Annotated in this window: 54 protein-coding genes and 1 tRNA gene (2 of these 55 running past the window's edge); 24 read left to right on the top strand and 31 right to left on the bottom strand. The window is 59.3% G+C overall.

The genetic code is table 11. The annotated features are described in order from the left end of the window. The 4 genes from ACR0NA_RS19785 to ACR0NA_RS19770 all read right to left on the bottom strand — a co-directional run. A protein-coding gene (locus ACR0NA_RS19785; protein ID WP_480731967.1) for a xanthine dehydrogenase family protein molybdopterin-binding subunit crosses the window boundary here: on the bottom strand, window positions 1-722 show its 5' end (the start). It extends 1537 nt beyond the left edge of the window; the window shows 722 of its 2259 coding nt (coding positions 1-722); its start codon is at window positions 720-722; its stop codon lies off the left edge, out of view. Beyond that, window positions 722-1201, bottom strand: coding sequence for a (2Fe-2S)-binding protein (locus ACR0NA_RS19780; protein WP_480731965.1), 480 nt, complete (start codon window positions 1199-1201; stop codon window positions 722-724). The genes ACR0NA_RS19785 and ACR0NA_RS19780 overlap by 1 nt, the downstream gene beginning before the upstream one ends. A gap of 3 nt (window positions 1202-1204) precedes the next feature. Further along, window positions 1205-2065, bottom strand: coding sequence for an FAD binding domain-containing protein (locus tag ACR0NA_RS19775; protein ID WP_480731963.1), 861 nt, complete (start codon window positions 2063-2065; stop codon window positions 1205-1207). 127 nt (window positions 2066-2192) lie between these two features. Continuing rightward, window positions 2193-5405: a reductive dehalogenase gene (locus ACR0NA_RS19770; protein ID WP_480731961.1), complete on the bottom strand. Its 3213-nt coding sequence runs from the start codon at window positions 5403-5405 to the stop codon at window positions 2193-2195. A gap of 74 nt (window positions 5406-5479) precedes the next feature. On the opposite strand from ACR0NA_RS19770, the gene ACR0NA_RS19765 reads away from it, so the two are divergent. Beyond that, window positions 5480-6382 (top strand): LysR family transcriptional regulator, encoded by a 903-nt coding sequence (locus ACR0NA_RS19765; protein ID WP_480731959.1) that lies wholly within the window; start codon window positions 5480-5482, stop codon window positions 6380-6382. Here ACR0NA_RS19765 and ACR0NA_RS19760 read toward each other — a convergent pair. Then, a complete protein-coding gene (locus tag ACR0NA_RS19760) occupies window positions 6373-7224 on the bottom strand; it encodes a LysR substrate-binding domain-containing protein (protein WP_480731957.1) in 852 nt (283 codons plus the stop codon). The genes ACR0NA_RS19765 and ACR0NA_RS19760 overlap by 10 nt on opposite strands. Before the next feature lie 104 nt (window positions 7225-7328). Here ACR0NA_RS19760 and ACR0NA_RS19755 point away from each other — a divergent pair, with 104 nt between their 5' ends. After that, window positions 7329-8033: an SDR family oxidoreductase gene (locus ACR0NA_RS19755; RefSeq protein ID WP_480731955.1), complete on the top strand. Its 705-nt coding sequence runs from the start codon at window positions 7329-7331 to the stop codon at window positions 8031-8033. A gap of 4 nt (window positions 8034-8037) precedes the next feature. Here the strand turns inward: ACR0NA_RS19755 and ACR0NA_RS19750 are convergent, their stop codons facing one another. The 4 genes from ACR0NA_RS19750 to ACR0NA_RS19735 are packed head-to-tail and all read right to left on the bottom strand — an operon-like array spanning window position 8038 to window position 13771. Next, window positions 8038-9309 carry an NAD(P)/FAD-dependent oxidoreductase gene (locus tag ACR0NA_RS19750; protein ID WP_480731952.1) on the bottom strand — a complete coding sequence of 424 codons (1272 nt, stop codon included), beginning with the start codon at window positions 9307-9309 and terminating at the stop codon, window positions 8038-8040. A 41-nt stretch (window positions 9310-9350) separates the two neighbouring features. Beyond that, window positions 9351-10385 carry an ACP S-malonyltransferase gene (locus ACR0NA_RS19745; RefSeq protein WP_480731950.1) on the bottom strand — a complete coding sequence of 345 codons (1035 nt, stop codon included), beginning with the start codon at window positions 10383-10385 and terminating at the stop codon, window positions 9351-9353. Next, window positions 10382-12574: a dehydrogenase E1 component subunit alpha/beta gene (locus ACR0NA_RS19740; protein WP_480731948.1), complete on the bottom strand. Its 2193-nt coding sequence runs from the start codon at window positions 12572-12574 to the stop codon at window positions 10382-10384. Before ACR0NA_RS19740 ends, ACR0NA_RS19745 begins: the two co-directional genes overlap by 4 nt. 30 nt (window positions 12575-12604) lie before the next feature. Beyond that, window positions 12605-13771, bottom strand: a complete 1167-nt coding sequence (locus ACR0NA_RS19735; protein WP_480731946.1) for a pyridoxal phosphate-dependent aminotransferase — start codon at window positions 13769-13771, stop codon at window positions 12605-12607. Window positions 13772-13869: 98 nt separating this feature from the next. Between ACR0NA_RS19735 and ACR0NA_RS19730 the strand changes: the two genes are divergently transcribed. Continuing rightward, complete coding sequence (locus ACR0NA_RS19730; protein ID WP_480731944.1) at window positions 13870-14760, top strand: LysR substrate-binding domain-containing protein; 891 nt, start codon at window positions 13870-13872, stop codon at window positions 14758-14760. A gap of 27 nt (window positions 14761-14787) precedes the next feature. On the opposite strand, the gene ACR0NA_RS19725 is transcribed toward ACR0NA_RS19730, so the two are convergent. From ACR0NA_RS19725 to ACR0NA_RS19710, 4 genes are all read right to left on the bottom strand, one after another. After that, window positions 14788-15564: a nuclear transport factor 2 family protein gene (locus tag ACR0NA_RS19725; RefSeq protein ID WP_480731942.1), complete on the bottom strand. Its 777-nt coding sequence runs from the start codon at window positions 15562-15564 to the stop codon at window positions 14788-14790. A 234-nt stretch (window positions 15565-15798) separates the two neighbouring features. After that, complete coding sequence (locus ACR0NA_RS19720; RefSeq protein ID WP_480731940.1) at window positions 15799-16956, bottom strand: acyl-CoA dehydrogenase family protein; 1158 nt, start codon at window positions 16954-16956, stop codon at window positions 15799-15801. A 107-nt stretch (window positions 16957-17063) separates the two neighbouring features. Next, on the bottom strand, window positions 17064-17855 hold the full coding sequence (locus tag ACR0NA_RS19715; RefSeq protein ID WP_480731937.1) for a TIGR03084 family metal-binding protein: 792 nt from the start codon (window positions 17853-17855) through the stop codon (window positions 17064-17066). A 2-nt stretch (window positions 17856-17857) separates the two neighbouring features. Next, window positions 17858-18985: an NAD(P)H-dependent flavin oxidoreductase gene (locus tag ACR0NA_RS19710; protein WP_480731935.1), complete on the bottom strand. Its 1128-nt coding sequence runs from the start codon at window positions 18983-18985 to the stop codon at window positions 17858-17860. Window positions 18986-19182: 197 nt separating this feature from the next. Between ACR0NA_RS19710 and ACR0NA_RS19705 the strand changes: the two genes are divergently transcribed. The 4 genes from ACR0NA_RS19705 (at window position 19183) to ACR0NA_RS19690 (ending at window position 25000) form a co-directional block, all read left to right on the top strand. Beyond that, on the top strand, window positions 19183-20340 hold the full coding sequence (locus ACR0NA_RS19705) for an acyl-CoA dehydrogenase family protein (RefSeq protein WP_480731933.1): 1158 nt from the start codon (window positions 19183-19185) through the stop codon (window positions 20338-20340). 132 nt (window positions 20341-20472) lie between these two features. Continuing rightward, on the top strand, window positions 20473-21528 hold the full coding sequence (locus tag ACR0NA_RS19700) for a Hint domain-containing protein (protein ID WP_480731931.1): 1056 nt from the start codon (window positions 20473-20475) through the stop codon (window positions 21526-21528). A gap of 106 nt (window positions 21529-21634) precedes the next feature. After that, window positions 21635-22843: an acetyl-CoA C-acetyltransferase gene (locus ACR0NA_RS19695; protein WP_480448439.1), complete on the top strand. Its 1209-nt coding sequence runs from the start codon at window positions 21635-21637 to the stop codon at window positions 22841-22843. A 12-nt stretch (window positions 22844-22855) separates the two neighbouring features. Beyond that, window positions 22856-25000: a 3-hydroxyacyl-CoA dehydrogenase NAD-binding domain-containing protein gene (locus ACR0NA_RS19690; RefSeq protein WP_480731928.1), complete on the top strand. Its 2145-nt coding sequence runs from the start codon at window positions 22856-22858 to the stop codon at window positions 24998-25000. A gap of 29 nt (window positions 25001-25029) precedes the next feature. Here the strand turns inward: ACR0NA_RS19690 and ACR0NA_RS19685 are convergent, their stop codons facing one another. Continuing rightward, entirely contained in the window at window positions 25030-25596 is a 567-nt protein-coding gene (locus ACR0NA_RS19685; RefSeq protein ID WP_480731925.1) for a TetR/AcrR family transcriptional regulator, read from the bottom strand. Between the two features lie 303 nt (window positions 25597-25899). On the opposite strand from ACR0NA_RS19685, the gene ACR0NA_RS19680 reads away from it, so the two are divergent. Next, window positions 25900-26364 carry a nuclear transport factor 2 family protein gene (locus tag ACR0NA_RS19680; RefSeq protein WP_480731924.1) on the top strand — a complete coding sequence of 155 codons (465 nt, stop codon included), beginning with the start codon at window positions 25900-25902 and terminating at the stop codon, window positions 26362-26364. Window positions 26365-26375: 11 nt separating this feature from the next. Continuing rightward, complete coding sequence (locus ACR0NA_RS19675; RefSeq protein ID WP_480731922.1) at window positions 26376-26996, top strand: pyridoxamine 5'-phosphate oxidase family protein; 621 nt, start codon at window positions 26376-26378, stop codon at window positions 26994-26996. 30 nt (window positions 26997-27026) lie between these two features. On the opposite strand, the gene ACR0NA_RS19670 is transcribed toward ACR0NA_RS19675, so the two are convergent. After that, window positions 27027-27689, bottom strand: a complete 663-nt coding sequence (locus ACR0NA_RS19670) for a TetR/AcrR family transcriptional regulator (RefSeq protein ID WP_480731920.1) — start codon at window positions 27687-27689, stop codon at window positions 27027-27029. Window positions 27690-27753: 64 nt separating this feature from the next. On the opposite strand from ACR0NA_RS19670, the gene ACR0NA_RS19665 reads away from it, so the two are divergent. The 8 genes from ACR0NA_RS19665 to ACR0NA_RS19630 all read left to right on the top strand — a co-directional run bounded on the left by ACR0NA_RS19665 (window position 27754) and on the right by ACR0NA_RS19630 (window position 38658). Next, window positions 27754-29070, top strand: a complete 1317-nt coding sequence (locus ACR0NA_RS19665) for a flavin-containing monooxygenase (protein WP_480731917.1) — start codon at window positions 27754-27756, stop codon at window positions 29068-29070. Continuing rightward, window positions 29067-29969 carry a bile acid:sodium symporter family protein gene (locus ACR0NA_RS19660; protein WP_480731915.1) on the top strand — a complete coding sequence of 301 codons (903 nt, stop codon included), beginning with the start codon at window positions 29067-29069 and terminating at the stop codon, window positions 29967-29969. Before ACR0NA_RS19665 ends, ACR0NA_RS19660 begins: the two co-directional genes overlap by 4 nt. Next, window positions 29966-30898 carry an SDR family oxidoreductase gene (locus ACR0NA_RS19655; protein ID WP_480731912.1) on the top strand — a complete coding sequence of 311 codons (933 nt, stop codon included), beginning with the start codon at window positions 29966-29968 and terminating at the stop codon, window positions 30896-30898. The genes ACR0NA_RS19660 and ACR0NA_RS19655 overlap by 4 nt, the downstream gene beginning before the upstream one ends. Then, window positions 30895-31668: an SDR family NAD(P)-dependent oxidoreductase gene (locus ACR0NA_RS19650; RefSeq protein ID WP_480731910.1), complete on the top strand. Its 774-nt coding sequence runs from the start codon at window positions 30895-30897 to the stop codon at window positions 31666-31668. The genes ACR0NA_RS19655 and ACR0NA_RS19650 overlap by 4 nt, the downstream gene beginning before the upstream one ends. Window positions 31669-31736: 68 nt before the next feature. Beyond that, window positions 31737-34217 (top strand): heavy metal translocating P-type ATPase, encoded by a 2481-nt coding sequence (locus ACR0NA_RS19645; protein ID WP_480731908.1) that lies wholly within the window; start codon window positions 31737-31739, stop codon window positions 34215-34217. Beyond that, complete coding sequence (gene cueR / locus ACR0NA_RS19640) at window positions 34214-34603, top strand: Cu(I)-responsive transcriptional regulator (RefSeq protein WP_480448426.1); 390 nt, start codon at window positions 34214-34216, stop codon at window positions 34601-34603. The genes ACR0NA_RS19645 and cueR overlap by 4 nt, the downstream gene beginning before the upstream one ends. Window positions 34604-34704: 101 nt before the next feature. Then, entirely contained in the window at window positions 34705-35577 is an 873-nt protein-coding gene (locus ACR0NA_RS19635; RefSeq protein WP_480731905.1) for an NAD(P)-dependent oxidoreductase, read from the top strand. Between the two features lie 15 nt (window positions 35578-35592). Next, the gene (locus ACR0NA_RS19630) at window positions 35593-38658 is read left to right on the top strand and encodes an aminotransferase class III-fold pyridoxal phosphate-dependent enzyme (RefSeq protein ID WP_480731903.1); all 3066 of its coding nucleotides are present in this window, start codon (window positions 35593-35595) and stop codon (window positions 38656-38658) included. Window positions 38659-38721: 63 nt separating this feature from the next. Here ACR0NA_RS19630 and ACR0NA_RS19625 read toward each other — a convergent pair whose 3' ends face one another. Together ACR0NA_RS19625 and hemP are read right to left on the bottom strand one after the other, a co-directional pair. After that, window positions 38722-39198 carry a hypothetical protein gene (locus ACR0NA_RS19625; RefSeq protein ID WP_480731901.1) on the bottom strand — a complete coding sequence of 159 codons (477 nt, stop codon included), beginning with the start codon at window positions 39196-39198 and terminating at the stop codon, window positions 38722-38724. Beyond that, window positions 39195-39362, bottom strand: a complete 168-nt coding sequence (gene hemP / locus ACR0NA_RS19620) for a hemin uptake protein HemP (RefSeq protein WP_170651215.1) — start codon at window positions 39360-39362, stop codon at window positions 39195-39197. The genes ACR0NA_RS19625 and hemP overlap by 4 nt, the downstream gene beginning before the upstream one ends. 287 nt (window positions 39363-39649) lie before the next feature. Between hemP and gph the strand changes: the two genes are divergently transcribed. Continuing rightward, on the top strand, window positions 39650-40333 hold the full coding sequence (gene gph / locus ACR0NA_RS19615) for a phosphoglycolate phosphatase (RefSeq protein ID WP_480731899.1): 684 nt from the start codon (window positions 39650-39652) through the stop codon (window positions 40331-40333). A 32-nt stretch (window positions 40334-40365) separates the two neighbouring features. Here the strand turns inward: gph and ACR0NA_RS19610 are convergent, their stop codons facing one another. Both ACR0NA_RS19610 and ACR0NA_RS19605 read right to left on the bottom strand, forming a co-directional pair. Next, complete coding sequence (locus ACR0NA_RS19610) at window positions 40366-40692, bottom strand: excalibur calcium-binding domain-containing protein (RefSeq protein WP_480731897.1); 327 nt, start codon at window positions 40690-40692, stop codon at window positions 40366-40368. A 181-nt stretch (window positions 40693-40873) separates the two neighbouring features. Then, window positions 40874-41509, bottom strand: coding sequence for an NADPH-dependent FMN reductase (locus ACR0NA_RS19605; RefSeq protein WP_480731895.1), 636 nt, complete (start codon window positions 41507-41509; stop codon window positions 40874-40876). A gap of 117 nt (window positions 41510-41626) precedes the next feature. Here ACR0NA_RS19605 and ACR0NA_RS19600 point away from each other — a divergent pair, with 117 nt between their 5' ends. Together ACR0NA_RS19600 and ACR0NA_RS19595 are read left to right on the top strand one after the other, a co-directional pair. Continuing rightward, window positions 41627-42109, top strand: coding sequence for a HugZ family pyridoxamine 5'-phosphate oxidase (locus ACR0NA_RS19600; RefSeq protein WP_480731893.1), 483 nt, complete (start codon window positions 41627-41629; stop codon window positions 42107-42109). Between the two features lie 113 nt (window positions 42110-42222). Then, window positions 42223-42693, top strand: coding sequence for a YbaK/EbsC family protein (locus ACR0NA_RS19595; RefSeq protein ID WP_170651219.1), 471 nt, complete (start codon window positions 42223-42225; stop codon window positions 42691-42693). A gap of 45 nt (window positions 42694-42738) precedes the next feature. On the opposite strand, the gene ACR0NA_RS19590 is transcribed toward ACR0NA_RS19595, so the two are convergent. Both ACR0NA_RS19590 and ACR0NA_RS19585 read right to left on the bottom strand, forming a co-directional pair. Further along, the gene (locus ACR0NA_RS19590; RefSeq protein WP_170651220.1) at window positions 42739-43146 is read right to left on the bottom strand and encodes a universal stress protein; all 408 of its coding nucleotides are present in this window, start codon (window positions 43144-43146) and stop codon (window positions 42739-42741) included. A 72-nt stretch (window positions 43147-43218) separates the two neighbouring features. Continuing rightward, entirely contained in the window at window positions 43219-43539 is a 321-nt protein-coding gene (locus ACR0NA_RS19585; protein WP_170651221.1) for an antibiotic biosynthesis monooxygenase family protein, read from the bottom strand. Window positions 43540-43703: 164 nt separating this feature from the next. On the opposite strand from ACR0NA_RS19585, the gene ACR0NA_RS19580 reads away from it, so the two are divergent. Then, window positions 43704-44363: a hypothetical protein gene (locus ACR0NA_RS19580; protein WP_480731890.1), complete on the top strand. Its 660-nt coding sequence runs from the start codon at window positions 43704-43706 to the stop codon at window positions 44361-44363. A gap of 51 nt (window positions 44364-44414) precedes the next feature. Here ACR0NA_RS19580 and ACR0NA_RS19575 read toward each other — a convergent pair whose 3' ends face one another. The 3 genes from ACR0NA_RS19575 to ACR0NA_RS19565 form a co-directional block, all read right to left on the bottom strand. Further along, window positions 44415-46700 (bottom strand): glycosyl hydrolase family 28-related protein, encoded by a 2286-nt coding sequence (locus tag ACR0NA_RS19575; protein WP_480731888.1) that lies wholly within the window; start codon window positions 46698-46700, stop codon window positions 44415-44417. A gap of 141 nt (window positions 46701-46841) precedes the next feature. Then, window positions 46842-47243 (bottom strand): DUF4864 domain-containing protein, encoded by a 402-nt coding sequence (locus tag ACR0NA_RS19570; RefSeq protein WP_480731886.1) that lies wholly within the window; start codon window positions 47241-47243, stop codon window positions 46842-46844. A 48-nt stretch (window positions 47244-47291) separates the two neighbouring features. Then, window positions 47292-48866: a lysine--tRNA ligase gene (locus ACR0NA_RS19565; protein WP_480731884.1), complete on the bottom strand. Its 1575-nt coding sequence runs from the start codon at window positions 48864-48866 to the stop codon at window positions 47292-47294. A 224-nt stretch (window positions 48867-49090) separates the two neighbouring features. Between ACR0NA_RS19565 and ACR0NA_RS19560 the strand changes: the two genes are divergently transcribed. Further along, window positions 49091-49513, top strand: a complete 423-nt coding sequence (locus ACR0NA_RS19560; protein ID WP_170651226.1) for a tellurite resistance TerB family protein — start codon at window positions 49091-49093, stop codon at window positions 49511-49513. A gap of 138 nt (window positions 49514-49651) precedes the next feature. On the opposite strand, the gene ACR0NA_RS19555 is transcribed toward ACR0NA_RS19560, so the two are convergent. The 3 genes from ACR0NA_RS19555 to ACR0NA_RS19545 all read right to left on the bottom strand — a co-directional run bounded on the left by ACR0NA_RS19555 (window position 49652) and on the right by ACR0NA_RS19545 (window position 50538). After that, window positions 49652-49728, bottom strand: a tRNA-Arg gene (locus ACR0NA_RS19555). Between the two features lie 21 nt (window positions 49729-49749). Continuing rightward, window positions 49750-50226, bottom strand: a complete 477-nt coding sequence (locus tag ACR0NA_RS19550) for a GNAT family N-acetyltransferase (protein ID WP_480731881.1) — start codon at window positions 50224-50226, stop codon at window positions 49750-49752. Further along, on the bottom strand, window positions 50227-50538 hold the full coding sequence (locus tag ACR0NA_RS19545) for an ETC complex I subunit (RefSeq protein ID WP_480731879.1): 312 nt from the start codon (window positions 50536-50538) through the stop codon (window positions 50227-50229). 331 nt (window positions 50539-50869) lie between these two features. Here ACR0NA_RS19545 and uvrB point away from each other — a divergent pair, with 331 nt between their 5' ends. Next, window positions 50870-53056, top strand: a complete 2187-nt coding sequence (uvrB, locus tag ACR0NA_RS19540) for an excinuclease ABC subunit UvrB (protein ID WP_480731877.1) — start codon at window positions 50870-50872, stop codon at window positions 53054-53056. A 3-nt stretch (window positions 53057-53059) separates the two neighbouring features. On the opposite strand, the gene ACR0NA_RS19535 is transcribed toward uvrB, so the two are convergent. Next, on the bottom strand, window positions 53060-53608 hold the full coding sequence (locus ACR0NA_RS19535; protein ID WP_480731875.1) for an NYN domain-containing protein: 549 nt from the start codon (window positions 53606-53608) through the stop codon (window positions 53060-53062). Window positions 53609-54122: 514 nt separating this feature from the next. Here ACR0NA_RS19535 and ACR0NA_RS19530 point away from each other — a divergent pair. Next, window positions 54123-54830 (top strand): ORF6N domain-containing protein, encoded by a 708-nt coding sequence (locus ACR0NA_RS19530; RefSeq protein WP_480731873.1) that lies wholly within the window; start codon window positions 54123-54125, stop codon window positions 54828-54830. Here ACR0NA_RS19530 and ACR0NA_RS19525 read toward each other — a convergent pair. The 3 genes from ACR0NA_RS19525 to ACR0NA_RS19515 form a co-directional block, all read right to left on the bottom strand. Continuing rightward, the gene (locus ACR0NA_RS19525) at window positions 54827-55180 is read right to left on the bottom strand and encodes an MmcQ/YjbR family DNA-binding protein (RefSeq protein WP_480448410.1); all 354 of its coding nucleotides are present in this window, start codon (window positions 55178-55180) and stop codon (window positions 54827-54829) included. The two genes, ACR0NA_RS19530 and ACR0NA_RS19525, sit on opposite strands and share 4 nt — an antisense overlap. Before the next feature lie 59 nt (window positions 55181-55239). Then, window positions 55240-55833, bottom strand: coding sequence for a hypothetical protein (locus tag ACR0NA_RS19520; RefSeq protein ID WP_480731871.1), 594 nt, complete (start codon window positions 55831-55833; stop codon window positions 55240-55242). 281 nt (window positions 55834-56114) lie between these two features. After that, on the bottom strand, window positions 56115-56132 hold the 3' portion of the coding sequence (locus ACR0NA_RS19515) for a hypothetical protein (RefSeq protein WP_480731869.1). The gene runs 201 nt beyond the window's last position; 18 of the gene's 219 nt are visible here — the last part of the coding sequence; its start codon lies beyond the right edge, outside the window — the gene reads right to left on this strand; its stop codon occupies window positions 56115-56117.

Below are 56132 nucleotides of genomic sequence, written 5' to 3'. Positions count from 1 at the left end.
GCGGCGCAGGTCTTTTGCGCGATCCAGTGTCCTTGTGTCGTACACCACAGCTCGCCCTTGCCGTCAGTGCCCAGCGTGGCAAGACAGGCATGGGGTTCGATATAGCCCTGATGGGTCGCCTCGGTGGTGAAACTGTCCTCAAGCACCAGGTCAGCCTCGGCAAAACCTGCTTCGACATCGCCGTGACCGCTTTCGTGATAGCGAACCACGTTCGGGTGCATGCCCTCAGGCACGGAATAATCCGCCGCCCCTTCGCGGATCACCGGCGCGTCAGACTGCATCGCCTTGTCCACATCCGTGACGTGCGGCAGAACCTCGTATTCCACCTCGATCAGTTTCAGCGCGTCCCGCGCAGCTAGCACCGAAGTCGCAGCTACAGCTGCCACCGCATGCCCGTCATACAGCGCCTTTTCACCGGCCATGACGTTTTCAAGAACGTTCCAGAATTCGCCTTCCATCCCGGGCAGGAACGGCACCTTGTCCGAGAAGTCGGCGCGCGTGACCACGGCCTTGACGTCCTTGTGTGTCTCGGCTTTGGACGTGTCGATCCTGACGATCCGTGCATGGGCATGGGGCGAGCGCAGGATGGCCCCGTGAAGCATACCGGGCGCATAGGCATCAGCCCCGAATTTGGCGCGGCCCGTCACCTTGTCCAACCCATCGGGGCGGTCGGGGCGCGTTCCTACGAATTTGAAGTCCGATTTGCGATCGTCGAGTGCCATTACGAAGCCTCCCGCAGTTCAGCAGCCGTATCCATCACGGCGCGAATGATCTTGTCATATCCGGTGCAGCGGCAAAGGTTGCCTGCCAGCCAGTACCGCGCCTCTTCCTCGGTCGGGTCGGGGTTCTTTTCCAAAAGCGATTTGGCGGCGACCAGAACACCGGGTGTGCAGATCCCACATTGCAGGGCCGCGTGTTCGATGAACTTCTGCTGTAGCGGGTGTAAAATGTCACCTTCGGCGATGCCTTCGACCGTTTCGATCTGTTTGCCTTCGGCCTCGACCCCCAACATCAGGCAGGAACAGACCAGACGGCCATCAACCGTGACCGAACATGCGCCGCAGTCGCCGGTGCCGCAGCCCTCTTTCGCGCCGGTCAGGTTCAGCTTGTCGCGCAGGCAATCCAGCAGGGTTTCGCGCGGATCGCAGAGATATTCGACCGTATCTCCGTTAACGGTCGTGGAAACGTGGAACTTGCTCATGGCTCATTCTCCCTTTGCGCGGGCATAGGCGATTTTTGCGGCGCGCTTGGCCAGAACACCAGCGACCTCAGTGCGGAATTCGATGGTGCCGCGTTTGTCGTCGATCGGGTTGCAGGCGGCAGAGGCCGCGGCGGCCAGCGCATCAAGCGCCGCATCGTCCAATGTGGTGCCGACAATGGCATTGGCGCACTCTTCCACCAGCAAGACAGTTGGTGCAACGGCGCCCAGTGACACGCGGGCTTCGGCGATCGTATCGCTGTCCAGTCGCAGGTTGACGCCAACGCCGACCACGGCAATGTCCATCTCGGTGCGCGGAATGAAACGCAGATAGGCATCACCGCCATTCTTGCCACGCGCAGGTATGTTGACCGCTGAAATCAGCTCGCCCTTGGCCAGTGAAGTGCGTCCCGGTGCGGTGGGGATATCCCCGACCGCGACTTCACGGGTTCCATCCGGGCCGGTCACTGTAACAGACACTCCGGCCGCCACCATGGCCGGAACGGAATCAGCCGCTGGCGAGGCGTTGCACAGATTTCCGGTCAGCGTGGCGCGCCCCTGCACCTGCGTCGACCCGATCAGATCCATGGCCTCGACCACGCCGGGCCAGTCGCGACCAAGTTCGGGATGCTCGCTCATCTCGGCGCCGGTGGCCGCGACGCCCAGCGTCCAGCTGCCGTCGGCATTGCGGGTGATGTCCGATACACCATTGATTTTCTTGATATCGATCAGTGTGTCGGGCGTCACAAGTTCCGAGCGCAGCTGCACCAGAACGTCTGTGCCCCCCGCCAGAAAGCGGGTGATGCCCGTTGCGTTCGCAGCCAGAGCCGATGCCTCGGCAAAGCTGGCTGGGCTATGATAGTCCATGATTTTACCTCGCGCCTGTTGGTCAGGGTTCACTGGGGTTTGGATGGACGTTAGTGCAGCAACCCCCGCGCGTCCATGGCAGGAGCGACCTATTTTTTTAATCCGGAATGTCGTTTCCGAACTATTGTCAGAGATCGATTTCGATTACCCCGTCCGGCTCTGCCGCGCGGCTCTGGCACAAGATGATCGCACCTTCGCGCTGTTTCTTCGACAGCACAAAGTCCCGGTGTTCGATTTCGCCGGAAACAACGCCGCATTTGCAGACGCCGCAAATCCCGTCGGCGCATTTGACATCCACGTGGATGCCGGCCTCATTCAACACCTGCGCGGCATCCTTGTCGGCCGGAACCTCCAGTTCACGCCCCGACTGGCCCAGTTTCAGCCGGAAGGGGTGGTTTTCGTATTCCGGCTGTTCCGGAACCGAGAAATATTCCAGATGCCGCGCCTCATCCGGAAAGCCCTGCCGTTCCGCCGCCAGAATTACGCCGTCCATGAACCGGTCCGGTCCACAAGTGTAGACGTGCCAGCCATCCTGATACCCTGACAGGATCGCATCCAGTTCGGCACGGGTACCTTCATCCGAAATATGGTAGTGGACCCGATCTGCCCATGGCATCGCCGCCAGATCATCCAGGTATCCTGCCGATTGGCGCGTGCTCGAGGAATAGTGCAGCTCAAACTCCCTACCCAGCGCGTGCAGGCGATGGGCGAAGGCAATCATCGGGGTGATACCGATGCCCCCACCCATCAGGAACGTCTTGGCTGCGCTTTCATCCAAATCGAAGTGGTTGATCGGTTTCGAGATGAAAACCCTGCGACCTTCGTCAAATATCCGATGCAGCAGAGCAGACCCGCCACGCCCGTCATCCTCACGCAGAACGCCGATCTGGTATTTGCTGCGATCCGACGGATCGCCGGACATCGAGTACTGACGCAGAAATTCCGGGGCCACCAACACGTCCAGGTGCGCCCCAGCAGTCCATTCCGGCAGCGATGCGCCGTTTATGGCCGAAAATTCGTACTTGCTGACATCCGCTGTCATTTTATCGACCTTGGTCAGTTCAACCCGCATCACAGGGGCATCACCTGCAATCTGATAGCGGTGCACCACGGACATGTCGCCCGCAGCCATGCGTGATTTGTACTCTTCCGCCGTCACCATCGCCTCATAAGCAGCGATCCCGGCCTCACGGTCCATCGCAAACGGATAGGGCCACGGGTGCGGCGCCAGATAGGCCGGGTAGACGGCAAGGGTCTGATCCTCGTATTTCAGGTCCAGATCCTTTTGCAGGTCGCGCCGATTGAGTGGATGCACCGATGGTCGATAGGCACCGTCTGCCTGCAATTCGATGTCCCACCACCATTTCTTGGTGTCGTTCAGTCCTCCATTGCCGACTGCATCGTCCAGTTTCGCAAGCACAGGCGCGGTCGAGGGGATATTCATCGCCGCCCAGCGGAAAGGACTTTCCTTGAAAATACCTTCGAGGTTCCAGGGACAGGTTTTCATGCATCGGCCGCACATTGCCCCACCCGGCGTCGTGATCCGGTAAGTGGCACATTTCTGACTGTCTGATTTCCAAATCTCGTAGCCGTTGAACATAAGCTTTGGCCCGGCGGTGATCGCGCCCGACGGGCATTCGCGCGCGCATTTATTGCAGGCTTCACAAAACTTCTGCAGGCCAAAGTCGATGGGCTTGTCATGGCTCATCGGCATGTCCGTTGTCACAACACCTGATTTGAGGCGCGGTCCCAGATAGGGGTTCAGGATAACCTCGCCAATGCGGCTGACCTCGCCCAATCCACTTAGCAGCAGAAGCGGCGGCTGCAGCACTTCGCCATCCATCACCGTATGCGCCTTGGCCTTGTAGCCGAGATTGCGGATCTGCTGCGCAATCACTCCGCCAAGCAGGGAGAACCGCAAATAGGCCCGCATGGACTGGGCAACGCTGATCCAGTCGTCGCCAGACGCGCCTTCCATCGTCTCATAGCCCTGATCGATGATCATGCTGACGGCCTGATCATGAGGCGGCACAATCTCTTCTCCGGTGGCGTCGTGCGAATACCAAGCCCAGTCAGGACAGCGGCTGAGGCCGACTGCATCGACACCCAGAAAATAGGTTGCAGCCTTGATATTAGCCGCGTTGCGCATGGCATCAGTGGGCTCGGGGACCTCAGCGCTTTCGCCGTCCTGCAACAGGACAAACGCCCCCAGCGCCCTGCGTTGCGCAAAACTTGGCGCGGCCTTGCGTGCGTAATGCCCGCCCTTGGCCCCGTCCTGCAGCGCCTTACCCATGTCGCCAAACTGTGCCCGGGCAAACATGTCGGCGCGTTTGGGCACGCGCGCGACGTTGGCCTCGTCAATATAAGTGGTGGGGTCATCCACCCGTTTGAGCCTTTCGAACGGATGCGCGCCGTCCATGTATCGGCGTTTGGCGTAGGGATCGAGGTTCAGGGCGTTTTTGGCAAACCCCGTACCCAGCCACCAGGCCGGGCCTTGAGTACGGAACCATGGTTGATCGCCCATAGTCACCAGAGGGCTGTCATGGGCGATCTCCATTTCGGTGGTCACGGCCGCCAGCCCGAACCGTGTTCCCAGCCACGGCGCGACAAGGGCCCCGTCTTCGACCGATACCAATCCTGCCGCAACTGCTAGTTTGCCCAGATCGACATCCGAAGACGTCGCCGTGTGCGCCCGCGCGTCAAATCCCAGCAAACGGATGTAATTGGCGATGACAACGGCGTTTTCTGTCGCCAGCAAGCAGGCACGATGGGCTTGTGCATCCCCGATCCAATCCGACCCCGGTTCATTCGGTTCATGGTCTCGGTGATGTTCGTAAAGGAACACGATGGCATGGCGATGACCATCGATGGTGGTTGGTTCGGCCTCCATGCTTTCCTTGAGGTCCGCCATGATCACGTCAATACCCGAGGCCAGCGTTTTGGTCTGCCGGGTCTTCAGCGCGTGGGCCAACCGGTCGATATCCGGATTGCGTCGGGATTCGCCCAACATGGCCTCAGCAGGCAGCGGGCCGCATCCCATCATCGACGCATCGTTGAAATACCCGAACGCTTTCAGATGGTCGGCACGCTCCTGCGGGTCAACCGGAATTTCCGCCATCGCCGGGTTCACGAATCCGTCCCGGATCGCATCCATCATCGCCTGAAACTCACCCATGGCGTTGACGATGCTTTCGGGATTCTCAGGCCGGTGATAGCTCAGCGCGGCCATCGCGGGCACGGCGGACAGATCTGGCATCCCGGTGCGGCGTTCCAGACGCTCCAGCGGATAGCCCCCCATATGAACGGGCCTGTTTTTGTCTGAAAAAAAGCGGAGTCCCATCGCGCATCTCCTGTTTCCAGCCTCTGCTAGACCGGATTGGACAGCAAAACCATTCATGATTAATCATAGACTGCATGAACAAAATCGATTTCACAGATATCGACGGCAAGGTGCTGCGCGCCTTTCTGACCATCCTCGAAGAAAGCTCGGTCTCAAAAGCGGCTGACCGGCTGGGTGTCACGCAATCGGCGGTCAGTCACACGCTGGGTAAGTTGCGGGTGATGCTTGGTGATCCGCTTTTCGTCCGGTCAGGTCAGGGGCTGACGCCGACGGAACGGGCGCAGTCGTTAAAGGAGCCGGTGCAAAAGGTGCTCGACGGGATGCGGGCCCTGACCGAAGGCCGGCCTTTTGATCCATTGTCCGAAGAAATGCACTTTCAGATCGCGGCCAACGATCTGCAGCGCGAGTTGATCTTTCCTACCCTGCTGCGCGAAGCGCGGGCCGAGGGGATAAGGCTGCGGCTGGATCTGGAACTGTCAGGCGTTCCCGATCCCGCAATATTGCGCAGCGACCGCTGTCAGCTGGCACTGACCCCCCTGCCCCCGGACGGGCCCGACATTTTTCAGAAACGACTGCTAAGCAGCCCACTAATGATCTACTATGATGCTGAACGGCGCGACCCGCCCACAAGCTGGCAGGATTATTGCTCAACAGAACATGTCGAGGTGCGCTTTGCGGATGGCCGCAGCGCCAAATCGGTCATGCGCGGTGTGGACCAGAGCCAGATTCGACCGGCCACTGTCACGCTACCGCATTTCAACGCAATCCCCGCCTTTGTGAAGGGCAGCGACCTGATCTCGACCGACACGGCACTGATGGCGCGTGGACCACTGACCGGCCTGGACTGCGCGCCGCTGCCTTTCGACTGCGAACCTGTATCCATCTACATGGTCTGGCACGAACGCTCGACCGGCGATCCGGCCCATCGCTGGTTGCGTGAACGCATCGAGAGAATTGCGGCAAGCCTTCATATCTGAGATTTCAGCCACTCCCGCATCGCCGTGACAAGTTCGGGCTGTCGCGGCTGCCTTGGGGCTACGATGAAAAACCCCAGATCCTCGACAAGGCTTTCCGCCAGCGGTCGCACCAGTCGGCCCAAAGCCATTTCCGAAGACACCAGTGGCGCATTAGCAAGCGCGCAGCCCTGACCCGCAATTGCGGCGTCAATCGCAAGGCTGGTTTGGCTGAAACTCATCATGCGTGGTTTGCCAGAAACGCCCAACCGTTCCAGAAAAAGCGGCCAAAGGCCATGGGAATCGCTGAGCAATGTCTGACGCAACAGATCCGAAGGCTCGGTAATCTGTGCCGCTAGGTCGGGGGCACAGACGGCCACAAATTCCGTTGAAAACAGTGGCTCGGCCGTCAGTCCCGGCCCGAAGGGTGCCCGCCCCTGTCTGACTGCGATATCGATGCCATCTGTCTGAAAGTCAGCCAACCGCTCGCGCGCGTCCACCTGCACCGAAATGTCCGGGTGTTGCGCAGTAAAATCGCGCAATCGCGGGACAAGCCATTTGGAGGCAAAGCTGGGCGTGACCGAAATTGTCAGTTGCCGCACTTCCGATAAACCATCCACTGCTTCCCCAATCAATCGAAAGGCGCGGCGCAGGGGCGCGTGGAATCGGCGTCCGGGCTCGGTCAGTCGCAAACCGCGCGGCAGCCGGTCGAACAGCTGCACACCCAACCGTGCCTCCAGCCCCCGCACCTGTTGCGCCACGGCCCCCTGCGTCACGCCCAGTTCCTGGGCCGCAACGCGGAAATTGAGGTGACGCGCCGAAGCCTCGAAAGCGCGGAGCGCATTGAGCGGAGGGAGTGAAGTCATGAGGTCCAACTGTAGATTTTCTACAGGATAAAGACACGAGAACTGATTGGTCAAATCGCAATTCAAGCAACATTCTGGAACCCGGTTACATATGGAGAAATACAATGTCGGACAAAGTGGCCCTGATAACGGCGGGTGGCAGTGGAATGGGTGCGGATGCAGCGCGCAGGCTTGCCGCGGATGGCTTTCAGGTTGGTATCCTGTCCTCTTCCGGCAAAGGCGAGGCACTGGCTGAGGAGTTGGCAGGAATCGGTGTGACCGGGTCAAACCAATCCAACGAGGACCTCCAAAGGCTTGTGGATGCGGCCATGTCCCGATGGGCGCGCGTTGATGTTCTGGTGAATTCCGCCGGGCATGGGCCGCGTGCACCGATCCTTGAACTGACCGACGAGGACTGGCATCGCGGGATGGACGTCTACTTTCTGAACGCGGTGCGTCCGACGCGACTGGTGACGCCGATCATGCAAAAGCAAGGTGGCGGGGCGATCATCAACATCTCGACGTTCGCGGCGTTTGAACCTGACCCGGTCTTTCCTACATCCGGCGTGTTCCGGGCGGGTCTTGCGGCCTATACCAAGCTGTTCTCGGATAGATATGCCGCCGACAATATCCGCATGAACAACGTCCTTCCCGGCTTCATCGACAGCCTTCCGGAAAAGGAAGAGTTTCGTGCCCGCATTCCGATGGGCCGCTATGGCAAAAGCTATGACGAGATCGCGTCGGTCATTTCCATGCTGGCGTCAGATGGCGGCGGGTACATAACCGGCCAGAACATCCGGGTGGATGGTGGCATCACACGCTCGGTCTGAGTGGTCAGAACCGGGCCTTTACCAGATGCGTCAGTGCCGCGCCGGTTTCAAAAAAGGCGCGGCGCAGGCCCGGCCAGCTTTCCGAATGGGTTTGCACCGCCGGTAACGGCAGCAGGTCCGGGTCACTTTTCAAAAGACTCTCGGCCATTAGTCTGCCAAACACCGTTCCCGGCCCGATACCACGTCCGGAAAACCCGTGCGCAGACAGGGCATTCGGCCCAATCTCGGTGATCTTTGGGATATGGTCCGACGTCATGGCGATGCGCCCGTGCCATCCCTCGGTCAATGGCTGATCCGCCAGTTGCGGGAACAACTCTGCCAGTTTGCGCCTGATCCAGCCGGTATGCGCGGTGCGCCCCACATGGCCCAGGTCACCCATGCCGCCGATAATCAACCGCCCCTCCTGATCCGTGCGGAAAGAGGTCATGATCAAACCGGTATCCCAGCAACCTTCGCCACCGGGCAGAATGCCTGCGCGCAGATTGTCGGACAAAGGGGCTGTGGCGTATTGAAAATAATAGACCGGCACGTAGGCCGTTGCCGTCGGCTGCAAGCCCTGATGATAGGCATTTGTTGCCTGAATAACCGACCGAGCGCGCACCGTACCGCCGGTTGTTGATAGGTGCCAAAGGTCTCCTTCCCGGTGCAGGGAATGGACCGGGCTTTGGGTAAACACGTGCGCCCCTGAAGCGATGGCCGCCCGCGCCAAGCCGCGAACATAGGAAAGAGGCTGGATCGTGCCCGCCCGGGGGTCGAACAAAGCGCCGTGAAATGCGGTGCTACCTGTTCTGGCGCGGGTCTCATCTGCTGATAACAATTCGACCGGGGCACCTGAGTCGCGCAATTGAGTGTGACGAGCATTGAGATCACGAAACCCTGTCGGTGAATGCGCACAATGCAGGGTTCCGTTCTGTACCGGCTCGCAATCGATCCCGTGGGCTCCGATCAGCCGAAAAACCTCTGGCGGGGCCTGAGCCAGCAGGTCAATCAGCCGATCCCCCGCCTGCACCCCGAGATGTGCCCGGATGTCGTCAGGGGGCAGCCAAAGCCCGGCATTTGCCAGCCCGACATTGCGCCCTGAACCGCCATGCCCGATCTCCTGCGCCTCAAGCAAACAGACCGACGCCCCGGACTGCGCCGCGTGCAAGGCGGCGGAACATCCGGTATAGCCACCGCCGATCACGGCAAGGTCGACCGTCAGGTCTTCGGCCAATGGCGCTGTTTCGGTCCGTTCGTGACTGGTGTTCAGCCACAGGGAATGCTCGGGGTTGTTCACGGTCTACCTATCAAGGTTTTGCGCGGATCATTGCGGCACGATCAGCCGGTTGCAAGCGCCCTTTGGTCCTCACGACCCATCGAAACCAGCATCGGCTGCGCCGCCTGCTGATCCTGAAAAGACGCCTTGTCCGTCATTCCGCGCCATTCGGCCAGTACCAGAGACTGTGCTACGGCCCCGCCCAGCGTGGCGCCCGGCCCGGTGACGATGAACAGATCGGGGGCGAATTCACGTGCCGCAGTTTGGATAGCGCGGGTGAAATCATACGCCTCGGTCACCTGATGCCCCAGCGTGTAATCCCACAGGGCGCCCGTATCTGTCGCCCCCGGCCACCAGATATTGCCGCGCCCGTCGATCAACGGGCGATCAGGCTGATCGAATAGGTCGACACCAAGCTGCGCGCGCCCTTCGGCGGCAACGGGGGCCTGCAGCCGGGTGTGGAAGGCGGCGTGATTGGCAAGGCGCATCGGAAAGCGTTCCTGCACGATGGGTTGAGATGCCTCAAAGGCCTTCAGCCCCTCTTCGTTGCCCGCCAGAACCAGCATGCCACCCAGATCGATGGACAGCGCCAGATCATGCCCCTCCATCGCGTCGATGCGTGCAACATGTGCCAGCAGCTCAGCCTTGCGGGCGGAATCGCAGACCCAGTCGTCACCCATGAAGGGATAAACCAGTTGCCCACCAACCAGCTTGTCCTGCATCAGCGTACCCATGGTGTTCACGACGCGAAACCCGTTTTCCGGGCTCAGCGCCCCGGCTGCGGCCAGCGCGATGTACCAACCCATTGAGTTGCCGGTGACGGCCACCACTTCGATATCCTCGGCCAGCGCCTGCGCGTCAGCCAGCGAAGCGGCGTAGATCAGCGGCGAGGCCACATCCCCGCGAGAAAACCTGCCGACCGAGAACCGTTCGGCGCTGTCCAATGCGGTAACGGCCTCCTGCCCTGTTTCAGCGCGGATGGTGTCAAATGTGCGGAACAAATCCATGCACCCGGCATGGTGGCGGTGCAGATAGCCCAGTTCGGGTTTGTTATACGTCCCCCGACCGGGGCAGATCACAACGGCGGTACGGGTCATTTCTTTGCTCCGGTCAGAGAGAGGGCGGCGGTGACGATGCCATCTTTCGACGGCAGCGGTGCAGCATAGGCAGGGCCGGTGGCGATGAAACAATCCTCGGCCACGACACGCGCGGTCGGAATGGCGCCACTTTCTTCGCAGAAGAAAGTCATCAACGCCTCGGACTGGCTGCCTGTACGGCGGCATTCATCAACGATCAGAACGTGTTTGCAGCCTTTGGTGGCCTCGCGCAGCGCCTCGATCGGCAGCGGCGCCAGCCAGCGCATGTCGATGATCCGGGTACTCAGACCTGCCGCCTTCAGTTCGGGCAGCGCCTGCTGCGACAGGTAGTGCCCATTGCCGTAGGTGACGATGGCCAGATCGGTGCCGTCGCCGTGCACACCAACCTCGCCCAGCTCGATCCGCTGATCCGGCGATGGATAAGTGGTCATCCATGCAGCATCCTGCGCCCCGTGCAGATCCCGCATCGGATAAAGCGCGATGGGTTCGAGGAACACCACGACCCGTTGCTCTTCGCGCGCCAGCCGCACGCATTCGCGCAACATCCGCGCCGCATCTGAACCGTTCGACGGGCAGGCGATGATCACACCGGGAATATCGCGAAGGACAGCCAGCGAGTTGTCATTGTGAAAATGCCCGCCAAAGCCTTTCTGATAGCCCAGCCCCGCGATGCGCAGCACCATAGGGTTGGTGAACTGACCGTTCGAGAAAAACGGCAGGGTCGCGGCCTCTCCCCTGATCTGATCCTCAGCGTTATGCAGATAGGCCAGGAACTGAATCTCGGGGATCGGAACAAATCCGTTATGCCCCATACCGATGGCAAGGCCCAGAATCGACTGCTCGTCCAGCAACGAGTCGATCACCCGGTCGGGGCCAAAGCGTTGCTGCAATTTCTGCGTCACACCATAGACGCCCCCTTTGCGGCCGACGTCCTCGCCCATGCAGACGATCTCGCCATGTTCCAGCATCAGATCGGTCAGCGCCCAGTTGATCAGGCGGCTCATGGGCTGGGGCTCATTCATTGCCCGCATGTCGCCACCAAACGCCTTTGCGCGCGCCTCGGCGCTGGGGCCGTTGGTGGGTTTGCAGTCGCGCTTGGGCGGGATCAGGCTGGCCATGACTTCCTGCGCGGTGGCCAGATGCGGACGGGTTGCCGCCTCGGCCGCTACGCGGTCGGTGCGGGCGCAGGTGTCTTCGTAAATCTGCAAGGCCTGATCCGGCAACAACGCACCGGCCTGATCCAGCAGGCGCACCGAATGCAACAGCGGATCATTGGCCTCATCCGCCTCAACCTCGGACTTGCTAAGGTAGGTCGTCGGCACATCGGCCCCCGCGTGACCATAAAGGCGCACGGTTTTCAGGTGCAGGAAGGCGGGTTTGCGGCGGGTACGAACGTACTCGGCTGCCTCTTGGGCGACGGCGTAGGTCTCATAGATATCCAGACCGTTGGCCTGAAAGTACTTGATACCCGGTCGATGTTCCATCGAGGCCTGTATCCAGCCCTTCGGTGTTTTCACCGAAATACCGATGCCGTTATCCTCGCACACAAACAGCAGTGGCAGCGGCGTGGATTGCACACTTGTCCAGCCCGCCGTGTTGATTGCCCCCTGTGCCGTCGAATGGTTGGCGGACGCATCGCCAAAGGAACACATGGCGATCCCGTCTGCGGGCAGTTGCCGGTGCTCCGGGCCGTGCCTGCGCGCCGCGCCCAGCGAATAGGCCGCCCCCACCGCCTTGGGCAGATGGCTTGCAATCGTCGATGTCTGTGGCGGGATCATCAGAGCCTTCGACCCCAGCACCTTGTGCCGCCCGCCCGAAGTCGGATCCTCTTTCGAACAGGCAAAACTCAGCAACATGTCCCATGTGATCTGTTGACCGGGCACCTGTTCGGCGCGGGCGATCTGAAACGCGGCGTCGCGATAGTGTAGAAAGGCAATGTCGGTCGGACGCAGCGCGTGTGCGACCGCGGCCATCCCTTCGTGGCCCGACGAACCGATAGTATAGAACCCCTGCCCGGCCTTTTGCATCGCCCGGCTCGTACGATCCAATGCACGACTAAGCACCTGCGACCGATAGAGCGAGACGGCCTCGGCATCACTCAACCCCGGTGCCGGGTCGGCGCCATCGGGGAAGTCGCGCTTTGCAACGCGGGACAGGAAATTCTCGTGAACGATCTGGGCGCGGTCCATGGCTCGGCCTTCTCAAGTAGTGTTGTCGTGTCAGAGCGCGGCAACCGCGCGCGAGATGCGGGCAAGCCCTTCGGTGAGGCTATCCGTTGCATAGGCGAAGGACAGGCGCAAATGGCCGGGCATCCCAAAGGCGCGCCCCGGAACCAGCGCAACACCGGCCTCATCCAGCAGATACCGGCAGAACTCATGGTCTACAGGCATCTTCGCGGGCGTTTTGGGGAATACGTAGAAAGCCCCGTCAGGTGTTGCGCAGCTAAGTCCGGCGGCATTCAGCCCTGTAACGACAAGATCACGGCGCGCCTGCATCTCGTTTCGACGCTCGGCCAACAGGTCCTGCGGGCCAGTGATGGCCTCCAGCGCCGCAGCTTGCGCGATGGAACAGGCACCGGATGTGATCTGCCCCTGAACCGCCACCATTGCCTTGATCAGCGGAGCGGGCCCGATGCCCCAGCCGATCCGCCAGCCGGTCATCGAATAGGCCTTGGACACCCCGTTCACGATCAGCGTGCGATCGGCCAGCGCCGGTACGGCCTGCACAAACGGCGTGAAAGGCACATAGGCGAGGTGCTGATAAATCTCGTCCGAAATCACCCAGACCTGAGGGTGTTTTTTCAGAACCTCGCCCAGCGCCCGTAATTCATCTTTGGAATATACGGCCCCAGTCGGATTGGAGGGCGTGTTCAGCAGCAGCCAGCGGGTGCGCGGGGTGATTGCGGCCTCCAGTTGCGCAGGCGTCAGCTTGAAATCCTGGGTGACCGGGCAATCCAGCACCACGGGCACGCCTCCGGCCAGCTTCACCATGTCCGCGTAGCTGGTCCAGAACGGGGCGGTCGTTATGACTTCGTCCCCGGCGTTGAGCGTTGCCATGAAGGCCGCTGACAGGACCTGCTTGGCCCCTGTGGAAACGATCACATTGGCGGCCTCCACCCCTGCCTGTTCCGCGATTGCACCGCGCAATGCTGGTGTTCCGGCCGTCGCAGGATATCTGGTTTGCCCATTTAGCGCCGCGCTATGTGCCGCCTCGACCACGTGGCCCGGGGTTGGAAAGTCAGGCTCGCCTGTACTCAGCGCGATCACGTCCACACCCTGCGCACGCAGTCTTGCCGCATGTTCCGAAATCTGAACGATTTCGGACAGTTCGATCCCTTCAAGCCGCTCGGCCCTTTGAAATTCGCCCAAGCTGTTCTGAATGGTCATGGTGCAATCCCCGAATAACAGTCAGTACCTGTGTGTATCCTGCTGGCATTGGCAGAAAGCCAGTGATATTCCATCCGAAAGGTATGAGGATAAGTCATATGATTGCGCCCCGCCGGTTTCTGCCCTCGATCTCATCCCTGCTGGCGCTTGAGGCGGTGGATCGGCTTGGCAGCGCCTCGGCAGCGGCCGAGGAGCTGTCGCTGACACAAAGCGCGATCAGCCGGCAACTCAAAACGATGGAAGAACAGTTGGGGGTCGAGCTGATCCAACGCACACAGATGCGTCTTCACCTGACACCTGCGGCAAGAGAATATGTGGAAACGGCAAGATCGGCGTTGCAACAACTGGCGCAGGCGTCGCTCAAGCTGAAGGCCAATCCAACGGGCGGGTCGCTGCATCTGTCGATCCTGCCCGCTTTTGGCATGCACTGGCTGGCACCTCGGCTGCAGGACTTTGCGCGCCGCCACCCTGAGGTGACGGTGAACCTGAACACGCGGCTGAAACCGTTCGATTTCGAAACCGAGCCCTTTGATGCCGCAATCCACTTTGGCCAGCAGGACTGGGCCGGGGTGAACTACCTGCCCATCATGCGTGAAGAGGTTTTGCCTGTCTGCGCACCTGACCTTTTGCCAGATGGTCTAGGCAGCATCGGTTGGCTGCAGGACGCACCGCTGCTGCACCTCGACACGCGCCCCGATGCCTGGGAGCAGTGGTTCGCAGCCCAGGGTCAGCCTGCGGAAGGCGTCCGCGGCATGCTGTTCGATCAGTTCTCAACAATGATACAGGCAACCATTCACGGGCTGGGCGTTGCGCTGATGCCCAGCTATCTGGTGGCCGAAGACCTGAAAAACGGGCGTCTGGTTCTGGCCTTGGACGGGCCCGTGGTAAGCCTTGGGAATTATTACCTCGTCTGGCCGCAAAGGCGGGCCGAGCCCGAACCGCTCAAGTCCTTTCTGAAATGGCTGAAAGGGCAACTTGAGCAGGAATGATGAAGTGACCGGCCCGAGTTTTCAGCTTCAGAACTTGCCGTTTTCATTCTTCCATTCGCTGCGCGGCGCTATCTTTTCGACGGTGTCCCAATGCTCGACGATCTTGCCATCCTCGACACGGAACAGGTCATAGAACGCGCTGTGCGTCCCGTTGGAATACCCTTCGCAAACCGTCAGGACAAAACTGCCCTCGGCCAATACCCGGTGAAGATGGCGATAGTCGATCATACGCTGCCCATCCATATCCGGGGACAAAGCTTCGCGCAGCTGCGCGAGGTCGTCACTGAAATGCGGGTTGTGCTCGGCAAAGGCGGATGTGTCGATGCAGGCATCGATCTGGCCCTCATCGCCACCGATCAAAGCGGCTTCGACAAACCCCCGAACAAGGGCCCGATTGGCTTCGGTCTTTTCCGGATCGGTCGCTTCGGCGGGGCCGTCAACCATGCTGCGCCCGGACAGATTTGGGCCTTGCCGCTTCTGGATGTTGTCCCAGTGCTCGACGGCCTGACCGTCTTCAAACCGGAACACCTCGAACCCGATGTTACGGCGGGAGAAATCGTATTCGGTATGCGCAAAGACGAAATCCCCGTCTTCAAAGGCGCGCACGATATTCACGCGGGGCGAGGTTTCGGACAGGCGCTTGAACAGCACCGCCAATCCCTCACTGCCCTCGTGCGTCTGAGGGTTGTGCTGGATGTACTTGGCCTCATTGACCACGGCGACCGGGCCGGGGTCACCGGTTTCGATGCTTTTCAGCAGGGCGCGAATGCGGTCCTTGTTGGCGTCCGGCATATCGATATCCATTCACGGGTCAGATGTCGCGATCTAAAACAGAATGTCAGGCATCTTTGATCCCGGCAACATGGTTGTGAACCGTGTCGGCAACGATACAGCGGCTTAAGCTGCGCGGCCTTTGAGTCCTGAGGACGGTGGTATGGGGGCCGGGCGCGCGCAGGCATTTCCCGCGCGTGCCCGGCCCGATAGGAGGAAGCCTTCCAGCAGGAAGGTCGACGACAGACGGGAGCGCCCCTTGCCTGCTTAAACGTCCAGCGAACGGGCGATGAGTTCTTTCATTACCTCATTGGTACCGCCATAGATCATCTGCACCCGCGCATCCGCATAAAGACGCGCGATGGGATATTCCATCATGAAGCCATAACCGCCAAACAGCTGCAGGCATTCGTGCATGATCTCGTTTTGCACTTCCGAACCCCAGTATTTCACCATCGAAGCCGTCGGCGCATCCAGCTGCCCCTGTTCCAGCTTGGCGATGCAGTCGTTGACGAAGCTACGCAGGACCTCGGCTTTTGTCTTGCACTCGGCAAGCTTGAACCGGGTGTTCTGAAAATCCATCACGCGCTGGCCGAACGCCTTGCGCTCCTGCACATATTTCACCGTTTCAGCGATTGCGAAATCGATGGCGCCCAGTGCCATGATGCCGATTGTCAGGCGCTCCCAAGGCAGCTGCTTCATCAGTTGATAGAACCCCTGCCCCTCTTCGGGTCCGATGAGGTTGGTCATCGGGACCTTCACGTCTTCAAAGAACAGCTCGGCCGTATCGTTGGCTTTCATCCCAAGCTTCTTGAGATTGCGCCCCCGGCGGAAACCCTCGGCCCCATCCGTTTCGACAGCAATCAGCGAGACACCTTTGGCGCCCTGCGATTTGTCCGTCTTAGCGACCACGATGACAAGATCGGCGGTCTGCCCGTTGGTAATGAATATCTTCGACCCGTTGATCCGGTAGGAATTACCGTCCTTTTCCGCCGTGGTCCGGACCGATTGCAGATCGGACCCGGTGCCCGGTTCGGTCATGGCGATGGCACCGACCATTTCGCCGGATGCCAGCTTGGGCAGCCACTTCTGCTTTTGATCTTCGCTGCCATAAGCAGTGATATAGTGGGTAACGATGGATTGGATGCCATAACCCCAACCGGCATCCCCGCGCGATGTCTGTTCGTAAATCGTGATCGAGTCGAAACCCATGTCACCACCAACGCCGCCGTATTCTTCGGCGATCGAACCAGCCATCAGGCCTGTTTCACCGGCCTTGTGCCAGAACTCGCGATCCACAACACCGTTGCCGACCCAATTGTCGATGTTGGGAACAAGTTCGTCGTCCATGAAACGGCCCGCCATTTCCGCGAACATGCGGTGTTCGTCGGTGGCCCAGGTTGAGGTGCTGGTGATTAGCGACATATCCATCTCTCCGGTCTGAAGTTGCAGGAAGGCTAACGTGCAAGGCGATTCAAACCAATCCGGGTGACGCCGCGTCTCGAAAGGGCGCTACGCAACGTCCTTTGGGATCAGCAGGATACTCGCCGCCGAACGCCTTTTGCCGGGGGTGTTTCGGCACCGCCCGCGAAACACTGGGCAATGGACATCCATTCGACCGCAACAGGCCCTTCGACCTTGAGGGTGGTGTCCGCAATGTTGCGTGTCTGTGTAACCACCTGAGCGAATTCCACCGCAGAACCGGAAATCCGGTTCTCTCCCGGTTCTCCGAACTCCCAAAGGGTTCCGGACGGGGCGGTCAGGTCCAGTCGTGGCATGCTTTCGGGTACAGCCAGACCATGCACCTTGTAGGACCAGCCAAACGTGTTCACGCCCAGAATGACGATGTTCTTTATCCGGTCGGTCTCTTGCCGCTCTACCCCAAGGATGTCGAACACCTCTTGGCCATGCGCCCAGGTTTCCATTTGCCGGGCGGTAATTGACGAACGAACGGACATGTCCGGACCTGCCCATTTCACCCGTTGCTTCGGATCGAGACCGGCCCAGCGCTTACCCATGCCCGTGTACAGTTCCCGCCACGCATCGCGCAGGTCTTCGCCACGCTCGGATATCATGGCATTTTCGGTTGCCCTGAAGCCGTTGGACTGAATTCCGGCAAAGGTCTCGGCCACGCGAACCTGAAAGGCGTCCTCGTCGTTCAACGACAGCTCGGCCATCTGATTCCAGAAGTGCAGGTGCACAAGAACATCGTTCAGCGTCCAGCCCTTGAACTGGGTAACCGTGTCCCACTTATCGCCCGCCACGTCAGCCAAGACCCCGTGCAGAGCCTCGCTTTCGTCCAGAAAATCCTTTGCCTGTTCCATGCTCATCCCTCCAACGTCGCCATCAACCGTTCGGTGGCGTCCAGATAATCCTGCTTGAACTCCTGCACGACAGCGCCAGCCGATGACATCTGGTTCATCAGACCAACCCCCTGCCCGACCCAATAGGTCGCAAGCTCGGCCGCACCTTCGTGCCCGCCTTCCGCCAACTTCTCGATCTTGCCCAGGGCCGGTTCTGATATCAGCGACTGGAACGGCATCGGCAACGGATCGGGGCCTTTCGCCTCCCACGCTTCGGTCCAGGCCGAGCGCAACTGGCGCGAGGTTTTGCCGGTGCGCGACCGGGAACGGACCGTATCCGAAGACGAGGCCGCCAGCATCTTGTCCTTGATCGTCTGACTGGGCTCACCCTCGGCAGTCGTCAGCCAGACCGAACCGCACCACGCCCCGGCGGCCCCCATGGCCATTGCGGCAGCCATCTGCCGCCCCGTAACGATACCACCCGCCGCCAGAACCGGCGTGTTGCCTGCGACCGAGACCACCTCGGGCACCAGCACCATGGTCGAGATTTCGCCGCAGTGCCCGCCGGCCTCGCCACCGGCGGCCACCAGAATATCCACGCCCGCCGCAACCTGACGTTCGGCATGTTTACGGGATCCGACCAGAGCCGCGACCGGGACACCCGCCTCACGGGCACGATCCAGCATGATCTGCGGCGGCGTGCCCAGTGCATTTGCGATCAGTTTGATGGGAAAGGAAAAGGCCACGTCCAGCATTTCCTGCGCACCACCGCTGTTGAGATTGTGCGAGAAATGCAGCATCGCCTTGCGCCGCTCGGCCAGATCGTCTGCCTGAACGCCATTTTGGGCCAGAACAGATTCGACAAACTCCATGTGCTCGCCGGGCAGACCGCCAAGCAACTGGTCGTCCGATGGCTCATCCCCCTGCCGTTGAATCGAGGTCGGGACGATCAGGTCGACGCCATAGGGTTTGCCGTCACAATTGGCGTCGATCCATTCCAGTTCGGTCCGCAGCTGCTCGGGCGTGTACATCACCGCGCCAAAAACACCCATGCCACCCGCGCGGCTGACTGCGGCCACTACGTCACGGCAATGGCTGAACGCAAACAGCGGAAACTCGATTCCAAGTTTTCGGCACAGGTCGGAATTCATCTGATCATCCCCTTTGATCTCTATCGCTGCGCCGCCCGGTGCGAATGGCGCGGAACGCGACGTTCTTTCTGTGACGCCCTCCTCGGCGCTTTACAGACCATCCGTTCTGTTTCTACGTTGCCCGCAACAGGCGTACCGGTCAACGCAGCGCGGACCCGCGCGACGTCACGGAACAAGCTGACCCAAAAGGAGGCGACATGACCTGCCCTTCCCCTTTCATGACACCCGAGCGTGAGGCCTATCGCAGCAATCTGAAACGGTTCTTCGACACGGAAGTGAAACCCAACATCGAGGATTGGGAGGCCAAGCGCTCAGTGCCATGGGCCCTGCATGAAAAGCTGGGCGACATGGGTGTCTTCGGCTTTGGCATTCCCGAAGAGTATGGCGGTCTTGGATTTGACGACGCTTTCATGCGGGCGGATTATGCCGAAATGGCCTTTGGCTGTGGTGCCTCGGGCGTTGCGGCAGCCGTTGGCGGGCGAATGATATCGCTGGGCCCGATCGTCAAGTTTGCACCCGAAGAGTTCAGGAAAACGGTTTTGCCTGAAATTGTCGGCGGACGCATGAATTCCTCGCTTGCGATCACCGAACCGGGTGGCGGATCGGATGTGGCAAACCTGACCACCAAAGCCGAACGAACCGAAGATGGCTGGGTCCTGAACGGCGCCAAGGCCTACATCACCGGGGGCATGGATTCACAATGGTTCGTCGTGGGGGCCAGAACCGGCGGGCCGGGATTGACGGGTATATCCCTCTTTCTGATCGAAGCGGACACCCCGGGTTTCACCCGCACGCCGCTAGGCGGCAAGATGGGCTGGCATTGTTCGGAACAGGCGATGCTGCATTTCGATGACTGCAAAGTCTCATCTGAGGCACTGATCGGCCCAGAGAACAAAGGGTTCATCGCCATCATGAACAACTTCAACTTTGAACGCCTCGCTATGGTTGCCGGGGGCCTCGGCATGATGCGCGTTTGCTATGATGCCGCGCTGGACTGGGCGCGCGAGCGCCGGACCTTCGGCCAAAGGCTGATCGACCATCAGGTCATCGCCCACAAGTTCGCCGAAATATCGGCCCGTATCGACATGATCGAAGCCTATCTGGAACGTATTTGCTGGGCGATCAATCAGGGCCTCATGCCCGCTGCCGAAATCGCCAAGGCCAAGGTCCAATCCACCAAGGCGTTGGAATTCGTGGCCTCCGAGGGCATGCAGATATTTGGCGGTGCCGGTTATCTGACTGGCAATCCGGTGGAACGGGTCTGGCGCGAGGTCAAGGTGATGGCCATCGGCGGTGGTTCAGAAGAGATCATGCGTGATCTGGCCGTGCGACAAATGGGGCTCGCCGGGCAATGATCCTCCGTGTTCCGCACTGACTATCGGACTGATTGGGGATTGGAACAGATTCCGATTCCACAGGTAGGCCCTGCGGTGTAAGTTGCCGATATAGCCAACCCATGAAAGTCCCACGGCGGGAAAGACCAACAGATGGCCGTCATTGCGACATTCAAAGCGATCCCGCTGGATGCCTTCAGCGACCGCCCCGGCGGCAGCAACGATCCGTTTGTTCTTGCCAACAATGATCCGGACCAGTTTCTAAACGTCACCATCGACGATGACGATACATTGATTGACGGCGACACGATCATCAATGAAACGCCAGACGACCCCAATCAGATCGGCATCGTAACGGACGCTGCCGGAAATCCGGTTTCGACTGACGGTATCTACGTGGAATGGACGGCCACCTATACCGGTACCAACGGTCAGGTGATCGAGGTCTGGCGCTTCGAGCTGGACAATGGGCTGCGCTTTTTCGCGGTATCTGAAATCCCCGAGGTGGGCATCACCTTCACCACATCCAACAAGGATCAGGGTGCGGACGATCTGAACCCCGCGGATATTCCGGATACGCCCTGTCTGACACGTGGCGCTTTGATCCGCACTGAGCACGGCGATCGCCCGGTCGAAAGCCTGTCCGTGGGCGACCTGATTTTGACGCATGACAATGGTCTGCAGCCCCTGCGATGGATCGGCAGGCGATTGTTTGGGCCAGATGACCTGGCCATGAATCCCAAACTTCAACCGGTGCGTATCCCGGCGGGATCGCTGGGTTTGGGGCAACCGACAAGGGATTTGCTGGTGTCCCGCCAGCATCGCATGTTCGTCGCTTCAAAGATCGCCGAGCGCATGTTCGGACAATCCGAAATTCTTGTGCCTGCAATCAAACTGACTGCACTGCCTGGTGTGACGATTGAAGAAAGCGCCAAGTCGGTCGAGTATTTTCACCTGTTATTCGATCGGCATGAAATCATCTTTGCCGAAGGCGCCGCAACCGAAAGCCTGCTTGCTGGCCCTCAGGCGCTCGGGTCCCTCAGCGCGGATGCGCTTGAAGAGATTCTGGTTATTTTTCCCGATATCATGAACCTGAAATGCCTGACTGATCCTGCACGGTTCATCCCCTCGGGAAAGCAGCAAAAACAACTGGTCTGGCGTCACCTGAAAAACAACAAACCCCTGCTGCTTGATAGCTGTGCAACCTGATTCAGACGGCGCTACGTGACGTCACTAAACAAGTTCCGTAACTGTTCAGTTGCAGATTCGGATTTCAGCCTTCTAGCTTTCCGGCAACGGATCAGGAGGAGAAACCATGGCCACCCCAGCCTATATCTACGATGCGGTGCGGACACCGCGCTCGCGCGGCAAGAAAGATGGCACCCTGCACGAGGTTAAGCCCATTCAACTGGCCGCCGGGCTGCTGCGCGAGTTGCAGTCGCGGCATGATCTGGACACCTCGCAGGTAGGTGACGTGATTTTGGGATGCACTGCGCCCGTCGGCGATCAGGGGGCCTGTGTGGCCAAGGCCGCCGTGCAGGCCGCGCATTGGGACGAGGCAGTACCCGGCGTTCAGCTTGACCGGTTCTGCGCTTCGGGTCTGGAGGCAGTGAACATGGCGGCCGCCAAGGTCGGATCGGATCAGGAAGATCTGGTCGTAGCAGGCGGTGTGGAATCCATGAGCCGTATTCCGATGCTGTCACAGGGCGGGGCGATGTTCACCGACCCGGATTTTGTTATTGACCAGAACTCGGCCCCGCAGGGGATTGGTGCAGATCTGATCGCCACCATCGACGGTTACAGCCGCGAGGATGTGGATGCATTTGCAGTCGAAAGCCAGAAACGCGCCGCACATGCGCGCGACAACGGCTGGTTCGACCGGTCGGTGGTGCCGGTGAAGGATGAAAACGGCATCACGGTGCTGCAGCGTGATGATTACATCAAACCAAACACCGATATGCAGAAACTGGGCGCGCTGAATCCGTCCTTCGCGCAGATGGGTGGATTTGGATATGACGACATGGCGCTGGCCAAATATCCGCAGGTTTCGCGGATCAACCATGTGCACACGCCGGGCAATTCCTCGGGTATCGTGGATGGGTCGTCGGCGGTGATGATCGGCTCGGAAAAGTCGGGCAAAGAACTGGGGCTGGAGCCGCGTGCGCGGATCGTTTCGGCCACAGTGATCTCGACCGATCCGGTGATCATGCTGGCAGGTCCCGGACCCGCGGCGAAGAAGTGCCTCGACAAGGCGGGGCTCAAGGTTTCGGACATCGACATCTGGGAGATTAATGAAGCTTTCGCATCGGTTGCCATGCGTTACATGAAAGACCTCGAAATCGACCACGAAATCACCAACGTGAATGGCGGCGCGATTGCCATGGGTCATCCGCTGGGCGCAACCGGTGGGATGCTGGTTTCGACCGTTCTCGACGAGTTGGAGCGCCGTAACGCCAAGCGGGCCATGATCTCGCTGTGTGTAGGCGGCGGCATGGGTATCTCGACCCTGATCGAGCGTCTTTGAAGGAGAACGGATATGGGTGAATTTCGCTACGAAAAAGACGCCGACGGTATTGTCACGGTCACAATGGACATGGACGGCCCGGTAAACGCGATGAACGCACAGTTCTGGCCGCTGTTTTCCGACACCATGGACCGGATCGAGGCCGAAGAGGGCCTGAAGGGTGTGATCTGGACCTCGGCCAAGGACACGTTCTTTGCCGGCGGTGATCTGAACATGCTGAAAAGCATCGAAGCTGACGGTGTTGATGAGCTTTTCCAATCCGTCGAGGCTACCAAAGCCGTGATGCGGCGGCAGGAGAAATTGCCAGTTCCGGTGGTTGCCGCCATCAATGGGGCTGCGCTGGGTGGAGGCTATGAGATTTGCCTTGCCTGCAACTATCGCATCGCCGCAGAGAACCCAAAAACCAAGATCGGCCTGCCCGAGGTGACGCTGGGCCTGTTGCCCGGCGGGGGCGGCGTTGTGCGCCTGACCTACCTGCTGGGCATGGAAGGTGCGATGCCATTCTTGCTGGAGGGCCGTCAGGTTTCCCCTGACAAGGCGATGAAGGCCGGATTGATTCACGAGGTTGTTTCGCCCGAACAACTGCTGAGCCGGGCCAAGGAATGGATACTGTCGGTACAAGGTGACGAGGCGGTGATAACGCAGCCGTGGGACACCAAGGGCTACAAGATACCCGGCGGCCCTTCGACCTCACCCAAGAACATGACCCGCATCGCCGGGGCCGCCGCGATGCTGTTCAAAAAGACGCGGGGGCTGATGCCAGCGCCGGTCAAAATCCTCGACATCATGACCGAAGCAGCAGGCAAGGTCGATTTCGAAACCGCCCAACGGTATGAGAGTCGCCGGTTTGTCTCACTGACACCAATGGCCACAACCAAGAACATGATCGAGACGCTGTTCTTTGGCATGAACAAGGTCAATGGCGGCGCAAGCCGTCCAAAGGGCGTGCCACCATCAAAGGTCGAGCGGCTGGGCATTCTTGGCGCGGGCATGATGGGTCAGGGCATCGCCTATTCCGCAGCGATGGCCGGTTTGCCGGTGGTGTTGAAAGACATGTCGATGGAGGCCGCCGAAAACGGCAAGGCCTACACCGCAGGGTTGCTGGACAAACGGGTCAAACGCGGCCGCATGTCGCCCGAGCAGCGGGATGCCGTGCTGGCCCTGATCACGCCGACGGATCAGTCGGACGACCTGAAAGGCTGCGATCTGATCATCGAGGCGGTGTTCGAGAAAATCGACATCAAGGACGCCGTTCTGGCCGAGCATGAGGCTCTGCTGGCCGAAAATGGCGTCTGGGGGTCGAACACCTCGACCTTGCCGATCACGCGGCTTGCGACGGGGTCTGCGAAGCCCGAGAATTTCGTCGGCCTGCATTTCTTCTCACCCGTCGACAAGATGCCGTTGCTGGAAATCATCGCAGGTGAAAAGACGTCGGACGAAACGCTGGCCCGTGCCTTCGACTTTGCCCGCCAGATCCGGAAAACCCCGATCATCGTCGGGGACAGCACCGGGTTCTACACCTCGCGCACCATCGGTACCAAGATCATCGAAGCAGCTGAACTGGTGGCCGAGGGGCATGATCCGGTGCGCGTCGACAACCTGTCGCGCCTTACCGGAATGCCGACGGGGATGCTGTCGCTGCTGGATGAGGTGCAGATCAAGCTGGTCACCGACATCTACAACACACAGGTTGAGATGGGCCTGCTGGACCCCGCGCAGGAACAGAACCCCGGCGCGCGCGCCATGCTGGCCGAAATGATCAGCCAGCACGGACGCAACGGCCGCGCAACCGGAAAAGGCTTTTATGACTATACGGATGAGGGCAAGACAATCTGGCCGGGTCTCGAGGCCTGGCGCAAGGATGACGTTCAGATCAGCGATCAGGACATACAGGACCGCATCCTGTTCCGCGCGGTTCTGGAAAGCCTGCGGTGTCTGGAAGAAGGCGTTTTGCGTACGGTTGCCGACGGCAATGTTGGATCAATTCTTGGCATCGGCGCTCCGGTTCATACCGGCGGGTACATTCAATACGTGAACACCTATGGGCTTGAACGGTTTCTGACACGGTGCGAGGAGCTTGCCAAAGCCTATGGCCCACGTTTTGAGCCGCCCGAAATTCTGAAACAACATGTGGCAGAGCAAAAAACCTTTGCCTGACCTGAACGGCGCGGCTTACCCCCGCGCCGTCATTTTTTCAGTGCTGCATCCAGCAATGTTTGTGCTGCCTCTTTTGCGTCCCTTGCCGGGTCGCAGCTGTTCAGCAAAACCGAAGTGACAATCGCCCCTTCCTTCAAAAGCAGGATCTGACACCCCAGTTTTTCGGGATCGGACACACCGGCGTCGCGCGCCAGCCGCGTGAAATGTTCCAGCAACAGGCGCTTGTGCTCTGCCGCCTGAACGTGGATCGGGTGATCCTTTTCCTGAAACTCAGCCCCCGCCTTGATGAACATGCAGCCGCGATAGGTGTCTTTTTCAAACCACTCCTGCAGCATGTCAAACCCCGCGATAAGCTGATCTGCGGGCGTGTCAGCCAGTTCTTCGACACGGCGCAGAAACCAGTTGCGAAAACTCTCATCCCGCAGGCGCAAAGCGGCCAAGATCAGCTCCTCCTTGGTGCGGAAGTGTTTGTACATCGACGTTTTCGACACACCGGTTTCAACAACCAGCTTGTCCATTCCGGTGGCATGGAAGCCGTCGCGGTAAAAGACTTCCAGCGCCTTTCGGACAAGCTCATCCCGTTTGTTTGGGCGCATGATTCGGCTCCATGGTGTACAGATCAGTACATAGTAGTGATTTCACCCAGACGCAAATGGCCATGTTAAATCATTGTTAATGATTACTTTTTCGAACGCGAAACTCTACCTCGTAAAAATGTTACCGCGCACGACTTGAAAAAGTTTACCGATCTGTACACTTTATCCATATCATTTACCGATCTGTACACCAAGGATCTGACCGATGCGCCGCCATGCCAGTTTGTTTCACACCCGGCACGTTCCTCTTCTTCTGACTCTGGCGCTTCTCGCCGCCACTCTCGCCTGAAAGAACCGAATGATATGACCCGCCCTCCTTTGCCTCCTTTCACTGCAGAAACCGCTAAGCGAAAGGTGCGCCTGGCCGAAAACGGATGGAATAGCCGCGATCCCGATATAGTCACACCGGCCTACACCGAAGACAGCCAGTGGCGGAACCGGGCCGAGTTCCTGTCCGGGCACGACCAGATCCACGCCTTTCTGACCCGCAAGTGGAACCGGGAACTGGACTATCGCCTGATCAAGGAACTGTGGTCCTATTCCGGCAATCGCATTGCGGTGCGATATGCCTATGAATGGCATGATGACAGCGGGCAGTGGTTCCGTTCTTATGGCAATGAAAATTGGGAATTCGCCGAAGATGGCCGTATGGCGCGCCGCCACGCGTCGCTGAACGATCTGCCGATATCCGGGGAACAGCGCCTGTTTCACTGGCCAGCCGGACCCCGGCCTGACGATCATCCCGGCCTGTCCGAACTTGGCCTCTGAAAGGAACCGCCATGCCCCGCGCCTTTGCAGAACTGACCTTCACCCCCGCCGTCCGCGCCCATCAGGAGAGGATGGGATCAGCGGCCTCATACGCGAAATTCATTAATGGCGGCCCGCAGCAGGGCCATCAGATCGGCGACGCCGAAAAGGCGTTTATCGAGGCGCGCGACGGGTTCTATCAGGCCACCGTATCCGAGACGGGCTGGCCCTATGTGCAATTCCGGGGCGGTCCCGTCGGGTTCCTGAAGGTGTTGGGCCCGACAACGATCGGCTATGCGGATTTCTCGGGCAACAGACAGTATATCTCGCGCGGGAATCTGGATGGTAACGACCGGATTGCGATGATCCTGATGGATTACGCGAACCAGCGGCGGCTCAAGATACTGGGACGCATGGAATTCACCGAAGGCGACGCCGCCGCCGTGGCCCTTTACCCGGATGGGGCAGAGGCCCCCGCCGAGCGGGCCGCCATCATCCGGATCGAGGCGCTGGACTGGAACTGCCCCCGCCACATCACGCCCCGCTTTACCGAGGCAGAGCTGAAACCGCATCTGAATACTTTGGGACAGCAACTGGCCCAGTTGCAGCAGGAAAACGAACGGTTGAAGGCGGAACTCGCCGCACGGCCCTGACATGCCGTTCATGTAGAAAGACGTCGGCGTTCAGTCCGTGCCGGTCGAAACCATTGCCTCGATTCCCGCTGCGCAGAATTCGATCAGGCGATCCAGACCGGATAGGTCGCCGCCTTGCGACAACGCCTCGACCCGCCACGCGCTGTTGAGATGGGCCAGCATGGCCGACACGGAATAGACCTGACCGGTTGCCAGCACCGCCGGATCGACGCCGGGATACAGCGCCGTGATTTCCGCAATGAACCGCCGGGCCGTCGGGTCGAAACACTCTGCCGCAATGTCGTGCCAGCGCGGATCGACCGAGACATGCGCGACCAGGCGCCCGTAGGCCATCCACCCCGGCCCGCCGGTCTGCGCCAGCGTCACGTAGGGGCGGATGAAGCAATCCAGAATGCCCCGCAAGGTGGCCTGCCCCTGCGATTTGAGCGCCTCAAGCGCCTTGATCCGGATTTGGGCCAGTTCGTCCGCACGGCGGGCAACCGCCTGATGAAACAGCTCTTCTTTTCCACCGCCGTGATGATGCACCAACCCCACCTGCACCCCGGCCAGCGCGGCGATATCGCGGATAGATGCACCTTCGAATCCTCTTTCTGCAAATACGGCCTCAGCCGCATCCAGAATCCGGGCCTTGGTTTGCAGGGACCGCTGCGAGGGCGCCCTTTGCCTTTGTTTTTGCGTGATTTTCGCCGTCATGAGATTCATCTTGCCTTATTTTGAACGATCGTTCAAGTTAAGCATCGCGAACAGGGGAGAGTTCATGACGGAAACGCGCGAGGCATTCGCCTTGATCGGGGCCGGTCCTATGGGGCTGGCTGCGGCAAAGGTGCTCAAGGAACAGGGCATCCCGTTTCAGGGTTTCGAGTTGCATTCCGATGTGGGCGGATTGTGGGACATCGACGCCCCCAAATCGACGATGTACGAAACGGCCCACCTGATTTCATCCAAGCGGATGACCGAGTTCGCCGATTTTCCGATGTGCGACACGGTGGCCGAATACCCGTCACACCGGGCGATGAGGGATTATTTTCGCGACTTCGCCACGCGCTTCGGGTTGCGCGAGCATTACAAGTTTGGCGCGGAAGTCATCGAAACCGCCCCTTTGGGCGCACCGGGTGATGGCTGGCGCGTGAAATGGCGCGACGCAGATGGTGTGCACGAGGCTGAATTGGCGGGTGTGCTGATTGCCAACGGTACGCTGTCCGAACCCAACATGCCCGAATTTGAAGGCACATTCGACGGCGACCTGATACATGCCTCACAATACCGCTATCCCGGTCAGTTCGACGGCAAGCGGGTTCTGATCGTAGGTGCGGGCAATTCTGGCTGCGACATCGCGGTGGATGCCATTCACCACGCAAAACGGTGCGATCTGTCCATGCGGCGCGGGTATTACTTCGTGCCCAAATACGTGTTCGGCAAACCCGCCGATACGATGGGCGGCAAGATTCAACTGCCCATGTGGCTCAAGCGCAAGGTGGACAGCCTGATCCTTGGCTGGTTTGTCGGGAACCCGCAAAAGTACGGCTTTCCCAAGCCGGACTACAAACTGTACGAAAGCCATCCTGTCGTGAACTCACTGGTCCTCTACCACGCGGGACACGGCGATCTGCGCATCCAGCCCGACATCGAACGGCTGGACGGCAAAACGGTCCACTTCAGGGATGGCAGCAGCGAAGATTACGACATGATCCTCGCCGCCACGGGGTACAAGCTGCACTATCCGTTCATCGACCGCGACCTGTTGAACTGGCAGGGGGACGCACCGCATCTGTACCTCAACGCGATGCATCCAGACAGGGATGATCTGTTCATTCTCGGAATGATCGAAGCAACCGGATTGGGCTGGCAGGGACGGCACGAGCAGGCCGAGATGGTGGCGCGCTATATTAAGGGTATTCGCAATGGCTGCCCGGTAGCGGCTGAGCTGAAAGCCAAAAAACAGGAAAACTATGGGCGCGCCACCGGAGGCATGAACTACCTCGACCTCGCCCGCATGGCCTATTACGTGGATAAGGCAACCTATCGGAAAGCGGTCACAGGCTGGATCAGGCGGTTCAGGAAAGCCGCCCCATGACCGGCATCGATGAAATCACGCTGAACTTCAGTCCCGCCTCGATGATGCTGCTGAACGCAATTCTGGCGGTGGTGATGTTTTCCATCGCCATCGATCTGACGCCGCAGGATTTTCAGCGCCTGCGCCGCGCCCCCAGGCCGGTGATTGTGGGGCTGGCATCGCAATTCATCGTCCTACCCGTTTTGACCTTTGCGCTGGTCTGGCTGATGGAACCGCGCCCCTCAATCGCGCTGGGGCTGATCCTTGTGGCGGCCTGTCCGGGCGGCAACATCTCGAACTTCATCACGCACAGGGCGGGTGGAAACGCCGCCCTTTCGGTATCCATGACAGCCTTTGCAACGATAGGCGCAATTGTCATGACGCCCGCCAACATTGCGCTTTGGGGCGGGCTTTATCCGCCAACGCGCGCGATCCTGCAGCGCACCGAAATCGATCCGGTTCAGATCGCCATCACCGTGGGCCTGATGCTGATCCTGCCGCTGGTTCTGGGCGTAACGCTGAACCAGCGACGCCAGGAATTGACCGCGCGTCTGCGCAAGCCGCTGCAATATCTGTCGATGGGTATTTTTGTTGCCTTCATCATTCTCGCTCTGGCTGCAAACTGGGGATTTTTCCTCAGCTTCGCCGGGGCCGTTGCCGGGCTTGTGATCCTTCACAATGCGCTGGCTCTGGGGGGCGGCTGGGTTGTGGCCACTCTGACCCGGCTGTCCCCCTATGATCGCCGCTCGGTCACGATCGAAACCGGCATCCAGAATTCCGGGCTGGGCCTTGTTCTGATCTTTGCCTTTTTCAACGGGCTTGGGGGCATGGCCGTCGTCGCCGCATTCTGGGGCATCTGGCACGCGATTTCCGGGATTGCGCTGGCTTCGCTCATGGCCCGGACCGAGGCCGCCCGATGACACGCATCCTGATCACCGGAGCCGCCGGAATGGTGGGGCGCGCATTGCTTGCGGAACTGGAAGGGGCCGAGGTGTTCGCGACGGACCTGCACCGTCCCGATCCCATGCCGGATGGCATGAGTTTTTTGCGCATGGACGTCACCACGGCAGAGCCTGCCCGCGTCATCGCCAAGGTCCGACCTGATGTCATCGTGCATCTGGCCTCGATTGTGACTCCGACGCCAGACATGGGTCGTCAGACAGCGTTTGCGGTGGATGTGGAAGGTACGCGAAAGGTCGTGAATGCGGCCATTGCCAACGGGGTCAGGCGACTTGTCGTCACCTCATCCGGAGCGGCCTATGGCTATCACCCGGATAACCGCGTGCCCCTGCGTGAGTGCGATCCGCTGCGTGGCAACGCCGAGTTTCCCTATTCCGATCACAAGCGGCAGGTCGAAGAGTTGTTGGCCGAAGCCCGTAAGGTTGCACCCGGGCTGGAGCAGGTCATTCTGCGTGTCGGAACCGTTCTGGGCGAAGGAACCGAAAACCAGATCACCGCACTGTTTCACAAACCGCGCCTGCTGGCGGTGTCGGGCAGCGAAAGCCCGTTTGTCTTTATCTGGACCCGCGATCTGGCCCGTATCCTGAAACGCGCAACAACCGATGGTCCGGCCGGGATTTACAACGTAGCGGGGGACGGCGCGCTGGGTGTGTCCGATCTTGCCAGCGCATTGGGCAAACCGGTACTGCGTCTCCCGCCCTGGATGCTCAAAGCCGCACTTGCCGTCGCACGCCCGCTGGGGCTGTCGCGCTATGGGCCTGAACAGGTTCGGTTTCTGCAATACCGGCCGGTACTGGCGAATGACGCCCTGAAGTCTGAATTCGGATACACGCCCGAGAAATCCAGCGCCGAGGTCTTTGATCTTTGGAAAAAGCAGGCGGGCCTGTGAAAACTGCTGTCATATCCGGGGGTGCGGGTGGATTGGGACAGGCCCTTTCAGCAGCATTGCAGCGCGACGGCTGGCGCGTGGTCCTGTTGGATCTGGATGTAACCGGGCTGCACCCAACCTCAACTCAGTTTCCGATAGCCTGTGATCTGACTAACCTCGGGCAACTGGAAAACGCCGTAAAGATGGTACTGGCGGCAAGCGACAGCGTCGATCTGGTGATCTACAATGCCGGTATTACCCAGATTTGCGGGTTTGACAGGTCGGACGAGGCCAGCCATCGCCGGGTATTCGAAATCAACTATTTCGCGGCCATCGCCATGGCCCGTGCCTTTCTGCCCGAGATACGGAAATCCAAGGGGGCGCATCTGGCGATCTCATCGGTTGCCGGTTTCGCCCCGCTTTATCATCGCACCGCTTATGCGGCGTCAAAACATGCGCTTGAGGGGTTTTTCAAATCACTGCGGTCCGAGGAAAAGCCGTTTGGTGTCAGCGTTCACATCGCCTGCCCGTCTTTTGTCGCCACCAATCCGGACAATGACGGACGGCAGGCTGACGGAACATCCCGCCCCGGCTCCGCTGCCGACGGAATGGACCCGATGACGCCTCAAAAGGCTGCCGACACCATCCTGAACGGCGTCAAACACGGCAGGTTCACGATCCCGGTCGGCAGGGTGGCCTTTGTTGCCTGGCTGATCAATCGTCTGTCTCCGCGTCTGTACCAGCAACTGATGGAGCGGAATATTCGCGGAGCCTTGACGAAAAAAGTGTGATCCGCCCTTGACCTTCCCGTGACTGGAACCCCCATTTGAATGTCAGGTTCCAGATCAGGACGACTCGGATGACACCTCAGACAACACAACTCAAGATCACCGGAATGGGCTGCGCGTCCTGTGTTGCACGCGTTGAAACCGCGTTGCGCGACGTCGATGGCGTTACCGATGCGTCCGTCAATTTCGCAACCGGGACCGCTCAGGTGGATTATGCTGGGCCGGTCGGCGCCTTGACCGATGCACTGGATGCTGTCGGATATCCGGCTGCCACGCAGGAAACTATTCTGAAGGTCGATGGCATGAATTGCGCCTCATGCGTGGCCAAGCTGGAACGCGCACTGAAGGCGGTTCCGGGTGTCGTCGATGCCAGCGTGAATCTTGCGACCGAAAGGGCGAGCGTCACTTTTGCCGAAGGCGCAACCGATCCCGGCGCCCTTGCCGCGGTTTCGACGGAACTCGGCTATCCGGCGCAGCCAATGGATGATGGCAGCGACACTCAGACCCACAACGATCAAAAGGATCAGGAAATCAAATCCCTGACCAGATCAACGATAATAGCGGCCGCTTTGGCTTTGCCCGTATTCATTCTTGAAATGGGCGGACACATGATCCCAGCGTTCCACCACTGGGTTCATGCCACGATCGGCGCGCAGACCAGCCAGTTGATCCAGTTCGCGCTGACCTCAGTCCTTTTGATTGGTCCGGGTCGGGTGTTTTACGCCAAAGGCGTCCCCTCGCTGCTGAGAGGGGCGCCGGACATGAACGCTCTGGTCGCGCTAGGCACGGCCGCCGCCTATTTCTATTCCGTGGTCGCAACCTTTGCACCGCAGGTTTTGCCGCAAGGCACCGCCAACGTCTATTTCGAAGCGGCTGCCGTTATCGTCGTCCTCATCCTGCTGGGCCGCTTGATGGAAGCGCGCGCCAAAGGGAGAACCGGATCGGCGATCCGCAAACTGATCGGTTTGCAGCCCAAAACGGCACGGGTCGAACAGGACGGTAAAACGGTTGATTTGCCGATAGCCTCGATTGTTGCCGGAAACATCCTGCAAATCCGCCCGGGCGAGCGTGTTCCCGTGGACGCAGAGGTATTGGACGGCACCTCGTATGTCGATGAAAGCATGATCACTGGCGAGCCGGTTCCGGTCAGCAAAACGACCGGATCCGAAGTTGTCGGCGGCACCGTGAACGGAACAGGCGCGTTGCGTGTCCGTGCCACCCGCGTGGGCGCGGATACCGTTCTGGCGCAGGTCATTCGCATGGTCGAACAGGCGCAAGGGGCCAAACTGCCAATTCAGGGACTGGTTGACCGGATCACACACCGCTTTGTTCCGGTGGTGATTGCCGTTGCGATCCTGACGGTTGTTGTCTGGCTGATTGTCGGCCCGTCACCATCACTGCCGATTGCGCTGGTCGCGGGCGTATCGGTTTTGATAATCGCCTGCCCCTGCGCCATGGGACTGGCCACGCCAACATCGATCATGGTGGGGACCGGGCGCGCGGCTGAGCTGGGGGTTCTGTTTCGCAAGGGCGATGCCTTGCAGCAGCTTCAGCAGGCGCGCGTCGTTGCGCTCGACAAGACTGGCACACTGACGCTGGGCCGGCCCGAACTGGTCGATGTAATCACGACAGGAGGATTTGCCCGTGACGAGGTGTTGCGCCTGGCCGCAGCCGCCGAGGCGCAGTCAGAGCATCCGATTGCCGCCGCCATCACCCGCGCTGGACCGCCTGATTTGCCGAAACCTACGGAGTTTGAATCGCTCACCGGCCTTGGGCTACGCGCGCGTGTCGATGGTCGTGACATTCTGGTCGGTTCTGCACGGCTCATGTCTCAGGAAAGTGTCGATCTGTCACAGCTTGAACCGGCAGCGCTTAAACTGGCAGATGAAGGCGCGACGCCGCTTTATGTCGCCATAGATGGCAGTCCCGCCGCCGCACTTGCGGTTTCCGATCCGGTCAAACCGGGCACCCGTGAAGCTATCGGTCAGTTGCACGACATGGGTCTGACCCTGGCCATGGTCACCGGCGACAATGCCCGCACGGCAAATGCGCTGGCCGCCAAACTGGGCATCGACCATGTGACTGCCGAGGTTCTGCCGGACGGCAAGGTTGCCGCCATCGAGGCACTGCGCGATGCCCATGGAACGCTTGCCTTTGTGGGTGACGGAATTAACGATGCCCCGGCCTTGGCTGCAGCTGATATCGGGGTGGCCATCGGCACCGGAACCGATGTGGCCATCGAAACGGCAGATGTGGTCCTGATGTCGGGCGATCTGCGTGGCGTGGTGAACGCGGTCGAAATCAGCCGCCGAACCATGCGCAACATCCGTCAGAATCTGGGCTGGGCCTTCGGCTACAATGTCCTTCTGATCCCCGTGGCGGCTGGCGTGCTGTATCCATTTGGCGAACACCTTCTGTCCCCGGCGCTGGCAGCCGGTGCCATGGCACTGTCGAGTGTCTTTGTCGTCTCGAACGCCCTGCGTCTGCGCCGGGTACGGCCCAGCATGCCTGAAGACACGCAGCCGGTATCGGCTCAGGAGGTGCACTCATGAATATCGGAGATGTCGCAACACGAACCGGTCTGCCCGCAAAAACCATCCGCTATTACGAGGATATCGGCCTGATCAGGCCGCTCCGCGACGACAACGGGTACCGCCGGTTCCGCGATCAGGATCTGCACAAGCTGAACTTTCTGGGACGCGCCCGCGCTCTGGGCTTCACGATCGAGGATTGCCGCACCCTGCTGGCGCTATACGAGGATGAAACCCGCGCCAGCGCCGACGTGAAACGTGTCGCGCGGGATCATCTGGCCCAGATCGAAGCCAAGATCGCCGACCTGAACGCCATGCGCGACACGCTGAGTCATCTGGTCGACGCCTGCGCGGGTGACGACCGGCCCGATTGCCCGATCCTGCAGGATCTGGGCAGCAAATCGTGACGCGGGGTTGCCCTTTGGGTTCAGCTTTGCTTTGTCTCTGCCAGATATTTCCGGCCCGCTGAACTTTCCCGGCCGGGTTGGACAGCAGAGAGGATCACCAGATGGCAAAAGTCGCGTTCCTTGGCCTTGGTGTCATGGGATATCCCATGGCAGGTCACCTTCAGGCCGCGGGCCATGAGGTTACCGTTTACAACCGCACGGCCGCCAAGGCCGAAGCCTGGGTTGCTCAGCATGGCGGGTCGATGGCTGCCACTCCGGCAGAGGCAGCGCAGGGGGCGGAACTGGTCATGGCTTGTGTCGGCAATGACGACGATCTGCGCATGGTCTGCACAGGCGATGGTGGCGCGTTTCACGGCATGTCCAGTGGGGCCATATTTGTCGATCACACCACCGTTTCGGCCAAGGTGACCAACAAGCTTTATGATGCTGCCAAAACCATGGGCATCTCTTTTGTGGACGCGCCGATATCGGGCGGGCAGGCAGGGGCCGAAAATGGCGTCCTGTCGATCATGTGCGGCGGCGATCAGGATGCCTATGACAAGGCCGAGCCGGTGATGCAGGTCTATTCCAAGATATGCCGCCGCATTGGCGACAGCGGCGCCGGGCAAATGACCAAGATGTGTAACCAGATCGCCATCGCCGGACTGGTTCAGGGCCTCAGCGAAGCCCTACATTTTGCGGAAAAGGCAGGTCTGGACGGGCGCGCGGTGGTCGAGGTCATCAGCCAGGGTGCCGCAGGCAGCTGGCAGATGGTCAACCGGCACGAGACGATGCTGGACGATCATTTCGACTATGGCTTCGCCGTCGACTGGATGCGCAAGGATCTGGGTATCTGTCTGGACGCCGCCAACGAAAGCGGCGCATCCCTGCCCGTTACCGCGCTGGTCGATCAGTTTTACAAGGACGTTCAGAAACTGGGCGGCGGGCGGTGGGATACGTCCTCGCTGTTCAAACGGCTGCGGGCGCTGGACTAAAGGACCTCAATTCAGATGAGTGACATGACGGATTTCTGGGCCGCTGCCCTGCGGCAACATTGGGGGCTCGAGGCCCGGCTGTCGCGACTGGACGGCGAATATGACCTGAACTTTCTGGTCGAGGCCAAAAATGGTCAGGACTATGTGCTGAAGGTCATGCGTGCTGGCTGCGAGGCCGGGTTTGTCGACCTGCAGGTGAAGACTCTGGAATATATTGCGGCCGAGGCCCCGGGGCTGCCGTTTCCCAAGGTTCTGCCGGACCTGAAAGGCGTCCAGTTGCCCGAGATACCCGATGAACAGGGCCAGCAGCGCCTAGTCTGGCTGCAGGAACGGCTGCCCGGTCGTTGCTACGCAAAGGCCGCACCAAAGACCGATGAACTGATCATGAAACTGGGCCGGGTTCTGGGCGCCACCGACAGGGCACTGGAACGGTTCACTCACTCAAACCTGCACCGCGAGGATTTCAAATGGGACCTGACGCAGGCAGGCTGGATCTCTGGCAAGCTGGGCGCAATCGCAGACCCGGCCCGGCGCGCTTTGCTGGAGGAGATCGCCGCGCAATTCGATGCCATCTCGGATCAGTTGGTGGACCTGCCCAAACAGGCCATCCACAACGACGCCAACGACTACAACATTCTGGTCGAGGGAGAGCTGAACGACCGTCAGAGCATTTCCGGCCTGATCGATCTGGGGGACATGTGTGCCGGCCCGCGCATCTGCGATCTGGCAATTGCCGGAGCCTATATCGTACTGGATCATCCTAAGCCCGAGCGCGCTCTGGTCGCGCTGGTGCGCGGATATCACGCCGCCAACCGCCTGCGCCCGCAGGAGGTTGATCTGATCTGGCCGCTGTTGCGGATGCGGCTTGCCGTCTCTGTTGTGAACTCGACCTTGATGGCGACCGAAAACCCGGATGACCCTTATGTCACCATCAGTCAGGCGCCTGCGTGGCGGCTGCTGGAGTATGCATCGATCAACGGTGATCTGATGCCTGCCCGTCTGCGCGCGGCCTGTGGCCTGCCTGTGACCGACGGCGCCGAGCGCATCCACGCCTATCTTGCGGAACATCGCGGCCAGTTCGCTGAAATGTTCGGTCAGGACCTGACCGATGCGCCGATGGGGTCGCTGTCGGTCGAAAACTCGACCTGGCCACAGAATCCATTCCACATGCCTCTGGATGAGGCCGCCCGCGTGGGCGAAGAATTCGGCGAAGGCCCCTGGCTGGGTTATTACAGTGAACCACGCCTGATCTACGCCGAACCCGGTTTCCGCAAAGGGCCGTGGAAAGCCTCGGACCGACGCACCGTTCACCTGGCCGTTGACGTTTTCGCCCCGGCGGGAACCACGCTTTATGCCCCGCTCAGCGGACGGGTCGAGGTGGTCGAGAATCGCAGCAGCCACCTTGATTACGGCGGCGTGGTGATCCTGCATCATGAAACACCCGAAGGTGATCCGTTTTACACGCTCTACGGTCACTTGGACCCCGAGATTTGCGGCAGGCTGAAACCCGGCGATCCGGTGGCGCAGGGGGCGGCTTTTGCGCGGCTTGGCGACGCCAGCCAGAATGGCGGCTGGGCGCCGCACGTTCATTTCCAACTGGCGCTGACAACCAACGGGATGCAGGCCGACTGGCCAGGCGTTGGCGACCCGGACGAGATGTATCTGTGGCATGCCGTCTGCCCCAATCCGGCGGCGTTGTTGAACCTTCCGGATGACAAGGTGTTCTATCGCCCGACCGACAAGCAAAAGATTCTGCAGGGTCGGCACGACCATTTCGGCGGCAATCTCAGCCTGACCTATGACGATCCGGTGATGCTGATGCGCGGCTGGAAGCATCATCTGTTCGACGAATGGGGCCGCCCCTATCTGGATGCCTACAACAACGTCCCGCATGTGGGCCATGCCCATCCCCGGATTCAGGCGGTTGCAGCAGATCAGCTAAAACGGATGAACTCGAACACCCGCTATCTGCATCCGGCGCAAACGGCCTTTGCCGAAAAGGTTCTTTCAAAGCTTCCCGATCATTTCGAGGTCTGCTTTTTCGTCAACTCAGGCACCGAGGCGAACGAACTGGCCTTGCGGCTGGCCCGGGCGCATACCGGCGCAAGGGGCATGGTGACGCCGGATCACGGCTATCACGGCAACACCACAGGTGCGATCGACATCTCGGCCTACAAGTTCAACAAGCCGGGTGGCGTCGGGCAGGCGGACTGGGTGGAACTGGTCGAAGTGGCGGACGATTATCGCGGGTCATTCCGGCGCGACGATCCCGACCGCGCCACAAAATTCGCGAATCTTGTCGATCCGGCAATTGCCGCACTGCAGGAAAAGGGTCACGGCGTTGCGGGCTTTATCGCCGAGACGTTCCCCTCGGTCGGCGGTCAGATCATCCCACCCAAAGGGTACCTGCCAGCCGTTTATGAAAAGATCCGCGCGGCGGGCGGGGTCTGCATCGCGGACGAAGTGCAGACGGGCCTTGGCCGCTTGGGTGAGCATTATTTTGGTTTCGAACATCAAGGCGCGCTGCCCGATATCGTGGTGATGGGCAAACCCATTGGTAACGGACATCCGCTGGGCGTTCTGGTGACAACCCGCGCCATAGCCGATAGCTTCAACAACGGGATTGAGTTCTTTTCCACCTTCGGCGGTTCGACGCTGTCATGCCGTATCGGCAAAGAGGTTCTGGATATCGTCGACGACGAGGGCCTTCAGGACAATGCCCGCGCCATGGGCACACACCTGATCGAGGGGCTGCGCCGGATCGAAACCGATTTTGCCTGCGTTGGTGATGTGCGCGGCATGGGTCTGTTCCTTGGCGTTGAACTCATCAACCCGGACGGATCGGAAGGCACCGAAATCTGCAGTTTCGTCAAGAACAGGATGCGCGATCATCGAATCCTGATCGGCAGCGAAGGGCCAAAGGACAACATCCTGAAAATCCGCCCGCCGCTGACCATCGAAGCCGAAGATGTGGACATGATCCTGTGGGCCTTGCGCGACGTGCTGGCCGAAGTCGGGGATTATACTCCTGCCCCGGCCTGTGATCACGAACACCACCACCATGGGTGTGGCTGCTGCTGAAACTGCAAAACCCCGGCGGGGATATGCCGGGGTTCTGCGCTCGCCGATGCTATTACACTGTAATCAGTGCAGTACCGACGAAGGGGTCTGATGCCCGGTTGTTGGCATTGGCACGGCAGCCGTCATGCGGCGCAGCGCCAGCCCCAGCTGCTCGGACAACGACGTCAGGGCGGGTGCAAAATCCGGGCGGACGATAAGCGAAGCCATCATCATCGCATCTTCCCTTTCGCCATCAGCCGCCGCTGCGATCATCTGGGCAAAACAGTTTTCGTCCGCGCCAAGACAGGCGCATCCCAATCCGTGACGGATAAGCGGACGGCGACCGTGCTGCGCACAAAGCGCGCAAAGGCGCTCCAGCGTCATCATGGCGGCGCGCCCCTGATCCGCGCCCAGCGCGATATCGAAATCACTGGCGGCATCGGCACGACCACCGGCACCTTCACCCCAAAGGCGAAGGTACATAACGGCGCCGGCCTCGACAGGGTTCAGATCGGCCAGACGGCCAACCGCCGCCCCGCCGCGAGGTGTTGGACGGCTCATTTCGTGAGGATCAGTTTGCCCGCGCGTGTGATGCGCAGCGTATAAAGCTGGTCGCCCAGTTCGATATGGGCGAGGTTGCCGCCTTTGGTCAGTTCCTCAGCCTTGTGCGCGGGAAGCATCGAGACAGCATAACCTTGGGTCGGAGTGGGGTTCTGGGCATTCATGGGGTCATCTCCAGAGCTTGAATCACGAGGGGCCTTGTCGCTCGGATCGTCGTCCCGGCTGGTACGCTCAGACATATCAGATCCTGACTTTTTGTTTTTTATCATCGGGTTCAGATCTGGCTGGCCCAGAGCACTCTGGGGTGGCTGATATTTCTCACCCGTAATCTGATTAAAATAGTAAGGTATGTCAAGGGGCCATATTTTCACTCTGAAACAGATGCGGTTGCGCAGCCCGTCACGACCGGCTACCCCGTTCAAGGACCGTTTTCTCAGACCGGGATTCACAGATGACTGCCAGAATTGTTTTTGACCTTGATGGCACTTTGGTGGATAGCCTTCCCGACATTGCCGGGGCCGTAAACAGCATGCTTGCTGAGGTGAACCGCGATGCATTGTCCCTGAGCACAGTTTGCTCATTCGTCGGGAACGGTCTGCCGAATCTTGTCGGAAAGGTCATCAATCATTGCGACATGGACATGGGGCAACACGCCGAGCTGACGCGTCTGACACTGCATCACTACAACAAGCGGTCCAGCGATCTGACGGTTCCATATCCCGGCGTGCGCGAGTCTCTGGTCACGCTGCAGGGCGCGGGATTTTCACTGGGGCTCTGCACAAACAAACCCGAAGCCCCTGCCCGCCACGTATTGGACGCGCTGGAACTGGCGCAATTCTTCGACGTCGTGATTGGCGGCGATACCTTCGAAAGGCGCAAACCCGATCCCGCACCGTTGCACGCCGCGTTCGACCACCTCGGGGACGGGCCGCGCCTTTTCGTTGGCGACAGCGAGGTAGACGCCGAAACCGCACAACGGGCCAAAGTGCCGTTTCTGCTGTTCACGGAAGGTTACCGGAAAAACCCGGTCGAGCACCTTGCCCATACGGCTTCATATAGCGACAGTGCCGACTTGCCCGAACTGGTTGCGCAGGTTCTGGGCGAGATGCCGAACACTTTTCAAAACGGAACGTAACCGGCTGCTTTCAGCCCCGGAATCCGCTGCTTTCAGGGTCGGATGAATTTTGCGCTGCCGACCTTTCGCTGGCTTGGGGCATTACTGCTGTCCGCAACCGGGGCCTGTTGCGCCGCTGGGGCCGGTTGCGCCACCGCCGGGGCAGATCCGCAAGCCACGCCATCCCCGTCCAGATCGTTTCTGGGGTGATATCCCGGCTCGCCCATGCGTACGGGCCCAAGCCCAACGGCCCGCGCCGCGTCGCACCCCGCGAGCGCCACAAGATGCGCCACCGCTTCGGTCGGTTCGTAAGACGTCGTGCGCATGTAAACACCCAATGCAATGACAACGGTGGTTATTGGCAAGACCAGCACCATCATCAGGATGCGAACCGGTGACAACGCATGTTTGCGCAGTGCCTCCGCCCGTTCACGCCGCCTGGCGGATCGGGGGTTGGGACTATTCTCCGGTTCCGGTTTTCTTCGGCGCATCATGGGAACGTAGATGATTATCCTATGTGGCAATGAAAGGGCCGCGACATGACAAAAAACCGACCGGGTTTCAGGGTGCGTTGCGCTGCGAGGGGTCCCGCGTGAAGGCTTCGGGATAAGATGCCACCTCGCGCTGACGGGATGCCGCCCCGGCCCACCAGACCAACTGATCGAATGTCCGCGCCATATACCCGTGCCATCGTGTCGCATCCACCGGTTCAGCAAACCCGCCATCGGTCGCAAAAACTTCGTGCGCCTTTGGTACATGGATCATTGCAGAAACCGGCAGGCATCCCAACTCGCTCAGGAATGTACGCATGTTGACCGCCGCGCGCACACCGCCCCATTGCCCGGCCGAATAGGTGACAATCGCGCTTGGTTTGTAGGAATACAGCGAGCTGCCGAAATGATTCAGAAGATCCGCAAGCGCCGGGGACATGGAATGGTTGTATTCCGGGCTGACCATAACGTACCCGTCCGCGTCGGAAATCTTGTCCGCCAGCGTGTTCAGCCCATCCGACGCGCGCCCACTGGCATAGGAAAAATGAGGTTTGAACGGACGCGGCAGATCAATCTGCAACGGGTCAACAAGCTCGACCTCATGCCCTGCGGCGGTCAGCTGTATCTGACAGGCGTGCGCGACCCGTTCACCCAGACGGGCGGGGGCGCGGAGGGGTGCTTTCTCGGACAGAACCGAGGAATACAAGAAATTTCAGGGGCACATCCAACTCCATATCGACAGGCAATTTCAGCCTCGCCGCGGGCAGCCTAGGTGTTTATCACTTGCTTTGCCATTCGCGGATTACAAAAAGCCGGAGTCACCATGCCCAGGAACGATCCAGTTCAGCCCGCCGACGATGCGGCCCGTACACTTGCGCGCGAGTTGATCTCTTCCGCAACGCACGCTGCCATCGCCGTATCGCAGCCGCAGTCATCGCTGCCATCGGTTTCCCGGATTGCCCTCGCGACCGACGACCGGAACCAACCGGTGTCACTGATCTCATCTCTGGCCGAACACACCCGCGCCCTGCAGGCCAACCCAAACTGTGCCCTGCTGATCGGGGAACCCGGTGAAAAAGGCGACCCGCTGACACACCCGCGCCTGACCCTGCATTGCAAGGCCGAGCTGATCGGCCACGGGACCGAAGACCACAGGATTTTGCGCACCCGGTACCTATCGCTGCGGCCAAAGGCAAAGCTGTATGTTGATTTTACCGACTTCTGCTTTGTCCGCTTCAACGTTTCCGACGGGCTTCTCAATGGCGGCTTCGGCAAGGCATTCCGGCTGACACCACAGGATTTCTGACGGCGGGCTTGCCCGACTCGGGCAAGGGGCGCACACTGGCATCTCTAGTTCACAAACGGCGCCCGGGTCGCGCCGACTGCTCAGACGGGCGCCATGGAGTTACGGAGGACACCATGACCATAGCTGCGCGCCTCAAACATCATCTCGACGCTCAGGGGCTGCCCTTTGACATGATCCGGCACCCTTATGCCGCCACAGCCGCCGAATGCGCCGAGGCGGCACATGTCCCGGGTGACCATCTGGCAAAATCCGTCCTGATTCACATGGAAGAAGGGCCGATGCTGGCAGTAGTGCCGTCAAACCACAAGCTTGACCTCACAACGCTGCAATCGATCCTTTCGCGCCGCATTGGCCTGGCGCCCGAGGCCGAAGTGGAAGACGTCTTTGACGATTGCGATCTGGGCGCGGCACCACCGGTCGGGGCCGCCTATGACGTGCCAACCATCATCGATGATAGTCTGACCGGTCTGGACAAGGTCTGGTTCGAGGCCGGTGACCACAAAACACTGGTTGAAATGAAGGGCGGAGATTTCGACCGCCTGATGAAGGACGCCGATCACGGGTCATTCTGCTGTGTGAACTGATCCGGCGGCTGGCCGACTGGCCAGCCTTCGATCTCAGGCTTTTGGCTATCGAACCACGTGCACGGCACACTGCGCGTGTCGGACAACGTGCGTCGTGGTCGAACCAAGCAACAAATCCTGCATTCCGGGCCGGTGGGATGCCATGATGATCAAGTCTGGTTTGTTTGCCTCCGCCCAGTCGAGGATCGTTCGGCCCGAATGCCCTTCGATGACCAGTCCCACCGCGTTCGGCAGATTGGCTGCAAGGCGGTCCAGTTCGACCTGTATCGCCTTGCGCGCCTCTGTCAGATACTCCGCAGGCATATATGAGATGGCATAGTCGGGGATATGTTCGACAACATGCAGCAAAGTGATTGCCGCCCCGGGTGTTGCCAACATCTCGGCCAGTTTGAGCGGCCCGGAAGTATCTCTTTCGGCATCGAAGGAAATCGGAACAAGAATATTGTGATACATGGCTTGCGCCTCCGCTTCAGTCAGGGTCAGACTGCTCCGGCATAGTTGAAAACGCCTTGATTCAGGTCAGTCTCAGCCAAAGGTTTCCGCTACGTCGTACATCACCGGTTCGAAACTTTTGCACAGTTCGTTGATCTTGCGGTTGCGATCACGCATTTCGGGCGTGCGCAGCATCGCCAGAAAATCCTCACGCCGCTGCCATTGCGAATAATTGGCTATCCGGGTCTGTGCATCGTTCACATGCAGGCCTGCGGAAATGAAACCGGGTTGCTTTGAAATGAAGCTCTCGAAGGCGTCTGTCAGCGCCTCAAGCAAATCCTGACAGGTCCCCGGTGTCATTTCGAAGGTGGTGATCACAGTCTGAATGCTGGCGTCTTTCGAGATTTTTGGCATCTGGCTACTCCTCCTGCTTCCTCCAGCCTAACACAGATTTTTCCGTTTTCTCAATTTCCCTTGGCAATCCAGCGACTTCCGGAACGAAATGTTTCGCAGAAGTTACCAACTGACTAACCAAGCGTTAACCAAGGTTGCGGATGCTGCGCCCGGAAGGGAAGTTCATGGTCCGCTTGCTTGCAATCCTACTACTTATGGTCCCGGCACCTGTCGAAGCCGGTGCGTGGCTGCGCGACAAGGGCAAAGGGTTTTGGGCGCTGTCGGCAACCGGGTTCAAAACAGATGCAGGAGAGTACAAATACAAATCCTCCGCCTATTTTGAATACGGCGCGCTGACCTGGCTTACGGTCGGGCTGGATGCCGAGGAACATCAGGATTTGTACGGCCACGCTCTTATTTTTGCCCGGTTTCCGGTTAAGGATTTTGGCGATGCGGGCAGACTGGCAGCCGAGTTTGGCGTTGGTGCCTATCACAAACGGGACAAGGCCTGGGCGCTTTACAAAACCACGTTGTCCTACGGCAAAGGCTTTCAGAGCGGTTGGGGCAATGGCTGGGCCGCGGTTGACGCCGCGCTGGAATACCGCTCACACGATAATACGGCGCGCAAACTGGATTTCACGGTTGGCGTAACGTCCGAGCGCTGGCTGGATCCCCTTCTGCAAATCGAAACGACCCATGTTTCCGACAAACCGTTTTACTGGAGCGTCAGGCCGTCGGTGATGATCCGCCCGAAATCCTCTGAAACCATCTGGGTGCTGGGGCTGGAGCGTAACTCGGCCCGCAGGGGAACCGGCCTGAAGTTCGCTCTTTGGCGCGCGTTTTAAACCCCGCGCTGGAACAGGCCGCCGTTACCGGCGACCTGAAATAAAAAGGCGTCAGACATCGATCCGCATCGTGACGGAGACCTTTCCCTTCACGGCGTCAGACCAGTTCAAACGCACCTGATCACCACTGCTGCCCTGCTGCAGGTCCACATATTGTGTCGCATACCGGACCGCGTTGTTCCCGTTACGAAGTGGACCATGGGCTACAACGCTGTCGCACCCTCTGGCGCGGGCGCCGAACGGCAAATTTCCCTCCGAACCAACGGTCCAACTCAACGCAGCAGTGTTCTGGCTGTGGATCACGCGCAGCGGGTTGGCGCTTTTGTGCGTCACGTTGTGATAGGTGTTGCCTTCGAACTGCACATGCGTGGTTCGGTTCAAATCCAACCCTGCATACGTGGTATCGATCCGTTCGGCCCGGGTTATTTTCCCATTTATCGATCGGAACTTGTTTCCGGTGACCGAAAAACCATTAAGGAAATGACCGGTCCCGTAAGGACGGACCACAATATAGCTGAACCACGGCGCCACATCGCCGGACAGAAAGATATTGTCGGTGATGCTCATGGCGCTGAACGAAAATCCGGTGGTAAAGTCCGGAAACTGATCACGCTCGTTTGTCCATTCGATATGGCAGTTATCCACATAATTCTCGGCGATGGTCGAACTGCTGTAGGTACCGATCATGACCAGACCGGCCGTTCGTACGCCATTTGCCACGGAATCGCCCTGAAAGAAGTGATTGCCCAGAACCATGTTGTTGGCCCCGCCCAGCACTGCAAAATGGCGGAACCGGGTGGCCCGGTTGTGACGCAGCTTGATATCGTTGGCATTGGCGTTCAGGGCAATGGTGGTGCGGTCCGGCACCGGCTTGGCGTCCTCCGACGACAAAAACTGGCACCCGTCGATCAGCATACCCTGACACCCACTTCCGATCGAAGTGATCCCACGGTTCTTTGGCCGGCTGATAAAGCAATCCTTCAGCGAAAAGGTTGAGCCAGAGGGGGCCAGACGGATGGCGCTGCAACGGCCATTGCACTGAAACTCTACACCCTCCATGCCGAATTTCTGAAGCGAACTGAAACCCTTGAAATCCAGCAGATATTTCTGGTTACGAAATTCATAGCTCTGCGTGCCGCCCCCACCAAACAGCCGCCCGCTCAGCGTAATCTCACCTGCGCCTTCGTTCTTGGAGCGGACATAAATTTCGCGCCCGACACCGCTGCCGCGCAGCAATGAGCCAACCGGGATATTCGCGATATTGGCCACATTTTTCAGCTTGTAGGGATCGCTCGGTTGATAGGTTGCGACCGAAGAATAGAAAACCGTATTCCAACTGTTGCTGTCCTGGGCATCCAGTTGGCCGTTGCGGATCACCCGACGGGTGGCATAGCTGGTTTTGTTCGGAACCGCCGCCTGCATATCGATCGGTTCGCTGACCGCGATCTTGAGCCCGCCCATATCAAGCGATTCGTGATCCGAATTGTTCAGCAATGCCTGAAAGGCCTTGCGAAAGGCCAGTGACTCGTCGCCGAATGCCGCGACATAAGTGGGAAGATCGAAACTTTTGGTCAAAAGAAAAATCTTGTCCGCAGGCATCGTAACCGTGCCTTCAAACTCGATTTCCGAATTGATGCTTGTCGTTTCGCCCAGAAAGTATGTCCCCTTCGAGACAAAGACACGGCGACCGTTGGCGGCCTGATCCGCTGCCTCGAAAGCAGCCGAATCGTCGGCCACGCCATCACCGACCGCGCCAAAGTCGCGCACATCGACAACACCGAGCATATCGCGCAAAAACACTTTGGTGACATCCGTGATCTGGATGTCATCCACCCGCACAACCGAGCCATTCGGCCCTTCGAGGTTCAGACCGAAATGTCCGTAAAGGGCCTGAGTACCCCACGACATATCAACGCCAGGCCGATACCCCGTGCCGACAATCGCGGTCACCTCGGTCACCTCACCGTAGTTCGTAAGCTGAATCGCCGGGCCTTTTTCGATCAGACCGGCGACATGAGCATCACCCGCACCGCCGGCCCAACCTGCAATCCGTACAACCGGCAATGGCCCGCTGACCGCCTTCACACGCGCAGTCACCCGCAGGTAACACCCCGGCAGCAAAGGTGTCTGCCCCATGTAACGCAGCTGCTGGGTTGCACTGACCTTGATCAGCTCCAGACAACCGCCGAAATGAGAATCGGAAGGGGCAAAAATTCCGATACCTGATCCCTGATAACTGGGCGAACCGGCGGTCCCGTCGCCGCTTGACCATACATCCAGCCCGTTCACAAACGCAGGTGGCATGAAAACGATGCCATCGGTGATTGCCTTGTTCATAAAAAAATCCCTTTCGCAGTTGCGCGGCACCCGCATGCCGACGCACGTCGTTGGCCGGGTCCGGGCCATTCCCGAACGCGGGCTTTTGGGTATCTGAAAGGGATTAACCGGTGCTCATATCATCGTGACGGTGGTGTTGCGTCAGGCCGCCGGGTCCGAAACGCCAAGGATCTGCACTGCATTGATCCTCCAGCCGTTTTCCAGTTCGATCATCTGGTAATCCAAAAGATGAACCTGCCCTGCCCCGTCGATGACCATGACTTTCTGCCAAAGCGCGCCTGCGATTTCGCGCAATTCCAGAAATCGCACATCGGACGGTCGCCAGACCATGGGGTAGCCATTCCTGACCATCGCGCCAAAGTTTTCGGGCGTGCGAAAGAACTGCTGAATATTCGGGCTTGCAAAGGTAAAGGCCGTCGCGAAATCATCCGCCTCGAACGCCCTGATCTGCGCCTTGATGTTCGCCTCGATCTCGGCGTTTTGAGCCCATGCAGGCGCGACCACTGCAAACCACAGAGCAACTGCAAACATGAAACGACGCATGGGGCCACCTCCTGTCGTTCAGGTAGCCCCATGTGAATTCAGGTCAAATCAGACCAGCTCTCCGGCCAGCGCTTTGTCGATCAGAGCAACGGTTTCCGGCACGCCATAAAGCGCGATGAAGCCACCAAATCGCGGGCCCTGGCTTGCGCCCAGCAGAACTTCATAAAGCGCCGTGAACCAACCCCGCATCGGGTCAAACCGTTCACGACCGATTGAATAGACCACGGATTGTAGTGCCTCATCCTCGATCGGCCCATCATAGGCCAGCAATGCGGCTTTCAAAGCTTCCAGCGCCTCGCGTTCCTGATCGGTTGGGGCACGGTGCTGGCGCGTCGGTTTTACAAAGTCGTTGAAGTACCGCACGGCAAAGCCAGCCGCCTGATCCAGATCAGGATGCGTCTCAGCGGTTGCCTCGGGTGCATAACGACGGACAAAACCCCACAGCGTCTCTTTGTCCTCGGCACCCGATACGGACGCAAGGTTCAACAGCATCGCAAACGGCACCATCAGGGTGGATTCAGGTACCTGACCACCATGTATATGCCAAACCGGATTATTCAGCTGCGCCTTCAGCTCCTGCCCCGGATAGGCGCGCAACTGCTGGTGATATTCGTCAACCGCCTTCGGGATCACGTCGAAATACAACCGCTTGGCCGTCTTGGGCTTCTGGTACATGAAATAGGACAGGCTTTCCGGCGCCGCATAGGTCAGCCATTCCTCCATCGAAAGGCCATTGCCTTTGGACTTGGAGATCTTCTGTCCAAGCTCGTCGTTGAACAACTCATAGCTCAGGCTTTCAGGCGGCTGTTTGCCCAGCGCCCGGCAGATTTTCGATGACTGCGTGACCGAGTCGATCAGGTCCTTGCCCGACATCTCATAATCCACGCCCAGCGCAGCCCAACGCATGGCCCAGTCCGGCTTCCACTGCATTTTGACATTACCGCCAGTGACCGGAATCTCGACCTTCTCGCCGTCCGGCTCTTCATAGACGATGGTGCCCTTGGCCACGTTCCGCTCCAGCGTCGGCACCTGCAAAACATGCCCGGTTTTCGGGCTGACCGGCAAGAAGCACGAATAGGTCTCGCGCCGCTCAGGCCCAAGGGTCGGCAGCATGATTTCCTGAACCTTGTCGAACCGCTCAAGCGCCGTCAGCAACATGTCGTCAAAGCGGCCCGAGGTATAGTAATCGGTGGCCGACGCGAATTCGTATTCAAAACCGAAGCTGTCCAGAAAATCACACAGCATCGCATTGTTGTGCTGTGCGAACCCCTCATGCGTGCCGAACGGATCGCGCACCTTGGTCAGGGGCAGATGCAGATCCTCTTTCAGTTCTTCCTGCATCGGAACATTGGTCGGCACCTTGCGGAAACCGTCCATATCGTCCGAGAAACACAACAGCCTGGTCGGAATGTCACTGATCTGTTCAAAGGCATGACGCACCATCGAGGTCCGGGCCACTTCGCCGAACGTACCGATATGCGGCAACCCCGATGGGCCATACCCGGTCTGGAACAGCACATATCCCTTCTCGGGCGGAGATTTCTGATAGCGTTTGAGCACCCGGCGCGCCTCTTCAAAAGGCCAGGCCTTGGACGCAAGAGCGGTTTCACGCAGTTCAGACATTGATTTCGATCTCCATCGGGGAACAGCGCCGATCACCCCATGCGACCGGCCCGAACCCTCCTATTGTGCTATCGCAGCATGAGTCAATCGCCAGACCCGGCAAACAGCGCAAATCCCGGCACAGCGGCCCTGTTTATGTAATTTTCGCATTTATGCGGCATAAGAGTTGAACACCCTCATGGCGGCCCGTATCTTGCGCTGAATATATTCAGCAGGACAAAATCATGACCGAGCAAGCGCCCCACCCGATGACCCCGCAGGATTGCCTTGTCGCGATCATGGTTGCGATTTCAGCATCCGATGAAAATATTCGCACGGCGGAACTGGTGAAAATCCAGACTGCGGTGAATATGCTGCCGGTATTTGCCGAATACGACATCGACCGGATGAAGCGTGTTTCGCAGATTGTATTCGATCTGTTCGAACAGGAAGAAGGCCTGGATGCCATGTTCGGTCTGATCCGGGACAACCTGCCGGAACGGCTGAACGAAACGGCTTATGCGCTTGCATGCGACGTTGCAGCAGCCGACGGCAAACTTGCCGAAACAGAACTGCGCCTGCTGGAAGAGATTCGGTATGAGCTGAACATCGACCGGCTGCACGCCGCCGCCATCGAACGTGGTGCGCGGGCACGCCACGCGACTTGACGGGTTTTGACGGGCAATCCCAACTCAAACCACTGCTCAGATTTCAACTGAAAGGCCGCACGATCCTGCGGACCAACCGCAGAAATTCTGCGCCCGTCTCAGGATGTGCCCACTTTGGGCCTGTACATTTCATACTAGTGGCGATCCCGGAAGGACTCGAACCCTCAACCTGCTGATTAGAAGTCAGCTGCTCTATCCAGTTGAGCTACGGGACCACTTTGCCTTTCTTGCTGCTTTTAGCGGCGGGGTTCAAGAGGCAAGCGCATAAAGGCGCTGTTGGGATCATCCTCATACCCGTGGATGGGCCCGCAATAGGAATATCCCAACGCTTCATAGAGTTTGCGCGCGGCATCATATTCCGTCAGATGCGCGGCCCCCGTTTCCAAAACCAGCGCGGTCACCCCTTCGGACTGCGCGATCCCGGCAAGGCGATTCATCATCACCTTGGCCAATCCGCGCCCGCGCGCTTCAGACAGGATATGGACAGATTTCACTTCTGCTGTCCCGTCGGGCAAAGATTTCAGCGCCCCACATCCCAATGGCTGCCCATCATCATATAGCGCCCAAAACCGAATTCCCGGCCCACGCAGGGCCTCGGCATCCATTGTGTGATTGCTTTCCGCCGGTCCCGCCGTCTGACTGTGGGCAAAATGCGCCTGTACGACCGGGCGCATCACCTCGGACGTTGGGTCTTCCTCGCGAATTTCGATCATTCAGTGGGTCCAGGGGCTACGCCGGTCAGTGGCGAAATTCTCGCCATATCCCCGGGCGCGCAGATTCGGCTTGCGTTTATGCGGCTCACTCACCTGCACGTCGATGCCATGGTCTGCTGCGTAATCCAGCGCCTCTTCCTTGGTGTCGAACTTCAGCCGCACCTGCGTCTGCGTATCGTTCGACGACGTCCAACCCATAAGCGGATCAACTTCGCGCGCTGAGGCGGGGGCGTATTCCAGAACCCACTTCCGGGTCTTGGCCATGCCCGAGGTCATTGCATTCCTTGCAGGCTGGTAAATCCGTGCGCGCATGTGGCTCTCCGTACTCGCTTGGCTGGGCTTGTTTATGCGTCAGAGCTTGGGCGGGGACAAGATCGCAATTGTCGCGGTTGAATGTGCTTTCTGATGTCAGAAACTGTCATCAGGGTCTTCTATCACTCACTAAGATACCAAGAAGAGGTCAGGGAGATGATGGGCCCAACCCAGGTTGAACACGCAAAAGCTATGACCCGGAAAGGGCAATCAGAACGGAACTCGAAGATACAACCCGCATTAAGTGATGTTCAGCATATGCGACACAGGATCAGGTCTTGCAGTTGGACAAAATAAGAACAAATGTAAGGGCCTGACCCGGAGCCTGCCCATGCCCTACGCCCATTCCGACAAGACCCAGCTGACGGCTGATGATGTCCGCGCCCGCCTGAAACTCGAGGGCGGCAAGCAGTTCGTCATGCACACCGAATTTGCCCCCGCTGGTGATCAGCCGACCGCGATCAAGGAACTGTCCGGCGGCGTGCAGGATGGCGAGCGTGATCAGGTCCTGTTGGGCGCGACCGGTACGGGCAAGACCTTCACCATGGCCAAGGTAATCGAGGAAACCCAGCGCCCGGCGATCATCCTTGCACCCAACAAGACGCTGGCCGCGCAGCTTTATGGTGAGTTCAAGGGCTTCTTTCCGGAAAACTCGGTCGAGTATTTCGTGTCCTACTACGATTACTACCAGCCCGAGGCCTATGTGCCGCGTAGCGACACCTACATAGAAAAAGAATCGCAGATCAACGAACAGATCGACCGGATGCGCCACTCGGCCACCCGAGCGCTGTTGGAACGGGATGACGTGATCATCGTGGCCTCGGTGTCCTGCATTTACGGTATTGGCTCGGTCGAAACCTACGGCGCGATGACACAGGACCTGAAGGTCGGCAACGAATACGATCAGCGGCAGGTGATGGCCGATCTGGTGGCCCAGCAATATCGCCGCAACGATCAGGCGTTTCAACGCGGGTCTTTCCGAGTGCGGGGCGATTCACTGGAAATCTGGCCCGCCCACCTTGAGGACCGCGCGTGGAAGCTGTCTTTCTTTGGCGAAGAACTGGAACAGATCACCGAATTCGATCCGCTGACAGGCGAGCGTGCCGCCACGATGGAGCATGTGCGGGTCTATGCAAACTCGCACTACGTGACGCCAAAACCCACGATGCAGCAGGCGATCATCGGCATCAAAAAGGAGTTGCGCATCCGGCTGGACCAACTGGTCGGCGAAGGCAAACTTCTGGAAGCGCAGCGACTGGAACAGCGCACCAACTTCGATCTGGAAATGCTTGAGGCGACCGGCGTCTGCAACGGGATCGAGAACTATTCGCGCTATCTCACGGGCCGCGCGCCGGGTGAACCACCCCCGACCCTGTTCGAATTCATCCCCGACAATGCCATCGTCTTTGCCGACGAATCCCATGTCAGCGTCCCGCAGATCGGCGGCATGTACCGAGGCGACTATCGGCGCAAGTTCACGCTGGCCGAACACGGGTTCCGCCTGCCGTCGTGCATGGACAATCGACCGCTGAAGTTCGAGGAATGGGACGCCATGCGCCCGCAATCCGTCTTTGTCTCGGCCACCCCGGCGAAGTGGGAGATCGAACAGACCGGCGGCGTCTTTACAGAACAGGTGATCCGCCCCACTGGCCTGCTGGACCCCGAGGTCGAAATCCGCCCGGTATCCATGCAGGTGGACGACCTGCTGGACGAGGTTCGCAAGGTCGCCGCCGATGGCTACCGCACGCTGGTCACGACGCTCACCAAACGCATGGCCGAGGACCTGACCGAGTACCTACACGAACAGGGCATCAAAGTCCGCTACATGCACTCGGACATCGACACGCTGGAACGCATTGAAATCCTGCGCGACCTTCGCTTGGGCGCTTTTGACGTGCTGGTCGGCATCAACCTGCTGCGCGAAGGGCTCGATATCCCCGAATGCGGGCTCGTCGCTATTCTTGACGCGGATAAAGAGGGCTTCCTGCGCTCGGAAACCTCGCTGATCCAGACCATCGGCCGCGCTGCACGGAATGCCGACGGGCGGGTGATCATGTATGCCGACAAGATCACCGGCAGCATGGAGCGCGCCCTGAACGAAACCAACCGCCGCCGCTCCAGGCAGCTTGCATATAACGAAGAACACGGCATCACCCCCGAGACGGTGAAAAAGAATGTCGAAGACGTTCTGGCCGGTCTCTACGAGGGCGACGTCGACATGAACCGCGTCACCGCCACCATCGACAAACCGATGCACGGCGCGAATTTGGAAGCCCATTTGGACGGTCTGCGCGACCAGATGCGCAAGGCCGCCGAGAACCTGGAATTCGAAGAGGCCGCCAATATCCGGGATGAGATCAAACGTCTGGAAGCGGTCGATCTGGCCGTCGCCGACGACCCCATGGCGCGCCAATGGGCGGTCGAGAAAGCCTCGGAAGACGCGGTGAAATCGCGCGGACGGTCAACGGCTGGCAGGCCGGGGCAAAGGGGTGGGAATGTGAAGCGGCGGAAGCGGTAGTGCTTACTTCAAATGAACCCGCTTGTTCTTGATCCTGCCCCGCAAAAATACGTCTTGCTGAGCCACCTGAGGAAAACGCTCCTGCCAGTCTCTAAAGCGATCATTTGTTACAATGCGCGCCTTCAATCTTTCAGCGTCGCTGATTAACAATGGGTCTGCAGGTGTTCCTTTTGGCGCAACTGATATTCGACGCGTTGGATATCGAAGTGCCTTTGAAAGCTGGGCGGGGTTCATGTAGCGACCGGCAACCAGATAACCAACATTTGCATCAAACCACAGTTTCGGCTCAAACCCTGCCAAGACCAACTGCTCAATAACCAGTCTGACCGAATGCAAAGCCGGTTCATCATTCTCCCAATAAAGCACGTTTGACCCATCAACTACGACCCAGTTGATCGACTTCCGAAACCTTGATCTCAGCAGCAGAATGACTGCCAGAACGATTCCGCTTGCTCCCAGCAGTAACGGCAGGGTCAAAATCGGGCCGAATGTCATTGCTGACCAAAGCGTTACACCAGCGGACGTTAGAAACAAAAGCAGCAGCTTAAACATGCTAGGGTTGATAACGAGTTTAATGGACTCTGCAATATGCTGATTTCAATTGCCCGTTGAAGAAAACCCCGGACGGGCCGCCTATACTGTAAGAATGGCTCCACACTGCTCGAAACATTTCAACCGCAACACCTATCCGGAAAATCAAACGAATTCATCTGGGTGCCTGGCTCTGGCGCGCGATTGCTTGCTTGGGGCTGACTGTTGCTGGCGTTAGCTGGCTTTCGTTGGCTTTTGCTTGCTGTTGCTGGCGCGAGGCTGGCTTTTGCGTGCTGTGGCTTACGATGGCTTGCTGCAGCTGGGTTCCTGTGAGTTCAGTATGGATTGGATATAAGAACCCCCAAACCCATGTCAACAAAAAATCCAATAAAAACATATACTTGACTTATTTAGTCGGACATTTTCACCCAATGTATTTCCCCAAATTCCCATCCCGCACCTGTAGTTCAAGGTTGCAGCCCAGCGCGCCCTGCTTCACGTTTGAGATCACAGTCTGTGATTCCAAATGGTTACGATGACGAACCCGAAAAACCTGCCCAGCCCGCATGAGGTCCAAAGCGCCATTCACAGGGTGCGCGGCACCCGCGTGGTGCTGGCCGAGGATCTGGCGCAGTTCTATGGAAAATCCGTCAGTGCCTTCAATCAGGCCGTGTCGCGCAACACGGACCTCTTCGAAGGATACCGCTTTCAACTCACCGACGCCGAGGTCGCCGATTTGATATCACAGAATGTGATTTCAAAACCAAAGGGCCGCGGCGGGCGGCGGGTCAATCCGTGGGTCTATACGGATTACGGCGTGGCCATCGCCTCGGCCCTGTTCAAGGACCCGCGCGCCATCAAGATCACCCGGATGATCACCGAGGCCTTTGTCGATGGCGCAAACGCTCTGGCGGAAACCCCACGCAGCCTGCCCGAGATTCTGCCCCCCGAGGGCACCCCTGCCCCGCTGCTGCCCAATGGCGAGCAACTGCGCGATCTGGCCGAAAACATCCTCGATTCCGGGCAGCAGAGCCTAGTTGATTATATCGCCAATCCCACCACCAAGCGCCAGCAAGCGGTGGCGATGATCATGAAGACCCTCGCCGAAACTGCAGGCGAAGAGGTCCGGACCCAGCAGGAGCGCCTGCGCCTGCGCATCGCCGAACGTCTGGCCACCGGCGATTACGCGGATGATGATGATCGCAAACAACTGCTGGAATTGCTGCAGGCGATGAAGGGTTAAACTCCCAGCTCCGCCCGCATCTTTTTGGTCAGTTTGGCCACGACCAGATCATAGGAGGTCACGATATGCTCACGCAGTGAAGTATCGCTCATACCCCGCTCGTCATAGACCTGCAGCCACTTCATCCCCCGCGACGCCAGATAGGGGGCCGGGCGTATGCCGGGTTCGTCCCCCAGCACTTCAAAGGCCAGATCGGTCGCCTTGAAAGTGAATGCATCGCGCCCCTCGTTCCACCCGCAGATCGCAAATACCTTGCCGCCCACCTTCCACACATCCGCATTACCCCATTGCACCACGTGGCTGGTGGCTTTGAGGCTGGAGCAGAAGGCGTTGAACTCATCACGGGTCATTGCGCCACTCCCGGTTGTTGCGCCCGCCGAACATCAAATTTTCACCGTTCATGAACGCCTCAGCAAGGCAGGCGGTCGACGATCGGCTTAAATTTTCTGGATGCAAGGAAAACCTCGGGCAGTTCAGACAGAACGGCGTCGATCGGATCATAAACATTTGACGCCGCCGCCAGAATCTCTTCGGACACCTGCTTGGGCTCTCGCCCCACGCGATCAGGCAGCTCAAACTCCAACCCGATAAAATCCGAGATATCTTTTTGCCGTCGCCAGATTGCGTCATAGTGCACGCACAACACCGGCACTTCTTCGAATGTTGCCCACTCCCTTACCTGCTCGGCCTGGCGCAAAACGTCGTATTTGAACAGGTCTTCGAACGGGCCTTTTGCGTTCATATGGTAAAGGTGTTCTTCAACCCAATCCGCCCCGAAGCGTTCCAATGTCGAATACACCGAAAGCGCCGAATCCCTGGTCGGACCAAAACAAAACACGACTTTGACATCGCGACGTCCACGCAGCGCATCGGGGAAATCGTGCGTTTTGACGACCGTCCCGTAAGCAAGTGACGCTTGATCAAGGCGGGGTTCAAATATGGTCCCGGCCTTTTTTTTCCACCACGTATCCTGAACGCGCGCCTCACGCAGCGCTTCATACATCAGCGTACTGCCGGATCGGCCGTTGCTGGCCACGACGAGGCAAGGTCTCGGTTTGAACAGAATGCTGGGCCTGAGTTTTATCACCTGGCAAATTTCTCGTGTCTACGCCCACCGGAGGCGGCGCTCGCACCGAAGGGGCCTCGTGGAATTGTGATGATCTTGGTAACCTTTGCCAGTGGGGGGTTCAACCCCGTCGCAGAATCCCCCGAAACCGCAAGCGCGACAGCTGCGCACAGTCTCCGCACAGGGTTCCGGCAAATTTAAGTGAGGACCGCTAGCGTTCAGGATGGAACGTGAGG

This window comes from Ruegeria sp. C11 (genome assembly GCF_056537725.1).
This window is presented reverse-complemented; position numbering and strand designations above follow the sequence as displayed.

Bases quoted from the DNA above. Each gene is read 5' to 3' on its own strand.
- ACR0NA_RS19780 (WP_480731965.1), bottom strand. From the start codon at position 1,201: ATGAGCAAGTTCCACGTTTCCACGACCGTTAACGGAGATACGGTCGAA.
- ACR0NA_RS19775 (WP_480731963.1), bottom strand. From the start codon at position 2,065: ATGGACTATCATAGCCCAGCCAGCTTTGCCGAGGCATCGGCTCTGGCT.
- ACR0NA_RS19770 (WP_480731961.1), bottom strand. From the start codon at position 5,405: ATGGGACTCCGCTTTTTTTCAGACAAAAACAGGCCCGTTCATATGGGG.
- ACR0NA_RS19765 (WP_480731959.1), top strand. From the start codon at position 5,480: ATGAACAAAATCGATTTCACAGATATCGACGGCAAGGTGCTGCGCGCC.
- ACR0NA_RS19760 (WP_480731957.1), bottom strand. From the start codon at position 7,224: ATGACTTCACTCCCTCCGCTCAATGCGCTCCGCGCTTTCGAGGCTTCG.
- ACR0NA_RS19755 (WP_480731955.1), top strand. From the start codon at position 7,329: ATGTCGGACAAAGTGGCCCTGATAACGGCGGGTGGCAGTGGAATGGGT.
- ACR0NA_RS19745 (WP_480731950.1), bottom strand. From the start codon at position 10,385: ATGACCCGTACCGCCGTTGTGATCTGCCCCGGTCGGGGGACGTATAAC.
- ACR0NA_RS19740 (WP_480731948.1), bottom strand. From the start codon at position 12,574: ATGGACCGCGCCCAGATCGTTCACGAGAATTTCCTGTCCCGCGTTGCA.
- ACR0NA_RS19735 (WP_480731946.1), bottom strand. From the start codon at position 13,771: ATGACCATTCAGAACAGCTTGGGCGAATTTCAAAGGGCCGAGCGGCTT.
- ACR0NA_RS19730 (WP_480731944.1), top strand. From the start codon at position 13,870: ATGATTGCGCCCCGCCGGTTTCTGCCCTCGATCTCATCCCTGCTGGCG.
- ACR0NA_RS19725 (WP_480731942.1), bottom strand. From the start codon at position 15,564: ATGGATATCGATATGCCGGACGCCAACAAGGACCGCATTCGCGCCCTG.
- ACR0NA_RS19720 (WP_480731940.1), bottom strand. From the start codon at position 16,956: ATGTCGCTAATCACCAGCACCTCAACCTGGGCCACCGACGAACACCGC.
- ACR0NA_RS19715 (WP_480731937.1), bottom strand. From the start codon at position 17,855: ATGGAACAGGCAAAGGATTTTCTGGACGAAAGCGAGGCTCTGCACGGG.
- ACR0NA_RS19710 (WP_480731935.1), bottom strand. From the start codon at position 18,985: ATGAATTCCGACCTGTGCCGAAAACTTGGAATCGAGTTTCCGCTGTTT.
- ACR0NA_RS19705 (WP_480731933.1), top strand. From the start codon at position 19,183: ATGACCTGCCCTTCCCCTTTCATGACACCCGAGCGTGAGGCCTATCGC.
- ACR0NA_RS19700 (WP_480731931.1), top strand. From the start codon at position 20,473: ATGGCCGTCATTGCGACATTCAAAGCGATCCCGCTGGATGCCTTCAGC.
- ACR0NA_RS19695 (WP_480448439.1), top strand. From the start codon at position 21,635: ATGGCCACCCCAGCCTATATCTACGATGCGGTGCGGACACCGCGCTCG.
- ACR0NA_RS19690 (WP_480731928.1), top strand. From the start codon at position 22,856: ATGGGTGAATTTCGCTACGAAAAAGACGCCGACGGTATTGTCACGGTC.
- ACR0NA_RS19685 (WP_480731925.1), bottom strand. From the start codon at position 25,596: ATGCGCCCAAACAAACGGGATGAGCTTGTCCGAAAGGCGCTGGAAGTC.
- ACR0NA_RS19680 (WP_480731924.1), top strand. From the start codon at position 25,900: ATGACCCGCCCTCCTTTGCCTCCTTTCACTGCAGAAACCGCTAAGCGA.
- ACR0NA_RS19675 (WP_480731922.1), top strand. From the start codon at position 26,376: ATGCCCCGCGCCTTTGCAGAACTGACCTTCACCCCCGCCGTCCGCGCC.
- ACR0NA_RS19670 (WP_480731920.1), bottom strand. From the start codon at position 27,689: ATGACGGCGAAAATCACGCAAAAACAAAGGCAAAGGGCGCCCTCGCAG.
- ACR0NA_RS19665 (WP_480731917.1), top strand. From the start codon at position 27,754: ATGACGGAAACGCGCGAGGCATTCGCCTTGATCGGGGCCGGTCCTATG.
- ACR0NA_RS19660 (WP_480731915.1), top strand. From the start codon at position 29,067: ATGACCGGCATCGATGAAATCACGCTGAACTTCAGTCCCGCCTCGATG.
- ACR0NA_RS19655 (WP_480731912.1), top strand. From the start codon at position 29,966: ATGACACGCATCCTGATCACCGGAGCCGCCGGAATGGTGGGGCGCGCA.
- ACR0NA_RS19645 (WP_480731908.1), top strand. From the start codon at position 31,737: ATGACACCTCAGACAACACAACTCAAGATCACCGGAATGGGCTGCGCG.
- cueR (WP_480448426.1), top strand. From the start codon at position 34,214: ATGAATATCGGAGATGTCGCAACACGAACCGGTCTGCCCGCAAAAACC.
- ACR0NA_RS19635 (WP_480731905.1), top strand. From the start codon at position 34,705: ATGGCAAAAGTCGCGTTCCTTGGCCTTGGTGTCATGGGATATCCCATG.
- ACR0NA_RS19630 (WP_480731903.1), top strand. From the start codon at position 35,593: ATGAGTGACATGACGGATTTCTGGGCCGCTGCCCTGCGGCAACATTGG.
- ACR0NA_RS19625 (WP_480731901.1), bottom strand. From the start codon at position 39,198: ATGAGCCGTCCAACACCTCGCGGCGGGGCGGCGGTTGGCCGTCTGGCC.
- hemP (WP_170651215.1), bottom strand. From the start codon at position 39,362: ATGAATGCCCAGAACCCCACTCCGACCCAAGGTTATGCTGTCTCGATG.
- gph (WP_480731899.1), top strand. From the start codon at position 39,650: ATGACTGCCAGAATTGTTTTTGACCTTGATGGCACTTTGGTGGATAGC.
- ACR0NA_RS19610 (WP_480731897.1), bottom strand. From the start codon at position 40,692: ATGATGGTGCTGGTCTTGCCAATAACCACCGTTGTCATTGCATTGGGT.
- ACR0NA_RS19600 (WP_480731893.1), top strand. From the start codon at position 41,627: ATGCCCAGGAACGATCCAGTTCAGCCCGCCGACGATGCGGCCCGTACA.
- ACR0NA_RS19595 (WP_170651219.1), top strand. From the start codon at position 42,223: ATGACCATAGCTGCGCGCCTCAAACATCATCTCGACGCTCAGGGGCTG.
- ACR0NA_RS19590 (WP_170651220.1), bottom strand. From the start codon at position 43,146: ATGTATCACAATATTCTTGTTCCGATTTCCTTCGATGCCGAAAGAGAT.
- ACR0NA_RS19585 (WP_170651221.1), bottom strand. From the start codon at position 43,539: ATGCCAAAAATCTCGAAAGACGCCAGCATTCAGACTGTGATCACCACC.
- ACR0NA_RS19580 (WP_480731890.1), top strand. From the start codon at position 43,704: ATGGTCCGCTTGCTTGCAATCCTACTACTTATGGTCCCGGCACCTGTC.
- ACR0NA_RS19575 (WP_480731888.1), bottom strand. From the start codon at position 46,700: ATGAACAAGGCAATCACCGATGGCATCGTTTTCATGCCACCTGCGTTT.
- ACR0NA_RS19570 (WP_480731886.1), bottom strand. From the start codon at position 47,243: ATGCGTCGTTTCATGTTTGCAGTTGCTCTGTGGTTTGCAGTGGTCGCG.
- ACR0NA_RS19565 (WP_480731884.1), bottom strand. From the start codon at position 48,866: ATGTCTGAACTGCGTGAAACCGCTCTTGCGTCCAAGGCCTGGCCTTTT.
- ACR0NA_RS19560 (WP_170651226.1), top strand. From the start codon at position 49,091: ATGACCGAGCAAGCGCCCCACCCGATGACCCCGCAGGATTGCCTTGTC.
- ACR0NA_RS19550 (WP_480731881.1), bottom strand. From the start codon at position 50,226: ATGATCGAAATTCGCGAGGAAGACCCAACGTCCGAGGTGATGCGCCCG.
- ACR0NA_RS19545 (WP_480731879.1), bottom strand. From the start codon at position 50,538: ATGCGCGCACGGATTTACCAGCCTGCAAGGAATGCAATGACCTCGGGC.
- uvrB (WP_480731877.1), top strand. From the start codon at position 50,870: ATGCCCTACGCCCATTCCGACAAGACCCAGCTGACGGCTGATGATGTC.
- ACR0NA_RS19535 (WP_480731875.1), bottom strand. From the start codon at position 53,608: ATGTTTAAGCTGCTGCTTTTGTTTCTAACGTCCGCTGGTGTAACGCTT.
- ACR0NA_RS19530 (WP_480731873.1), top strand. From the start codon at position 54,123: ATGACGAACCCGAAAAACCTGCCCAGCCCGCATGAGGTCCAAAGCGCC.
- ACR0NA_RS19525 (WP_480448410.1), bottom strand. From the start codon at position 55,180: ATGACCCGTGATGAGTTCAACGCCTTCTGCTCCAGCCTCAAAGCCACC.
- ACR0NA_RS19520 (WP_480731871.1), bottom strand. From the start codon at position 55,833: ATGTATGAAGCGCTGCGTGAGGCGCGCGTTCAGGATACGTGGTGGAAA.